At 65.4% G+C, this 55,651-nt stretch carries 56 protein-coding genes and 1 other RNA gene (2 of these 57 only partly in view); 11 read left to right on the top strand and 46 right to left on the bottom strand.

All coding sequences use genetic code 11. From position 1 onward, the window contains the following. Together PA6_RS12885 and PA6_RS12880 are read left to right on the top strand one after the other, a co-directional pair. Positions 1 to 751: the 3' end of a sensor histidine kinase gene (locus tag PA6_RS12885; RefSeq protein ID WP_021701367.1), read on the top strand. The gene continues 1,271 nt to the left of window position 1, outside the view; the window shows 751 of its 2,022 coding nt (coding positions 1,272–2,022); its start codon lies beyond the left edge, outside the window; it ends in the stop codon at positions 749 to 751. Next, positions 751 to 1,326 carry a cob(I)yrinic acid a,c-diamide adenosyltransferase gene (locus tag PA6_RS12880; protein ID WP_021701366.1) on the top strand — a complete coding sequence of 192 codons (576 nt, stop codon included), beginning with the start codon at positions 751 to 753 and terminating at the stop codon, positions 1,324 to 1,326. The genes PA6_RS12885 and PA6_RS12880 overlap by 1 nt, the downstream gene beginning before the upstream one ends. Positions 1,327 to 1,377: 51 nt before the next feature. On the opposite strand, the gene PA6_RS12875 is transcribed toward PA6_RS12880, so the two are convergent. From PA6_RS12875 to secA, 4 genes are all read right to left on the bottom strand, one after another. Then, positions 1,378 to 2,319 carry a Nudix family hydrolase gene (locus PA6_RS12875; protein ID WP_021701365.1) on the bottom strand — a complete coding sequence of 314 codons (942 nt, stop codon included), beginning with the start codon at positions 2,317 to 2,319 and terminating at the stop codon, positions 1,378 to 1,380. Further along, complete coding sequence (locus PA6_RS12870; protein WP_021701364.1) at positions 2,316 to 2,948, bottom strand: glutathione S-transferase family protein; 633 nt, start codon at positions 2,946 to 2,948, stop codon at positions 2,316 to 2,318. Before PA6_RS12870 ends, PA6_RS12875 begins: the two co-directional genes overlap by 4 nt. Before the next feature lie 167 nt (positions 2,949 to 3,115). Next, positions 3,116 to 4,333 (bottom strand): bifunctional glutamate N-acetyltransferase/amino-acid acetyltransferase ArgJ, encoded by a 1,218-nt coding sequence (gene argJ / locus PA6_RS12865; protein WP_021701363.1) that lies wholly within the window; start codon positions 4,331 to 4,333, stop codon positions 3,116 to 3,118. A 99-nt stretch (positions 4,334 to 4,432) separates the two neighbouring features. Then, positions 4,433 to 7,168, bottom strand: coding sequence for a preprotein translocase subunit SecA (gene secA / locus PA6_RS12860; protein WP_021701362.1), 2,736 nt, complete (start codon positions 7,166 to 7,168; stop codon positions 4,433 to 4,435). A 235-nt stretch (positions 7,169 to 7,403) separates the two neighbouring features. Here secA and PA6_RS12855 point away from each other — a divergent pair, with 235 nt between their 5' ends. Beyond that, the gene (locus tag PA6_RS12855; protein ID WP_043216655.1) at positions 7,404 to 7,856 is read left to right on the top strand and encodes a DUF721 domain-containing protein; all 453 of its coding nucleotides are present in this window, start codon (positions 7,404 to 7,406) and stop codon (positions 7,854 to 7,856) included. A gap of 73 nt (positions 7,857 to 7,929) precedes the next feature. Here PA6_RS12855 and lpxC read toward each other — a convergent pair whose 3' ends face one another. From lpxC to rsmI, 18 genes are all read right to left on the bottom strand, one after another. After that, entirely contained in the window at positions 7,930 to 8,841 is a 912-nt protein-coding gene (gene lpxC, locus PA6_RS12850) for a UDP-3-O-acyl-N-acetylglucosamine deacetylase (protein WP_021701360.1), read from the bottom strand. Positions 8,842 to 8,947: 106 nt separating this feature from the next. Continuing rightward, the gene (ftsZ, locus tag PA6_RS12845) at positions 8,948 to 10,147 is read right to left on the bottom strand and encodes a cell division protein FtsZ (protein ID WP_021701359.1); all 1,200 of its coding nucleotides are present in this window, start codon (positions 10,145 to 10,147) and stop codon (positions 8,948 to 8,950) included. A gap of 52 nt (positions 10,148 to 10,199) precedes the next feature. Continuing rightward, positions 10,200 to 11,444, bottom strand: coding sequence for a cell division protein FtsA (ftsA, locus tag PA6_RS12840; protein ID WP_021701358.1), 1,245 nt, complete (start codon positions 11,442 to 11,444; stop codon positions 10,200 to 10,202). 15 nt (positions 11,445 to 11,459) lie between these two features. Further along, positions 11,460 to 12,335, bottom strand: a complete 876-nt coding sequence (locus PA6_RS12835; RefSeq protein WP_021701357.1) for a cell division protein FtsQ/DivIB — start codon at positions 12,333 to 12,335, stop codon at positions 11,460 to 11,462. Between the two features lie 3 nt (positions 12,336 to 12,338). Then, positions 12,339 to 13,280, bottom strand: coding sequence for a D-alanine--D-alanine ligase (locus PA6_RS12830; protein WP_021701356.1), 942 nt, complete (start codon positions 13,278 to 13,280; stop codon positions 12,339 to 12,341). Beyond that, positions 13,277 to 14,677 (bottom strand): UDP-N-acetylmuramate--L-alanine ligase, encoded by a 1,401-nt coding sequence (gene murC, locus PA6_RS12825; RefSeq protein WP_052520164.1) that lies wholly within the window; start codon positions 14,675 to 14,677, stop codon positions 13,277 to 13,279. The genes PA6_RS12830 and murC overlap by 4 nt, the downstream gene beginning before the upstream one ends. A 34-nt stretch (positions 14,678 to 14,711) precedes the next feature. Continuing rightward, positions 14,712 to 15,782: an undecaprenyldiphospho-muramoylpentapeptide beta-N-acetylglucosaminyltransferase gene (gene murG / locus PA6_RS12820; protein WP_021701354.1), complete on the bottom strand. Its 1,071-nt coding sequence runs from the start codon at positions 15,780 to 15,782 to the stop codon at positions 14,712 to 14,714. Beyond that, positions 15,772 to 16,995, bottom strand: coding sequence for a putative lipid II flippase FtsW (ftsW, locus tag PA6_RS12815; protein ID WP_021701353.1), 1,224 nt, complete (start codon positions 16,993 to 16,995; stop codon positions 15,772 to 15,774). The genes murG and ftsW overlap by 11 nt, the downstream gene beginning before the upstream one ends. Then, positions 16,992 to 18,338 (bottom strand): UDP-N-acetylmuramoyl-L-alanine--D-glutamate ligase, encoded by a 1,347-nt coding sequence (gene murD, locus PA6_RS12810; RefSeq protein WP_021701352.1) that lies wholly within the window; start codon positions 18,336 to 18,338, stop codon positions 16,992 to 16,994. Before murD ends, ftsW begins: the two co-directional genes overlap by 4 nt. Before the next feature lie 6 nt (positions 18,339 to 18,344). Continuing rightward, positions 18,345 to 19,427 (bottom strand): phospho-N-acetylmuramoyl-pentapeptide-transferase, encoded by a 1,083-nt coding sequence (gene mraY, locus PA6_RS12805; RefSeq protein WP_021701351.1) that lies wholly within the window; start codon positions 19,425 to 19,427, stop codon positions 18,345 to 18,347. 2 nt (positions 19,428 to 19,429) lie between these two features. Then, entirely contained in the window at positions 19,430 to 20,803 is a 1,374-nt protein-coding gene (locus PA6_RS12800) for a UDP-N-acetylmuramoyl-tripeptide--D-alanyl-D-alanine ligase (protein WP_021701350.1), read from the bottom strand. Beyond that, entirely contained in the window at positions 20,796 to 22,259 is a 1,464-nt protein-coding gene (gene murE, locus PA6_RS12795) for a UDP-N-acetylmuramoyl-L-alanyl-D-glutamate--2,6-diaminopimelate ligase (RefSeq protein WP_021701349.1), read from the bottom strand. The genes PA6_RS12800 and murE overlap by 8 nt, the downstream gene beginning before the upstream one ends. Beyond that, entirely contained in the window at positions 22,259 to 24,010 is a 1,752-nt protein-coding gene (locus tag PA6_RS12790) for a peptidoglycan D,D-transpeptidase FtsI family protein (protein WP_021701348.1), read from the bottom strand. Before PA6_RS12790 ends, murE begins: the two co-directional genes overlap by 1 nt. Further along, positions 24,007 to 24,300, bottom strand: coding sequence for a cell division protein FtsL (gene ftsL, locus PA6_RS12785; RefSeq protein ID WP_021701347.1), 294 nt, complete (start codon positions 24,298 to 24,300; stop codon positions 24,007 to 24,009). The genes PA6_RS12790 and ftsL overlap by 4 nt, the downstream gene beginning before the upstream one ends. Further along, positions 24,297 to 25,238, bottom strand: a complete 942-nt coding sequence (rsmH, locus tag PA6_RS12780; RefSeq protein ID WP_021701346.1) for a 16S rRNA (cytosine(1402)-N(4))-methyltransferase RsmH — start codon at positions 25,236 to 25,238, stop codon at positions 24,297 to 24,299. Before rsmH ends, ftsL begins: the two co-directional genes overlap by 4 nt. A 2-nt stretch (positions 25,239 to 25,240) precedes the next feature. Next, positions 25,241 to 25,696, bottom strand: coding sequence for a division/cell wall cluster transcriptional repressor MraZ (mraZ, locus tag PA6_RS12775; protein ID WP_021701345.1), 456 nt, complete (start codon positions 25,694 to 25,696; stop codon positions 25,241 to 25,243). A 297-nt stretch (positions 25,697 to 25,993) separates the two neighbouring features. Further along, positions 25,994 to 26,343: RNase P RNA component class A (rnpB, locus tag PA6_RS22510), an RNA gene on the bottom strand. Between the two features lie 40 nt (positions 26,344 to 26,383). Next, positions 26,384 to 27,283 (bottom strand): 16S rRNA (cytidine(1402)-2'-O)-methyltransferase, encoded by a 900-nt coding sequence (gene rsmI, locus PA6_RS12770; protein ID WP_021701344.1) that lies wholly within the window; start codon positions 27,281 to 27,283, stop codon positions 26,384 to 26,386. Between the two features lie 90 nt (positions 27,284 to 27,373). On the opposite strand from rsmI, the gene PA6_RS12765 reads away from it, so the two are divergent. The 4 genes from PA6_RS12765 (at position 27,374) to PA6_RS12750 (ending at position 30,789) form a co-directional block, all read left to right on the top strand. After that, positions 27,374 to 29,185 carry a penicillin-binding protein activator gene (locus PA6_RS12765; protein ID WP_021701343.1) on the top strand — a complete coding sequence of 604 codons (1,812 nt, stop codon included), beginning with the start codon at positions 27,374 to 27,376 and terminating at the stop codon, positions 29,183 to 29,185. After that, complete coding sequence (locus tag PA6_RS12760) at positions 29,181 to 29,537, top strand: YraN family protein (RefSeq protein WP_043216652.1); 357 nt, start codon at positions 29,181 to 29,183, stop codon at positions 29,535 to 29,537. Before PA6_RS12765 ends, PA6_RS12760 begins: the two co-directional genes overlap by 5 nt. A gap of 128 nt (positions 29,538 to 29,665) precedes the next feature. Then, positions 29,666 to 30,259, top strand: a complete 594-nt coding sequence (locus PA6_RS12755) for a phosphoheptose isomerase (protein ID WP_021701341.1) — start codon at positions 29,666 to 29,668, stop codon at positions 30,257 to 30,259. Beyond that, positions 30,256 to 30,789, top strand: a complete 534-nt coding sequence (locus PA6_RS12750) for a BON domain-containing protein (RefSeq protein WP_021701340.1) — start codon at positions 30,256 to 30,258, stop codon at positions 30,787 to 30,789. The genes PA6_RS12755 and PA6_RS12750 overlap by 4 nt, the downstream gene beginning before the upstream one ends. 55 nt (positions 30,790 to 30,844) lie before the next feature. Here PA6_RS12750 and PA6_RS12745 read toward each other — a convergent pair whose 3' ends face one another. From PA6_RS12745 to rplM, 7 genes are all read right to left on the bottom strand, one after another. Next, positions 30,845 to 31,258 carry a ClpXP protease specificity-enhancing factor gene (locus PA6_RS12745; RefSeq protein ID WP_021701339.1) on the bottom strand — a complete coding sequence of 138 codons (414 nt, stop codon included), beginning with the start codon at positions 31,256 to 31,258 and terminating at the stop codon, positions 30,845 to 30,847. Positions 31,259 to 31,274: 16 nt separating this feature from the next. Then, positions 31,275 to 31,892, bottom strand: a complete 618-nt coding sequence (locus tag PA6_RS12740) for a glutathione S-transferase N-terminal domain-containing protein (protein WP_021701338.1) — start codon at positions 31,890 to 31,892, stop codon at positions 31,275 to 31,277. A 90-nt stretch (positions 31,893 to 31,982) separates the two neighbouring features. Further along, on the bottom strand, positions 31,983 to 32,765 hold the full coding sequence (locus tag PA6_RS12735; RefSeq protein WP_021701337.1) for a cytochrome c1: 783 nt from the start codon (positions 32,763 to 32,765) through the stop codon (positions 31,983 to 31,985). After that, positions 32,765 to 33,976 carry a cytochrome b gene (locus PA6_RS12730; RefSeq protein ID WP_043216650.1) on the bottom strand — a complete coding sequence of 404 codons (1,212 nt, stop codon included), beginning with the start codon at positions 33,974 to 33,976 and terminating at the stop codon, positions 32,765 to 32,767. The genes PA6_RS12735 and PA6_RS12730 overlap by 1 nt, the downstream gene beginning before the upstream one ends. Continuing rightward, positions 33,976 to 34,569 (bottom strand): ubiquinol-cytochrome c reductase iron-sulfur subunit, encoded by a 594-nt coding sequence (gene petA / locus PA6_RS12725; protein WP_021701335.1) that lies wholly within the window; start codon positions 34,567 to 34,569, stop codon positions 33,976 to 33,978. Before petA ends, PA6_RS12730 begins: the two co-directional genes overlap by 1 nt. A 250-nt stretch (positions 34,570 to 34,819) precedes the next feature. Next, complete coding sequence (rpsI, locus tag PA6_RS12720) at positions 34,820 to 35,212, bottom strand: 30S ribosomal protein S9 (RefSeq protein ID WP_021701334.1); 393 nt, start codon at positions 35,210 to 35,212, stop codon at positions 34,820 to 34,822. A gap of 14 nt (positions 35,213 to 35,226) precedes the next feature. Further along, positions 35,227 to 35,655, bottom strand: a complete 429-nt coding sequence (rplM, locus tag PA6_RS12715; protein WP_021701333.1) for a 50S ribosomal protein L13 — start codon at positions 35,653 to 35,655, stop codon at positions 35,227 to 35,229. Between the two features lie 277 nt (positions 35,656 to 35,932). Here rplM and PA6_RS12710 point away from each other — a divergent pair, with 277 nt between their 5' ends. Continuing rightward, a complete protein-coding gene (locus tag PA6_RS12710) occupies positions 35,933 to 36,970 on the top strand; it encodes an NADP(H)-dependent aldo-keto reductase (protein WP_021701332.1) in 1,038 nt (345 codons plus the stop codon). A gap of 45 nt (positions 36,971 to 37,015) precedes the next feature. On the opposite strand, the gene PA6_RS12705 is transcribed toward PA6_RS12710, so the two are convergent. Then, positions 37,016 to 38,152, bottom strand: coding sequence for an acyl-CoA dehydrogenase family protein (locus PA6_RS12705; protein WP_021701331.1), 1,137 nt, complete (start codon positions 38,150 to 38,152; stop codon positions 37,016 to 37,018). Between the two features lie 141 nt (positions 38,153 to 38,293). On the opposite strand from PA6_RS12705, the gene PA6_RS12700 reads away from it, so the two are divergent. Continuing rightward, positions 38,294 to 39,277 carry a GlxA family transcriptional regulator gene (locus tag PA6_RS12700; protein ID WP_021701330.1) on the top strand — a complete coding sequence of 328 codons (984 nt, stop codon included), beginning with the start codon at positions 38,294 to 38,296 and terminating at the stop codon, positions 39,275 to 39,277. Between the two features lie 129 nt (positions 39,278 to 39,406). Here the strand turns inward: PA6_RS12700 and zapE are convergent, their stop codons facing one another. The 3 genes from zapE to PA6_RS12685 form a co-directional block, all read right to left on the bottom strand. Continuing rightward, entirely contained in the window at positions 39,407 to 40,498 is a 1,092-nt protein-coding gene (zapE, locus tag PA6_RS12695) for a cell division protein ZapE (protein ID WP_021701329.1), read from the bottom strand. A gap of 76 nt (positions 40,499 to 40,574) precedes the next feature. Further along, entirely contained in the window at positions 40,575 to 41,921 is a 1,347-nt protein-coding gene (locus PA6_RS12690; RefSeq protein ID WP_021701328.1) for a tryptophan--tRNA ligase, read from the bottom strand. An 18-nt stretch (positions 41,922 to 41,939) separates the two neighbouring features. Continuing rightward, on the bottom strand, positions 41,940 to 42,572 hold the full coding sequence (locus PA6_RS12685) for an alpha/beta hydrolase (RefSeq protein ID WP_255209926.1): 633 nt from the start codon (positions 42,570 to 42,572) through the stop codon (positions 41,940 to 41,942). Positions 42,573 to 42,704: 132 nt separating this feature from the next. Here PA6_RS12685 and PA6_RS12680 point away from each other — a divergent pair, with 132 nt between their 5' ends. Continuing rightward, entirely contained in the window at positions 42,705 to 43,139 is a 435-nt protein-coding gene (locus tag PA6_RS12680; protein ID WP_021701326.1) for a YhcB family protein, read from the top strand. A 122-nt stretch (positions 43,140 to 43,261) separates the two neighbouring features. Here the strand turns inward: PA6_RS12680 and cysN are convergent, their stop codons facing one another. The 3 genes from cysN to PA6_RS12665 all read right to left on the bottom strand — a co-directional run bounded on the left by cysN (position 43,262) and on the right by PA6_RS12665 (position 47,023). Further along, positions 43,262 to 45,160: a sulfate adenylyltransferase subunit CysN gene (gene cysN, locus PA6_RS12675; protein WP_021701325.1), complete on the bottom strand. Its 1,899-nt coding sequence runs from the start codon at positions 45,158 to 45,160 to the stop codon at positions 43,262 to 43,264. 12 nt (positions 45,161 to 45,172) lie between these two features. Then, complete coding sequence (gene cysD, locus PA6_RS12670; RefSeq protein WP_021701324.1) at positions 45,173 to 46,090, bottom strand: sulfate adenylyltransferase subunit CysD; 918 nt, start codon at positions 46,088 to 46,090, stop codon at positions 45,173 to 45,175. 174 nt (positions 46,091 to 46,264) lie between these two features. Beyond that, positions 46,265 to 47,023: a Nif3-like dinuclear metal center hexameric protein gene (locus tag PA6_RS12665; RefSeq protein ID WP_021701323.1), complete on the bottom strand. Its 759-nt coding sequence runs from the start codon at positions 47,021 to 47,023 to the stop codon at positions 46,265 to 46,267. 114 nt (positions 47,024 to 47,137) lie between these two features. Here PA6_RS12665 and algW point away from each other — a divergent pair, with 114 nt between their 5' ends. Then, positions 47,138 to 48,286, top strand: coding sequence for a Do family serine endopeptidase AlgW (gene algW, locus PA6_RS12660; RefSeq protein WP_021701322.1), 1,149 nt, complete (start codon positions 47,138 to 47,140; stop codon positions 48,284 to 48,286). Positions 48,287 to 48,328: 42 nt separating this feature from the next. On the opposite strand, the gene hisC is transcribed toward algW, so the two are convergent. The 10 genes from hisC to PA6_RS12610 all read right to left on the bottom strand — a co-directional run. Then, positions 48,329 to 49,384, bottom strand: a complete 1,056-nt coding sequence (gene hisC, locus PA6_RS12655; protein ID WP_021701321.1) for a histidinol-phosphate transaminase — start codon at positions 49,382 to 49,384, stop codon at positions 48,329 to 48,331. A gap of 114 nt (positions 49,385 to 49,498) precedes the next feature. Next, entirely contained in the window at positions 49,499 to 50,809 is a 1,311-nt protein-coding gene (hisD, locus tag PA6_RS12650) for a histidinol dehydrogenase (protein WP_021701320.1), read from the bottom strand. Positions 50,810 to 50,934: 125 nt separating this feature from the next. Further along, complete coding sequence (gene hisG, locus PA6_RS12645) at positions 50,935 to 51,570, bottom strand: ATP phosphoribosyltransferase (protein ID WP_021701319.1); 636 nt, start codon at positions 51,568 to 51,570, stop codon at positions 50,935 to 50,937. A 12-nt stretch (positions 51,571 to 51,582) separates the two neighbouring features. After that, a complete protein-coding gene (murA, locus tag PA6_RS12640; RefSeq protein WP_021701318.1) occupies positions 51,583 to 52,848 on the bottom strand; it encodes a UDP-N-acetylglucosamine 1-carboxyvinyltransferase in 1,266 nt (421 codons plus the stop codon). 13 nt (positions 52,849 to 52,861) lie between these two features. Beyond that, the gene (locus PA6_RS12635; RefSeq protein ID WP_021701317.1) at positions 52,862 to 53,101 is read right to left on the bottom strand and encodes a BolA family protein; all 240 of its coding nucleotides are present in this window, start codon (positions 53,099 to 53,101) and stop codon (positions 52,862 to 52,864) included. A 117-nt stretch (positions 53,102 to 53,218) separates the two neighbouring features. Then, positions 53,219 to 53,527, bottom strand: a complete 309-nt coding sequence (locus PA6_RS12630; RefSeq protein WP_021701316.1) for an STAS domain-containing protein — start codon at positions 53,525 to 53,527, stop codon at positions 53,219 to 53,221. Then, positions 53,524 to 54,174, bottom strand: a complete 651-nt coding sequence (locus tag PA6_RS12625; protein ID WP_021701315.1) for an MlaC/ttg2D family ABC transporter substrate-binding protein — start codon at positions 54,172 to 54,174, stop codon at positions 53,524 to 53,526. Before PA6_RS12625 ends, PA6_RS12630 begins: the two co-directional genes overlap by 4 nt. Beyond that, a complete protein-coding gene (gene mlaD, locus PA6_RS12620) occupies positions 54,171 to 54,638 on the bottom strand; it encodes an outer membrane lipid asymmetry maintenance protein MlaD (protein ID WP_021701314.1) in 468 nt (155 codons plus the stop codon). Before mlaD ends, PA6_RS12625 begins: the two co-directional genes overlap by 4 nt. After that, positions 54,638 to 55,435, bottom strand: a complete 798-nt coding sequence (gene mlaE, locus PA6_RS12615; RefSeq protein ID WP_021701313.1) for a lipid asymmetry maintenance ABC transporter permease subunit MlaE — start codon at positions 55,433 to 55,435, stop codon at positions 54,638 to 54,640. Before mlaE ends, mlaD begins: the two co-directional genes overlap by 1 nt. After that, positions 55,435 to 55,651: the final stretch of an ATP-binding cassette domain-containing protein gene (locus PA6_RS12610; RefSeq protein WP_021701312.1), read on the bottom strand. The gene runs 593 nt beyond the window's last position; 217 of the gene's 810 nt are visible here — the last part of the coding sequence; the start codon falls outside the window, past its right edge — the gene reads right to left on this strand; it ends in the stop codon at positions 55,435 to 55,437. The genes mlaE and PA6_RS12610 overlap by 1 nt, the downstream gene beginning before the upstream one ends.

Below are 55,651 nucleotides of genomic sequence, written 5' to 3'. Positions count from 1 at the left end.
GATCAACAACCCGCTCGGCGCCATCCTGCACAACGTGCAGAACATCCGCCGGCGCCTGTCGCCCGAGCTGACCAAGAATCAGGACCTGGCCGTGGAGGCCGGCATCGCCCTCGACGACGTCAATGCCTACCTGCAGAGCCGCGAGATTCCCCAGCTGCTCGACGGCATCGCCCAGGCCGGCTCGCGGGCGGCCAAGATCGTCAGCCACATGCTCGCCTTCAGCCGCCGCAGCAACCGCCAGCTGGCGCCCTGCGACCTGCCACAGCTGATCGACCAGGCGCTGGAGATCGCCGGCAACGACTTCGACCTGACGGAAAGCTTCGACTTCAAGGCCATCGCCATCGAGCGCGACTTCGACCCGCAGCTGGGCCCGGTGCCGGCCACCGCCAACGAGCTGGAGCAGGTGCTGCTCAACCTGCTGAAGAACGCCGCCCAGGCCATCCACCTGCGCGACGACGCCAGCGAGCCCGGCCGCATCACCCTGCGCACCCGCCTCAATCCGCCCTGGGCGGAGGTACAGGTGGAAGACAACGGCATCGGCATGCCCGAGCCGGTGCGCAAGCGCATCTTCGAACCCTTCTTCACCACCAAGGAAGTCGGCCAGGGCACCGGATTGGGCCTGTCCGTCTCCTATTTCATCGTCACCAACAACCACAAGGGTCAGCTGGAGGTGCAATCCTCCCAGGGCCAGGGTACCTGCTTCACCCTGCGCCTGCCGCTGACCGCACCTAGCGAAGGCACGGGCAACTGATGGGCTACCGACTGAGCAAGATCTACACGAAGACCGGCGACAAGGGCGAAACCGGACTGGCCGACGGGCGCCGCGTGGGCAAGGACCACCCGCGCGTGGAAGCCATGGGCGAGCTGGATACCCTGAACAGCCAGATCGGCCTGCTGCTGGCCGAGCTCGCCGAGCAGCAGGCCGCCTGGCCGGGGCTGAGCGAAATCATCGAAGTCCTGGCGCCCTGTCAGCATCGCCTGTTCGACCTCGGCGGCGAACTGGCGATGCCGGACTATCAGGCCCTGCAGGAAGCCGAAGTCGAGCGCCTGGAGGCGGCCATCGACCTGTGGAACGAGGAAGTCGGCCCGCTGCGCAACTTCATTCTCCCTGGCGGTTCGCGCGCGGTGGCCCAGGCTCATGTCTGCCGCAGCCTGGCCCGCGGTGCCGAGCGCCGCTGCCAGCACCTCAACGCAGTGGAGCCGCTGCGCCCGGTGGGCATGGCCTATGTCAACCGCTTGTCCGACCTGCTGTTCGTCGCCGCACGCCTGATCGCCCGCCGCACACAGGTCGACGAAGTGCTCTGGCAGGCGGCACAGAAGCCGTAGGCTGGAAAACGACCACAGGTCTTTTCCACCTGTATGGCGCGGCTTTCCGCCCTACACCGGCCAGAACGCACGAATCCCCGCCACGCCCTGAGCGCCAGCCTGCCAGGCACGCTGGCGGTCCTGCGGGCCGACGCCACCGAGCAGGTAGACCGGGATATTGCTGGTGCGCAGCAGCTCGGCAGCCCGCTCCCAGCCCAGTGGCGTCGCCTGCGGATGGGTCTCGGTCGCCTGCACCGGCGACAGGGTGACGAAATCCACGCCCATGCGCGCGGCCAGGGCCAGCTCCTCGGCGTCATGGCAGGACGCCGCCAGCCAGCGCTGGCCGGGGAACGGCCGCCCCTGGGGCGCGTACTTGCGCAGCTGCGTCGCCGTCAGGTGCCAGCCGGCCGCCGGGAAGTCGCCCAGCCACTCCAGCGGGCCCTTGAGCATCAGCTGCGCCTTGCCGGCGCACAGGCCCTGGATATCCACGGCCAGGTCGCGGTACTGCGGGTCGAACATGTTCGGCGCGCGCAGCTGGATCAGGCGCGCACCGGCGGCCAGGGCCGCACGCACGCCACGCAACATTTCGGCGGGCTCCAGGCCTTCCGGAGTGATCAGGTAGGTATCGGGCAGGCGCGCCGCCGCCACAATGGGCTGGTTGGCGGCGGGGAATTCGTAGTCGAGCAGTTCGCGCTCGCTCGCCCAGGCCAGCGGCTGGCCTTCGGCGCCGTGCGGCTCGCCGCTGAAGGATGAAACCTCCCAGACATCCAGCAGCACCTGCTTGTCCGGGTAGTCATGCTGAACCTGGATAAGCGGCCGGGCCGCCTCGACGCGAATGCCCAGCTCCTCCTCCAGCTCGCGGGCCAGGGCCCGTTCGACGGCCTCGCCCTCCTCCACCTTGCCGCCGGGAAACTCCCACAGGCCGCCCTGATGCTTGTCCTGCGGGCGCTTGGCGATCAGCACTCGACCATCGGCACCGCGAATCACCGCCGCGGCCACATGCACACGTTTCACCCCTGCACCTCCTGCAGAGCCGCCTGATACCAGCGGCGGAAGGCCGGCCACTGGTAGATGGCCTCGACATAGGCCGCAGCCTCGGCCGGCAGCGCCACGCGATAGCTGCGCAGGCGCGCCGCCACCGGCGCGAAGAAGGCATCGGCGATGCTGGCATGGCCGAACAGGAAGGCGCCGTCCTGGCCGAAGCGCTGGCGGCAGTCGGCCCACAGGCGGCACACGCGGTCGATATCGGCCTGGGCCTCGGCGGGCAGCTCGGCCAGCGCCTGGTCACGCGCCAGGTCCATGGACAGGTGGCTGCGCAGGGCGACGAAACCACTGTGCATCTCGGCGCAGACGCTGCGCGCCAGGGCGCGGGCGTACTGCCCACGCGGCCACAGGTGCGCCTCGGGGAAGCGCTCGGCCAGGTACTCGGCGATGGCCAGGGAGTCCCACACCGGGCCTTCCTCGGTCAGCAGCACCGGCACCTTGCCGGTCGGCGAATGGCTCAGCAGGCGGGCGCGACTGTCCGGCCGGTACAGCCGCTCGAGGATCTCCTCGTAGGGCACGCCCGTCAGATCCAGGGCCAGGGCCGCGCGCAGCGACCAGGAGGAATAGTTCTTGTCGCCGATCACCAGCTTGAGGGACATGTTCGCTCTCCTAAAAAGGGGGTAGACGGAGGGTACGCGGCGCGGGCGGCCGCGAACAATTCCGCTTGCGCATGGACCCATGAACGACAGGAATGGCGGTGCGAGGCGGAGCCTGCAGCACCCTCACCCCTTGCCCCTCTCCCAAAGGGAGAGGGGATGGGCATGGCTCAGGTGCGGTATTCGGCGTTGATCTTCACGTACTCATGGGACAGGTCGGTGGTCCAGATGGTTTCGCTGCACTCGCCACGCCCCAGCTCGATGCGAATGCTGATCTCCTCGCGCGCCATGACTGCGGCGCCCTGCGCCTCGGTGTAGGTCGCCGCGCGGCCACCCTGGCTGGCGATGCAGACTTCGCCGAGGAACACGTCGATCAGGCTGACGTCCAGGTTCGGCACGCCGGCATAGCCGACGGCGGCGAGGATGCGGCCCCAGTTGGGGTCGGAGGCGAACAGCGCGGTCTTGATCAGCGGCGAGTGGGCCACGGCGTAGGCCACGTCCAGGCACTCCTGGTGATTGCCGCCGCCGTTGACCTGCACGGTGACGAACTTGGTGGCACCCTCACCGTCGCGGACGATGGCCTGAGCCACTTCCATGAACACCTCCAGCACCGCCTGCTTGAGCTTGGCGAACAGTTCGCCGGAGACCGAGGTGATTTCCGGCAGCGCAGCCTGGCCGGTGGCGATCAGCATGCAGCAGTCGTTGGTCGAGGTATCGCCGTCGATGGTGATGCGGTTGAACGACTTGTTGGCGGCGTCGCGCACCAGATCCTGCAACACCTCGCGGGCCACCTTGGCGTCGGTGGCGATGTAGCCGAGCATGGTCGCCATGTTCGGCCGGATCATCCCGGCACCCTTGCTGATACCGGTCACGGTGACCGTCACGCCATCATGCTGGAACTGGCGGCTGGCGCCCTTGGGCAGAGTGTCGGTGGTCATGATGCCGGTGGCGGCTTCGGCCCAGTGATCCTCGTCCAGGTCATCCAGCGCGGCCTGCAGGGCGCCTTCGATCTTTTCCACGGGCAGCGGTTCGCCGATCACCCCGGTGGAGAACGGCAGCACGGCCGTCTCGCCGACGCCGGTCAGCGCCGCCAGCGCGGCACAGGTGCGGCGGGCATTGGCCAGGCCGTCCGGGCCGGTACCGGCGTTGGCGTTGCCGGTGTTGGTCAGCAGATAACGCACCTCGCCGGCCACGCGCTCGCGAGTGACGATCACCGGCGCGGCACAGAAGGCGTTGGTGGTGGTCACCCCGGCCACCCGCGAGCCTTCGGCGCAGCGCATCACCACCACGTCCTTGCGCCCCGGGCGCTTGATGCCGGCGGAGGCGATACCGAGTTCGAAACCGGGAACGGGGTGCAGTTTGGGCAGGGGACCGAGACCAACGGCCATAGGAGACGCTCCTTCGTAGGCAGTGAAGCGGGTGGTGGAAAAACGCCGCGAGCGGCAGAGCCGGTCGCGGCGTTTTGTATATAGCAGGCTGGGCGCGGCTTAGCCGACCTGGCCGTGGCAGTGCTTGTACTTCTTGCCGGACCCGCAGGGGCACGGCTCGTTGCGGCCGATCTTCGGCTCGCTGCGCACCTGGGTGGCAACGGCCAGGTCGCCCTCGGCGGCCTCCTCGGTCTCGGCAACCGGCATGGCGGACGCCTCGGCATGCTGGAACTGCATGCGCTCGGCCAGCGCCTCGGCCTCGCGGCGCAGACGGGCTTCTTCCTCGACCGGATCCTCGCGGCGCACCTGCACGTGAGACAGCACGCGAATGGTGTCGCGCTTGATCGACTCGAGCAGCTCCTGGAACAGGGTGAACGACTCGCGCTTGTACTCCTGCTTCGGGTTCTTCTGCGCGTAGCCGCGCAGGTGGATGCCGTGACGCAGGTGATCCATGGTGGCCAGGTGGTCCTTCCACAGGTCGTCCAGCACGCGCAGCAGCATCTGCTTCTCGAAGGTGCGCAGGGCCTCGACACCGGCCAGGTCCTCCTTCTCGTGATAGGCGGCGAGCAGCTCGGCGAGGATCTTCTCGCGCAGGGTTTCCTCGTACAGCTTGTCGTCTTCGTCCAGCCACTGCTGGATCGGCAGGCGCAGACCGAAGTCGCTGTAAAGCGCCATCTCCAGACCGGTGATGTCCCACTGTTCCGGCAGCGACTGCGGCGGGATGTGGTTGTTGATGGTCGCGTTGAGCACTTCCTGACGGAACTCGACGATGGTGTCACCGATGTTGTCGGCCGCCAGCAGGCTGTTACGCATGTGGTAGATCACCTTGCGCTGCTCGTTGGCCACGTCGTCGTATTCGAGCAGCTGCTTGCGCATGTCGAAGTTGCGGCCTTCGACCTTGCGCTGCGCCTTCTCGATGGCGTTGGTCACCATGCGGTGCTCGATGGCCTCGCCGGACTGCATGCCCAGGGCCTTCATGAAGTTCTTCACCCGGTCGGAGGCGAAGATGCGCATCAGGTTGTCTTCCAGCGACAGGTAGAAGCGGCTGGAGCCCGGGTCACCCTGGCGACCGGCACGGCCACGCAGCTGGTTGTCGATACGGCGCGATTCGTGGCGCTCGGAGGCGATCACGTGCAGACCGCCCGCTTCGATGACCTGCTGGTGACGCTTCTGCCAGTCGGCCTTGATCTGCGCGATCTGCTCTTCGCTCGGCGCTTCCAGGGCAGCCACTTCGGCTTCCCAGTTACCGCCGAGGAGGATGTCGGTGCCACGACCCGCCATGTTGGTGGCCAGGGTCACGGCGCCGGGGCGACCGGCCTGGGCAATGATTTCGGCTTCCTTCTCGTGGTACTTGGCGTTGAGCACCTTGTGCTCGATGCCGGCCAGTTCCAGGAGCTTGGAGACGTACTCGGAGGTTTCGATCGAGGCGGTACCGACCAGGATAGGCCGGCCCTGGGCCTGGCTTTCCTTGATGTCGGCGATGATCGCCTGGTACTTCTCTTCCTGGGTCAGGTAGACCAGGTCGTTGAAGTCCTTGCGCGCCACCGGACGATGGGTGGGGATGACCACCACGTCGAGGCCGTAGATCTGGCGGAACTCGAAGGCCTCGGTGTCGGCGGTACCGGTCATGCCGGCGAGCTTGTTGTACAGGCGGAAGTAGTTCTGGAAGGTGGTCGAGGCGAGGGTCTGGCTCTCGGCCTGGATGTTCACCCCTTCCTTGGCCTCGATGGCCTGGTGCAGGCCCTCGGACAGGCGGCGGCCCTGCATGGTACGGCCGGTGTGCTCGTCGATCAGGATGACCTGACCGTTCTGCACGATGTACTCGACGTTGCGGTGGAACAGCTTGTGCGCGCGCAGGCCGGCGTAGACGTGGGTCAGCAGGCTGAGGTTGTGCGCGGAGTAGAGGCTCTCGCCCTCGGCCAGCAGGCCCGCCGCGGTGAGCATCTCCTCGACGTACTGGTGACCAGCCTCGTTGAGTTCGACCTGGCGGGTCTTCTCGTCGACCTTGTAGTGGCCTTCCTGAGTGACCACGCCTTCCTCTTCCTCGATGTGCTGCTTGAGGCGCGGGATCAGCTGGTTGATCTGCATGTACAGCTGCGAGCTGTCCTCGGCCTGACCGGAAATGATCAGCGGGGTACGCGCTTCGTCGATGAGGATGGAGTCCACTTCGTCGACCACGGCGAAGTTCAGCTCACGCTGGAACTTGTCTTCCAGGCTGAACGCCATGTTGTCGCGCAGGTAGTCGAAACCGAATTCGTTGTTGGTGCCGTAGGTGATGTCGGCAGCATAGGCCGCACGCTTCTCTTCCGGAGGCATGAAGGGAATCACCACGCCGACGGACAGGCCGAGGAACTCATACAGCGGACGCATCCAGTTGGCGTCGCGGCGGGCCAGGTAGTCGTTCACCGTGACCACGTGCACACCCTTGCCGGACAGCGCGTTCAGGTACACGGCCAGGGTACCCACCAGGGTCTTGCCCTCACCGGTACGCATTTCGGCGATTTTGCCCTCGTGCAGGGTCATGCCGCCGATCAGCTGCACGTCGAAGTGACGCATGCCCATCACCCGCTTGCCGGCTTCACGGGCCACGGCGAAGGCTTCGGGAAGAATCTGGTCGAGGGTCTCGCCCTTGGCCAGGCGCGCCTTGAACTCTTCGGTCTTGCCCTTGAGCTGCTCGTCGGAGAGAGCGAGCATCTGCTCCTCGAGGGCGTTGATCGCGCTCACTGTCTTGAGCATGCGTTTGACTTCACGCTCGTTCTTGCTTCCAAAGAGTTTCTTCAACAGTGGCGCAAACATATAGACGAATTCTTCCACTCAAGGGGATGGGGGGCGCTGCCCAACGGCCAGCTCGACCGCATGCAAAGGGGGCATTCTACTCGGAAACGTTGGCGAGAAAAGGGCGAACTCCCGCGAGCCGGCCGGATACGCCAGACCTGCTCATGAGCCGGCCATTTCCTTGATATGGGGACGACGACCGACAGCTGCAAGGGCCTTTGCTAACATGGGCGTATCGATACGCGAAGTCACTGCCATGAGCCTGCGCACCCCACCCGCCAAGACCCCTGCCAATCTGCTGCGTGAACACAAGCCGCTGCAGGCGCTGTTCAGCGCGGCCCAGCGCCTGGGCAAACTGCAGGCACTGGTGGAGGCCCAGCTGGAGCCGGCGGCGCGCGAGCACTGCCAGATCGCCAGCTGGCACGACGGCTGCCTGCTGCTGCTGACCAGCAACGGCCACTGGGCCACCCGCCTGCATTACCAGCAGCGCCGCCTGCAACGCCTGCTACAGGTACTGCCGGAGTTCGCCGGGCTGCAGAAGATCCAGGTCAAGGTACGCCCGCCCAATACCCAGGTCGCCTATCAGGCGCACAAGACCGAGCTGTCCGAGGCCGCCGCCGACAGCCTGCGCAGCGCCGCCGAGGGCATCGGCGATCCGAAGCTGCGCGCCGCCCTGGAGCGCCTGGCACGCAATGCCAGGCACGACTGAAGCGGAAACTGCGGGGAGAGAAAAACAGGCCACCCGGGGGTGGCCTGAATACAACAGAAGGGAGGGGTATTGCTTACACGGCCGCAACCGGGCGCATGTAGGAGATCGGCGCGGTGCTGGCGTCGTCGAAGATCACCACTTCCCAAGCATCTTTCTGCTCGATCAGGGTGCGCAGCAGACGATTGTTCAGCGCGTGGCCCGACTTGAAGCCACGGAACTCGCCGATCAGGCTGTTGCCCAGCAGGTAGAGATCGCCGATGGCGTCGAGGATCTTGTGCTTGACGAATTCGTCCTCATAACGGAGGCCGTCTTCGTTGAGCACGCGGAACTCGTCCACCACGATGGCGTTATCCACGCTGCCGCCGAGTGCCAGGTTCTGCGAACGCAGGAACTCGATGTCGCGCATGAACCCGAAGGTCCGCGCGCGGCTCACTTCCTTGACGAAGGAAGTGCTGGAGAAGTCGACGCTGGCGGTCTGGGTGCGACCACGAAACACCGGGTGATCGAAATCGATCTCGAAGCTCACCTTGAAGCCGTCGAAGGGCAGGAAGGTAGCGCGCTTGTCGCCCTCCTCCACCGTCACTTCGCGCAGCACGCGGATGAACTTCTTCGGCGCTTCCTGTTCTTCCAGGCCAGCCGACTGAATCAGGAATACAAAGGGACCGGCACTGCCATCCATGATCGGAACTTCGGACGCCGACAGCTCGACGTAGGCGTTGTCGATGCCCAGGCCAGCCATGGCCGAAAGCAAGTGCTCGACGGTGTCCACCTTGACCTCACCATTGACCAGCGTGGTCGACATGGTGGTCTCACCGACATTCTCGGCGCGGGCGGGGATTTCCACGACCGGATCCAGATCGGTGCGACGGAACACGATACCGGTATCCACCGGAGCCGGCTTGAGGGTCAGGTAAACCTTCTCCCCCGAGTGCAGGCCAACACCAGTGGCTCGGATGATGTTCTTCAGGGTGCGTTGTCTGATCATGGTTTTGGCTGCGCTTGTTGCGAACTGTTTTCAACAATGGGCGGCGATGATAGCAGAACCGCCCTTTGCTGAACACCAATCACCAATATACTCCTGATAGATACCATCAATCAGCCTGACGACGCAGGAAGGCCGGGATGTCCAGATAATCCAGGTCATCCTGCGTATTCAGCTTGGCCGCGGCGGCGCTGCCGGCGAGGCTCTGGCGCTGAACGGTCGGGCGCTCGTAGTCCTTGTAGTTGACGGCCGGTTGTTCGGCAGCACGCGGCGCGGCGCTGATCGAAGCAGCCGGAGTGGCCACGGCAGCAGCCGCGATGGTGTTGTCGACCACCTTGACCGGCTTCTCGATGCGCGCACCCAGGCCGGTGGCCACTACGGTCACATGCAGCTCGTCGCGCATGTCCGGATCGATCACCGCGCCGACCTTGACGGTCGCCGCTTCCGAGGCGAAGGCCTCGATGATCTCGCCGACGGCGGCGTATTCGCCCAGGGACAGATCAAGACCGGCGGTGATGTTGACCAGGATGCCGCGCGCGCCCTGCAGGTTGACGTCTTCCAGCAGCGGGTTGCGGATGGCCGCTTCGGTGGCCTCGCGAGCACGGTTCGGACCGCTGGCGCAGCCGGTGCCCATCATGGCCATGCCCATTTCGCCCATCACGGTCTTCACGTCGGCAAAGTCGACGTTCATCAGGCCCGGACGCTGCATGATGTCGGAGATGCCGCGCACGGCGCCGGACAGCACGTCGTCAGCCTTGGCGAAGGCGGACAGCAGGCTGGCGTCCTTGCCGAGGATGGTCAGCAGCTTCTCGTTGGGGATGGTGATCAGCGAGTCGACGCAATCGGACAGGGCGCGGATGCCCTCGTCGGCGACCTGCATGCGCTTGCGACCTTCGAACGGGAACGGACGGGTCACCACGGCAACGGTGAGGATGCCCATCTCTTTCGCCACTTCGGCGATGATCGGTGCCGCACCGGTACCGGTGCCGCCACCCATGCCAGTGGTGATGAAGACCATGTCGGCACCATTGAGTACCTCGGCGATACGCTCGCGGTCTTCCATGGCAGCCTGACGGCCGATTTCCGGATTGGTACCGGCACCCAGGCCCTTGGTCACGCCCGGGCCGAGTTGCAGCACGGTACGCGCACCGACGTTCTTCAACGCCTGGGCATCGGTGTTGGCGCAGATGAATTCGACGCCTTCGATGTTGTTCTTGATCATGTGGTTGACGGCGTTACCACCACCGCCACCCACGCCGATGACTTTGATAACTGCGCTTTGCGGAACGTTATCTACGAGCTCGAACATTTCCCCTCTCCTTCTTTTTTAATTATCGCCTACAGCTACCGCGGGTTTCACATCAGAAATTGCCCTGGACCCAGCGTTTAAGCCGTTCCAGTACCGGTGTTTTGGGCTCATCGCCATACTGAATCCCAGGCGCGTGGAAGCCGTCGGACTGTTTCCGCAGCCCGTACATCAGCAGGCCCACGCCTGTGGAATAGATTGGATTACGCACGACGTCGGTCAGTCCTTTGACGCTGTGGGGTACGCCCAAACGCACCGGCATGTGAAAGATCTCTTCGGCCAGTTCGACGGCGCCTTCCATCTTGGCGGTGCCGCCGGTGAGGACGATCCCTGCCGGAATCATGTCCTCGTAGCCACTGCGCCGCAGCTCGGCCTGAATCAGCGTGAAGAGCTCGTCGTAACGAGGCTCGACTACTTCGGCCAGAGCCTGACGGGACAGTTCCCGCGGTGGCCGGTCACCTACGCTGGGCACCTTGATGGTTTCACCCGGACCGGCCAGTTTGGCTAGGGCGCAAGCATACCGAATCTTGATTTCCTCGGCATACTGGGTCGGGGTGCGTAATGCCATTGCAATATCATTTGTGACCTGGTCGCCAGCAATCGGGATCACCGCGGTGTGACGGATCGCACCATCGGCGAAAATCGCGATGTCGGTGGTACCGCCACCGATGTCCACCAGGCACACGCCCAGCTCCTTCTCGTCCTCGGTCAGCACCGAGTAGGCGGAAGCCAGCTGCTCCAGAATGATATCGTCCACTTCCAGGCCGCAGCGGCGCACGCACTTCTCGACGTTCTGCGCGGCGTTGGTGGCGCAGGTGACCACATGCACCTTGGCCTCCAGGCGCACGCCAGACATACCGAGCGGCTCGCGCACACCTTCCTGGTTATCGATCACGTAGTCCTGCGCCAGGGTATGCAGCACCCGCTGGTCGGCCGGGATCGCCACGGCCTGGGCGGCGTCGAGCACGCGCTCGAGGTCGGCCGGGCTGACTTCGCGGTCGCGGATGGCGACGATGCCGTGGCTGTTGAGGCTGCGGATGTGGTTGCCAGCGATGCCGACGAAGGCCGAGTGGATGCGGCAACCGGCCATCAGCTGCGCTTCTTCGATGGCGCGCTGGATCGACTGCACGGTGGACTCGATATTGACCACCACGCCCTTCTTCAGGCCGCGCGACGGGCTGGTGCCGATACCGACGATATCCAGCTCGCCATCGGCCGTCACCTCGCCCACCAGCGCCACCACCTTGGAGGTGCCGATGTCCAGGCCGACGATCATCTTGCCGCTCTGCACGCTTGCCATGGTTCTACCTTCTCCTCAATTCTTCACGGCGGCGGGCTCTGCCGCCGTTGGCGCCACCGGCGCACGCCAGGCCACGGCCAGGCCGTTGGCATAGCGCAGGTCGATACGCGCGATATTCGCGATCTGCTGCTTGAGCACCTTGTCGTGGATGCTGGCGAACCGGCGCATCTTGTCGACCAGGTGATCCCGACCCAGGAGGATGTCCACGCCCTGGGCGGTACTGATGAACCAGCTGCCGTGCTCGCGCAGCTCCAGGCTGCTGATGGTGAAGCCCAGCGGCCGCAGCAGCTGGCTGAGCACCTGGTATTGCTGCATCACCTGCTGCTGGGCGCGTTGCGGCCCGGACAGCAGCGGCAGGTGTTCGTAGTTGGCCGCTTCGCGCGGGGCGAAGGCGCGGCCCTGATTGTTGAGCAGCGCCTCGCTGCCCCAGCGGGCCACCGGCAGCTGCTCTTCCAGGGTGATCGACACCTGGTCCGGCCACACCCGGCGCACTTCGGCATGGGCGATCCAGGGCATCTGCTCCAGCTCGGCACGCATGCCGGCCAGGTCGATGGTGAAGAAACTGGCCGCGGTGTAAGGCGCGATACGCTCCTGCACCGCCTGCTGGCTGATGTAGCTCAGCTCGCCCTGCACGCTGACCCGGGCAATCGGCCGGTCGGCATAGGGCAGCAGACGCTGGGCGCCCTCGTAGGTGCCCAGGCCCAGCGCCACCAGCAGCAACGGCCAGCCGAGGCGCTTGAAACCACGTCCAAGGCCACTGAAATCCGCCTTCGGCAGGCGCGCGGCCAGCGGTTCCTTGGCCACCATCCGGCTGGCGCCACGCGCAGCGATAGGCTGGCGCCGGCTGGCGCCCCCTATCGGCTGCGAGTGATGACGGAGGGTGGCGACCATGACTTAACCCCTCGCCTCGACGCTGTCGGCCAGGATCGCCAGCACCAGTTGCTGGAAGTCCAGACCGGCGGCACGCGCGGCCATCGGCACCAGACTGTGATCGGTCATGCCTGGCACGGTGTTGACTTCCAGCAGCCAGAACTGGCCGTTGGCGTCCTGCATCACGTCGGCGCGGGCCCAGCCCTGAGTGCCCACGGCTTCGCAGGCGCGCGCGGTGAGCGCCTTGAGTTCCGCTTCCTTGTCGGCCGGGAGGCCGCAGGGAATGCGGTACTGGGTGTCATTGGCCAGGTACTTGGCGTCGTAGTCGTAGAAGGTATGCGGAGTGCCCAGGCCAATCGGCGGCAGCACCTGACCGCGCAGCATGGCGACGGTGTACTCCGGACCGTCGATCATCTGCTCGACCAGCACCTGCGAGTCGTACCGGCTGGCGTCCTTCCAGGCGGCGATCAGCGCCTCGACATCGGCGACCTTGGCCATGCCGATGCTGGAGCCCTCGTGGGCCGGCTTGACGAACAGCGGGAAGCCCAGCTCGGCAGCCGCAGCATGGCAGTCCTCTTCACTGGCCAGGGTGGCATGGGCAGGCGTCGGCAGGCCCAGGCTCAGCCACACGCGCTTGGTGCGCAGCTTGTCCATGGCCAGGGCCGAGGCGAGGATGCCGCTGCCGGTGTAGGGAATGCCGGCGCATTCCAGCAGGCCCTGCATGGAGCCGTCTTCGCCGCCACGGCCGTGCAGCACGATAAAGGCGCGATCAATACGCTCACTCGTCAGGCGCTGCAGGAAATCGTCACCGACGTCGATGCCGAAGGCGTCCACGCCGGCGCTCTGCAGCGCTTCCAGCACGGCGGCACCGGACTTCAGCGATACCGCACGCTCGGCGCTCTTGCCACCGAACAGCACGGCAACGCGGCCGAAGGCCTTGGGATCGAGGGAGGAATGCAGGCTCATTTCGCGTCACCTTGGAACAGCGGGTGCTTGATCAGTTGCGGGGCCACGCCGCCGATATCGCCGGCGCCCTGGCACAGCAGGATGTCGCCGGCACGCAGCAGCGGCTTGATGATGGGGGCGAGGTCGACACCCCGCTCGACGTAGATCGGGTCGAGCTGGCCGCGCTGGCGGATGCTGTGGCACAGGTGACGGCTGTCGGCACCGGGAATCGGTTCCTCGCCGGCCGGGTAGACCTCCATCAGCAGCAGCACGTTGGCGTCGCCCAGCACCTGGACGAAGTCCTCGTAGAGGTCGCGGGTACGGCTGTAGCGGTGCGGCTGGTACAGGATCACCAGGCGCCGCTCGGCCCAGCCGCCGCGCACGGCCTTGATCACCGCGGCGACTTCGCGCGGGTGGTGACCGTAGTCGTCGACCAGCATCACGCTGCCACCGTCCACCGGCAGTTCGCCGTACACCTGGAAGCGCCGGCCGACGCCCTGGAAGCCCGACAGGCCCTGGACGATGGCGGCATCCTCGATGCCTTCGTCGGTGGCGATGGCGATGGTCGCCAGCGCGTTCAGTACATTGTGGTTGCCGGGCATGTTCACCGACACGTCCAGCGGCTCGCGATCACGGCGCAGCGCGGTGAAGTAGGTGCGCATGCCTTCCTGACGCACATTGATGGCACGTACGTCGGCATCTTCCGAGAAGCCGTAGGTCACGGTCGGGCGGGCCACCTGCGGCAGCAGCTCGCGCACCACCGGGTCGTCCACGCAGAGCACGGCCAGGCCGTAGAACGGCAGGTTGTGCAGAAACTCGACGAAAGTCTTCTTCAGTACATTGAAGTCGCCGCCGTAGGTGCTCATGTGGTCGGCGTCGATATTGGTGACCACCGAAACCATCGGCTGCAGGTGCAGGAAGCTGGCGTCGCTCTCGTCCGCCTCGGCGATCAGGTAGCGGCTGCTGCCGAGCTGGGCATTGGTGCCGGCGGCGTTCAGGCGGCCGCCGATGACGAAGGTCGGGTCCAGGCCGCCGGCGGCGAATACCGACGCCAGCAGGCTGGTGGTGGTGGTCTTGCCGTGAGTGCCGGCCACGGCCACGCCATGGCGGTAGCGCATCAGCTCGGCGAGCATCTCGGCGCGCGGCACCACCGGGATGCGGCGCTCCAGGGCGGTGGCCACTTCCGGGTTGGCGGTGTTGATGGCGCTGGACACCACCAGCACGTCGGCCTGCTCGGCATTTTCGGCACGGTGGCCGATGAACACGGTGGCGCCGAAGCTTTCCAGGCGCTCGGTCACGGCCGAAGCCTTGAGGTCCGAGCCGGACACTTCGTAGCCCAGGTTCAGCAGCACCTCGGCGATGCCGCACATGCCGGCACCGCCGATACCCACAAAGTGGATGCGGCGGATGCGGCGCATGCGGCGGATTTCCGAACGGGCAGCGGCGGGAGACTTAGCCACGGGCCACCTCCAGGCAGATATCGACTACCACGCGGGTGGCGTCCGGTTTGGCCAGGGTGCGCGCGGTGCGGCCCATGGTCTTGAGTTTTTCAGGGTGCATCAGAACCTCGGTCAGCTGCGCGGCGAGCTTGTCCGCGTCAGTGGCATGTTGCGGCAGAAGGACGGCGGCGCCCTCCTTGGCCAGATAGTCGGCATTGCGGGTCTGGTGGTCGTCGATCGCGTGCGGCAGCGGCACCAGGAAGGACGGCAGGCCGGCGGCGGCCAGCTCGCTGACGGTCAGCGCACCGGCACGGCAGATCACCAGGTCGGCCCAGGCGTAGGCGCCGGCCATGTCCTTGATGAAGGGCGCGACCTCGGCTTCGACCGCGACTTCGCGATAACGCTCCGCGGTGATGGCGTCATGTTGCTTGCCCGCCTGGTGGAACACCTTTGGACGCAAGTCGGCCGGCAGCTTGGCCAGCGCGGCGGGAATCAGCTTGTTCAGCGGCTCGGCGCCCAGGCTGCCGCCCAGCACCAGCAGACGCGGCTTGCGGCCCTTGAGGCTGTCGCGCGGCGTTTCCAGGAACAGCTCCTCACGCACCGGGTTGCCGGTGGTGCGCAGCTTGGTGGTCTTGCCGAAGGTGTTCGGGAAAGCCTCGCACACACGCTTGGCGAACGGCGCCAGGCTGCGGTTGGCGGTACCGGCCACGGCGTTCTGCTCGTGAATCACCAACGGCGCGCCATTCAGCCGTGCGGCCAGGCCGCCGGGGCCGGTGACGTAGCCGCCCATGCCGAGCACGCAGACCGGCTGCAGCTCGCGCATCACTCGGCGCGCCTGGAACAGGGCACGAACCAGCTGGAACGGCGCCTTGAGCAGCGACAGCTTGCCCTTGCCGCGCAGGCCGGAGACCTGGATCAGGTGCAGCGGCAGCCCGGCGGCCGGCACCAGCTCGTTCTCGATACCGCGCGGCGTGCCCAGCCAGTGCACGGCATAGCCGCGCGCCTGGAACTCGCGGGCGCAGGCCAGCGCCGGGAACACGTGGCCGCCGGTGCCGCCGGCCATGATCAGGACGTTACCGCGCATGCTTGACCTCCTCGGTGTCGAAGAAGTCCGACTCGCTGAATTCGATGTCCTCGCTGCCCAGCGACGTACGCCGCTCCCACTCGATGCGCAGGAGCATGGCCAGGCTGACGCAGCAGATGATCAGGGAGCTGCCACCGTAGCTGAGGAACGGCAGGGTCAGGCCCTTGGTCGGCAGCAGGCCGACGTTCACGCCGATGTTGATCAGCACCTGACCGATCCACTGGATGGCGATGCCGTAGGCCACGTAGGCGGCGAAGAACTGCTTGGCCTTCTCGGCCCACAGGCCGATGTACAGGGCGCGCACGGCGACGAAGACGAACAGGCCGACGGTGATCAGCGCGCCAACCATGCCCAGTTCCTCGGCCAGCACGGCGAAGACGAAGTCGGTGTGCGCCTCGGGCAGGTAGAACTGCTTCTGGATGCTGTTGCCCAGGCCGACGCCGAGCCACTCGCCGCGACCGAAGGCGATCAGCGCCTGGCTCAGCTGGTAGCCGGCGCCGTACTGGTCGGCCCAGGGGTCGACGAAGTTGGTCAGGCGCTCCAGGCGGTAGGCCTGGCTGGTCATGACGATGGCGCCGAGCACCAGCACGCAGGCGGCCAGCGGAATGAAGCGCACCAGGTTGATGCCGCCGAGGAACAGCATGGCGATGCAGGAACCGACCAGCACCACGGTGGCGCCGAAGTCCGGCTCCGCCAGCAGCAGCACGGCCATCGGGCCGAGCACCAGCATCGGCTTGAGGAAGCCGGAGAGTTTTTCGCGCACTTCGTCCTGGCGCCGCACCAGATAACCGGCGATGAACACCACGGTGAACAGCTTGGCCAGCTCGGACGGCTGCAGGTTGAACAGGCCGAAGCCGATCCAGCGTTTGGCGCCGTTGACCTCGCGACCGATGCCGGGGATCAGCACCAGCACCAGCAGGGCGAAGGCGATCAGCAGCAGGCTGGCGCCGTAGCGCTGCCAGAAGGCCATGGGAATCAGCAGGGTGACCACAGCGGCACTGATGCCGATGGCCAGGTAAATCAGGTGGCGGACCATGTGGTACAGCGGATTACCCGACAGCGCCGCGGCGACTTCCGAGCTGGCCGAGGTGATCATCACCAGGCCCAGGCCGAGCAGGGCCAGGCAACCGGCCAGCAGCGGGAAGTCGAGGTCGATGCCGCGGCGGGTGCGCAGCGGCGACGGAGCGGCGAACAGACGGGCAAGCAGGGTCATTGCAGGCCCTCCGCCGCCTGAGCGAACAGGCGCCCACGCTCTTCGAAGTTCTTGAACATGTCCAGGCTGGCGCAGGCCGGCGACAGCAGCACGGCGTCGCCACTCTGGGCCAGTTCGGCGCAGCGCTGCACGGCCTCGTCCAGGGTCTTCACCCGCAGCAGCGGCGCGGCGTCGCCCAGCGCTTCGGCGATCTGCTCGGCATCGCGACCAAGCAGCACCACGGCGCGGCAGAAGCGGGCCACCGGCGCCTTCAGTGCGGAGAAGTCGGCGCCCTTGCCGTCGCCACCGGCGATCAGCACCAGCTTGCCGGCGATATCCGCGCCCAGGCCTTCGATGGCGGCCAGGGCGGCGCCGACGTTGGTGGCCTTGGAGTCGTCGTAGTAACCCACGCCGCGCAGCTCGCGCACCCACTGGCAACGGTGCGGCAGGCCGGCGAAGCGGCGCAGGGTCTGCAGCATGGCCTCGAACGGCAGGCCGACGGCGTGACCCAGGGCCAGGGCCGCCAGGGCGTTGGATTGATTGTGCGCGCCACGGATCTTCAGTTCGGCGGTCGGCATCAGGGTCTCGAACTGGAAGGCCAGGTATTTCTCACCACCTTCCTCGATCAGGCCGAAACGCTTGAAGTCCGGCTTGCCCAGGCCGAAAGTCCAGCACGGCACCTGATCGGCGATCAGCGGACGCGACAGGGCGTCGTCGCGATTCACCACCACCTGACGGGCGCCACGGAAGATGCGGTGCTTGGCCAGGTGGTACTGGGCCATGCCGTCATAGCGATCCATATGGTCTTCGCTGATGTTCAGGCAGGTGGCGACCTCGGCGCCGAGGCGCTCGGTGGTCTCCAGCTGGAAGCTGGACAGCTCCAGCACGTAAAGCTCGACTTCGTCAGACAGCAGATCCAGCGCCGGGGTACCGATATTGCCGCCGACCGCGACCTTCCTGCCGGCCGCCGCCGCCATCTCGCCGACCAGGGTGGTCACGGTGCTCTTGGCGTTGGAACCGGTAATGGCAACGATCGGCGCCTTGGCATAACGGGTAAACAGGTCGATATCGCCGGACATCTTCACGCCACGGGCGGCTGCCTCGCGCAGCGCCGGGGTGGCCAGGGCCAGGCCGGGGCTCACGTAGAGCTCCGAGGCGCGGCACAGGAAGTCGACATCCAGCTCGCCGCAGCGCACTTCCACTTCGGGGTAGTCGCGCTGCAGGGTCGCCAGTTCCGGCGGGTTCGCGCGGGTGTCGGCCACGGCGAAGCGCACGCCCTGCTGCGCGAGGAAGCGCACCAGGGACATGCCGCTCTTGCCGAGGCCGACAACGATGCGGAACTGGTCGGAAGCGATCAGCGACACTCTCTATTACCTCAGCTTCAGGGTGGCCAGGCCAACCAGGACGAGAATTACGGTGATGATCCAGAAGCGCACGATCACGCGCGGCTCCGGCCAGCCTTTGAGTTCGAAGTGGTGGTGGATCGGCGCCATGCGGAACACGCGCTTGCCGGTCAGCTTGAAGCTGGCGACCTGGATCATCACCGACAGGGTTTCCATGACGAACACGCCGCCCATGATGAACAGCACGATTTCCTGGCGAACGATCACGGCGATGGTGCCCAGCGCGGCACCAAGGGCCAGCGCACCGACGTCGCCCATGAACACCTGCGCCGGGTAGGTGTTGAACCACAGGAAGCCGAGGCCGGCACCGACCAGCGCGGCACAGAACACGATCAGCTCACCGGCGCCCGGCACGTAGGGAATCAGCAGGTATTCGGCGAATTTGATGTTGCCCGACAGGTAGCAGAAGATCGCCAGCGCGCCGGCCACCATCACGGTCGGCAGGATGGCCAGGCCGTCGAGGCCGTCGGTCAGATTCACCGCGTTGCTGGTGCCGACGATGACGAAGTAGGTCAGCACCACGAAGCCGACGCCCAGCGGAATCGCCACATCCTTCAGCACCGGCACGATCAGGGTGGTTTCCACCGGGCTCTGTGCGGTCATATAGAGGAAGACGGCGGCAGCCAGGCCGAACACCGACTGCCAGAAATACTTCCAGCGGCTCGGCAGGCCGCGCGAGTTCTTCTCGATCACCTTGCGGTAGTCGTCGACCCAGCCGATGGCGCCGAACAGCAGGGTCACGGCCAGCACGGTCCACACGTAGCGGTTGCTCAGGTCGGCCCAGAGCAGGGTGCTGACGGCGATGGCGGTGAGGATCAGCGCGCCGCCCATGGTCGGCGTGCCCTTCTTCGACAGGTGCGACTGCGGGCCATCGTTGCGCACGGCCTGGCCGATCTGACGGATCTGCAGGGTACGGATCATCCACGGACCGAGCCACAGCGACAGGGCCAGGGCGGTGAGCACGCCGAGGATGCCGCGCAGGGTCAGATACTGGAAGACCCCGAAGCCGGTGTGGAACTGTTGCAGGTACTCCGCCAGCAGCAGCAGCATGATTAGTGAGCCTCCCCCGATGCCCGATCCAGCAACGCATCGACGACCTTGTCCATCGCTGCGCTGCGCGAGCCTTTAATTAGAATTGTGGTGTCGCCCGACTCGGCGCGAAGCGCTTCGATCAGGCTGGCTTGATCGGCGAAATGACGGCCATTAGCACCGAAAGCCGCGACGGCATGCGCCATCAGCGGACCCACGGCATAGAGCGCATCGACCTTGCCTGCGGCATGGGCGCCGACGTCGCGATGGCCCTGCTCGGCCCATTCGCCCAACTCGCCCATGTCTCCCAGCACCAGGACGGTGCGGCCGGAGAAGGCGGCGAGTATATCCACTGCCGCGCACATGGACAGCGGGTTGGCGTTGTAGCTGTCGTCGATCACCCGCACGCCGTTCGTCGCCAGCGCCGCTACGGCGCGGCCTTTGACCGGCTGCAGGCTTTCCAGCCCGGCCTTGATCCCGACCAGCGGCACGCCGAGGGCATGCGCGGCAGCAGTGGCGGCCAGGGCATTGGCCACGCTGTGTTCACCGAGCAGGTTGAGCTGGATGCGCGCCCGGCCAGCCTTGCCGGCCAGGGCGAAGCCGACACAGCCACGGGCATCGCGCCACAGTTCTGCGGCATGCACATCAGCCGCCTGATCCAGCAGGGCGAAGCTCAGTACCCGACGGGCACCATTGCGCGCCTGCCAGGTGGCGAAGGCCTTGTCGTCGCGATTGAGCACGGCAATGCCCTGCTCACCCAGACCTTCAAGGATCTCGCCCTTGGCCAGGACGATCTTCTCCGGCCCGCCGAACTCGCCGACATGGGCCAGCCCGGCATTGGTGATGATGGCCACGTCCGGACGGGTCAGGCCGACCGTGTAGGCGATCTCGCCGACATGGTTGGCGCCCAGTTCGATGACCGCGCCGACATGCTCGGGCGCCAGTTCCAGCAGGGTCAGCGGCGCGCCGAGGTCATTGTTCAGGTTGCCACGGGTAGCCAGCACCGGACCGCCCAGGCCGGCGCGCAGGATGCTGGCAAGCATCTCCTTGACCGTGGTCTTGCCGCTGGAGCCGGTGACGGCGGCCAGCGGCTTATTAAAGGCGGCGCGATTCAGAGCACCGAGCTGGCCGAGGGCGATGCGGGTGTCCTGCACCAGCAGCTGCGGCAGCGCCGCGCCGGCCACCTCGCGCTGCACCAGGGCGGCGACGGCGCCCTTGGCGGCGACATCGGCCAGGTAGTCGTGGCCGTCGAAGTTCGGCCCGACCAGGGCGATGAACAGCTGACCGGCCTCGATCCTGCGGCTATCGGTGGACACAGCCGTGAACGCCACATCGGCGCCCACCACGCGGGCGCCCAAGGCCTGCACCACTTCGCTCAGCAGCAGCGGCTTAAGCATGGGCAGCCTCCCAGGCGGCCAGCGCCTTGATGGTCTCGTCGAGGTCGGAGAAGGCATGGCGCACGCCGGCGATCTCCTGGTAATCCTCATGCCCCTTGCCGGCCAGCAGCACCACATCGCCAACCTGCGCGGCGGCGATCAGGCGGGCGATGGCCTCGCCCCGACCGTGGACGAACTCGACGGCATCCGGCTTGGCGAAACCGGCACGGATATCGGTGAGGATCTGCGCCGGGTCTTCCGTACGCGGGTTGTCATCGGTGACCAGCACGGCATCGGCCAGGCGCTCGGCCACGGCGGCCATCAGCGGGCGCTTGCCGCGATCACGATCGCCGCCACAGCCGAACAGGCACAGCAGGCGGCCGGTAACGTGCGGGCGCAGGGCCTCCAGCACCTTTTCCAGGGCGTCCGGGGTGTGCGCATAGTCGACCACCACCAGCGGCTGGTCCTGGCCGCCGAAGCGCTGCATGCGCCCGACCGGGCCCTGCAGCTGCGGCAGCACGTGCAGCACATCGCCCAGCGGATAGCCGAGGCCAAGCAGGGCGCCAACCACGGCCAGCAGGTTGCTCAGGTTGAAACGACCGAGCAGCGGGCTGCGCAGCAGGCCTTCGCCCTGCGGCGTGACCAGGCTGGCCTGCACGCCATGATCATCGAACCTGGCTTCGCGGCAGAACAGGTAGGCCGTGGCGTCGCTCAGGCTGTAGCCGATCAGGCGCGACTCGGCCTCGGCGGTTGCCAGCTGGCGACCGAAGTCATCGTCCAGGTTGATCACCCGGCACTTCAGGTCCGGCCAGGCGAACAGCTTGGCCTTGGCGGCGCCGTAGGCTTCCATCGAACCGTGGTAGTCCAGGTGATCGCGCGACAGGTTGGTGAACACCGCCACATCGAAGTCCAGCGCCGCGACGCGGCCCTGATCCAGACCGTGCGAGGAAACCTCCATGGCCACGGCGCGCGCGCCGGCCTGCTTGAGGTCGGCCAGGGTCGCCTGCACGGCGACCGGATCGGGCGTGGTGTGGCGGCCGCTCTGCAGGGCATCGTAGAAGCCGGTGCCGAGGGTACCGACGATGCCGCAGCGCTCGCCCAGCAGGTCGAGGGCCTGCGCCACCAGCTGGCTGACGCTGGTCTTGCCATTGGTGCCGGTGACGCCGACCAGGCGCACACCGCGGCTCGGCTCGCCGTAAAAACGTCCGGCAATGGCCGACAGCTGGCCCGCCAGTCCCTTGATCGCCACCAGTTCGGCGCCCTTGGCGCTGACCACATTGGCGCCTTCGGCCTCGTAAGCCACGGCGGCGGCGCCACGGGCGATGGCATCGACAATGTGGGCACGGCCGTCCTGGGCCAGGCCCGGTACGGCGAGGAACAGGTCGCCCGGGCGCACCTTGCGGCTGTCCAGGGTCAGTTCACGGATCAGGGTCGCGCCGCTTGCCTGCGGCAGCAGTTGATTGAGGGGCATGGGCATCAGATTCGCCCTCCCGGTGTGGCGGCCGCAGTGGCAGTCTGCGGCTGCGCCGCAGCCGGATCGACCGGCGGCGGCAGGTTGTCAGGGGTAATGTTCATCAGGCGCAGCGAGCCGGCCATGACTTTGCTGAATACCGGCGCGGAGACCAGGCCGCCGAAGTAGCCGCCTTTGCTCGGCTCGTCGATCACCACCATCATGGCGATACGCGGATTGGTGCTCGGCGCGAAGCCGGCAAACATCGAGCGATAGGCGTTCTCGGTGTAACCCTTGGTGCCGACACTGGCCTTGCGCGCCGTGCCGCTCTTGCCGGAGACGTGGTAGCCCGGCACCTGGGCGCGGAACACGCCGCGCGGCGCCTCGATGACCTGCTGCAGCATCACCTGCAGGTTCTTGGCCACCTCCGGCGGAACCACCTGGGCACCCACCGGCTGGCGGTCGACGCGGGTCATGGACAGCGGCAGCACCATGCCGTTATTGGCCAGGGTGGCGTAGGCATGGGCCAGCTGGATGGCGGTCACCGACACGCCGTAGCCATAGGACAGGGTCGCGGTCTCGGCCTTGCGCCACTCGCGGTGGTTCGGCAGCTCGCCGACGCGCTCACCCGGGAAGCCCAGCCCGGTGTCCTGGCCGAAGCCGACCTTGGCCATCATGTCGTGGATGGTCTCGCCCCCGATATCGAAGGCGATCTTGCTCATGCCGACGTTGGACGAGTTGATCAGGATACCGGTCAGGTCGAGGATCGGCCCCTGGGTCTTGGAGACGTCCTTGATGGTGTAGCGACCGATCTGCAGCGAACCCGGGTAGACCTCGACCTTGTCCTCCGGCTTCCAGCGTCCGGTCTGCAGAGCAGCAGCCATAGAGATCGGCTTGACGGTGGAACCCGGCTCGAACACGTCGATCATGGCGCGGTTGCGCATGGCGGCCGGCTGCAGGTTGCGGCGGTTGTTCGGGTTGTAGGAAGGCTGGTTGACCATGGCGAGAATCTCGCCGGTCTTCACGTCGATCATCACCAGGCTACCGGCCTTGGCGCCCTGCTCGATCAGCGCGTTGCGCAGTTCGCGGTGGGCCAGGTACTGCAGGCGCAGGTCGATGGACAGGGCCAGGGTCTTGCCGGCCTTGGCGTTCTGGGTGACCTGCACGTCCTTGATCAGGCGACCACGACGATCCTTGAGCACCTGGCGCTTGCCGGGCACGCCGGCCAGCCACTCCTCGAAGGCCAGCTCGACGCCCTCACGCCCCTTGTCGTCGACATCGGTGAAGCCGACCACATGGGCGGTGACTTCGCCCGCCGGATAGAAGCGGCGGAACTCTTCCAGGCCGTACACACCCGGCACCTTGAGATCGAGGATGCGCTGGCCCTGCTCGGGCGTGAGGCCACGCACCAGGTACATGAACTCGCGATCCTGGGCCTGGGTCAGGCGCCGGGAGAAGGAGCCAGGCTCCTGCCCCAGGGCAGCCGCCAGGTCGCCCCAGCGCTCCTGCGCCTTGAACAGCTCCTTGCCGTTGGCCCACAGGGTAGTGACCGGGGTGCTGACGGCCAGCGGCTCGCCATTGCGGTCGGTGATCAGACCGCGGTGTGCCGGGATCGGGATATGCCGCACGCTGCGCGCGTCGCCATGGGCCTGCAGGAAGTCATGGTCGATCACATGCAGATCGACGATACGCCAGACGATGGCACCCACCATCAGCGCCAGCAGCGCCAGCACCAGGCGAAAACGCCAGGGATAGAGAGCGCCTTCGAGACCGATCATGGCGCCACCATCTGCACTTCAGTGGGCTCGGGGATGCGCATCTTCAGCTGCCCGGCAGCCAGGGCCTCGATGCGGTTGTGCGCGGTCCAGGTGCTCTGCTCGAGCACCAGGCGCCCCCATTCGGCCTGGATCTTGTCGCGCACGCTGAGCTCGGTATAAAGAGCATTGAGCAGCTGGCGATTCCAGTGCGCGCTGTAGGCGACCGCAATGGCCGACAGCAGCACGGCAGCAAACAGCAGCACCAGCAGCAAGGTGCCGGGCGGCAGAGGCTTGGCGTACAGGCGGCTCAACGCAGCTTCTCCGCTACGCGCATCACCGCGCTGCGCGAGCGCGGATTGGCCTTGAGCTCGGCTTCGCCGGCATAGATGGGCTTGCCCAGCAGCTTCAGGCGCGGCTCGAAGGCCTTGGGAATGATCGGCAGGTCGCGCGGCAGGTTGTCCGCCTCGCCCTTGGCCTGACGCTTCATGAACTGTTTGACGATGCGGTCTTCCAGCGAGTGGAAGCTGATCACCACCAGGCGCCCGCCGACCGCCAGGGTCTCGAGCGCCGCATCGAGGCCGCGTTCGAGGTCGCCCAATTCGTTGTTGACGTGGATACGCAGCCCCTGGAAGGCGCGGGTCGCCGGATTCTTGCCTTTTTCCCAGGCCGGATTGGCATCGGTGAGCACCTGCGCCAGGTCGGCGGTGCGCTCGAATGGCTTGAGCTCGCGGCGCTCGACCACGGCGCGGGCCATGCGTTTGGCGAAACGCTCCTCACCGTATTCCTTGAATACCCGGGCGATCTCGTCGGCGCTGGCGCTGGCGAGGAACTGGGCGGCACTGATGCCGGCATCCGGGTTCATGCGCATGTCCAGCGGGCCGTCGTTAAGGAAGCTGAAGCCGCGCTCGGCATCGTCCAGCTGCGGCGAGGACACCCCGAGGTCGAGCAGCAGGCCGTCGACCTTACCGACCAGGCCACGTGCGGCCGCTTCTTCACCGAGGTCGGCGAAGCTGCGCTGTACAACGACGAAGCGGCCGTCTTCGGCCGCCAGTGCGTTTCCTGTCGCGATCGCCAGTGGATCCTTGTCGAATCCGAGCAGGCGACCGTCTGGCCCGAGCCTTTCGAGGATCAGCCGACTGTGCCCCCCACGCCCGAAGGTGCCGTCCATGTAGCAGCCATCGGCGCGCACGGCGAGGGCCTCGACGGCCTCGTCGAGCAGCACGGTGATATGGCGGAAGCTGCTGGTCATGGTCACAGGATCAGGTCACGCAAGTCGTCCGGCAGGGCACCGGGCTGTTTGATGGCAGCCAGGTCGGCGTCGGCAAGCGCGTTCCAGGCATCTTCGTTCCACAGTTGGAATTTGTTCAGTTGGCCGACCAGCATCGCGTGCTTGTCCAGGCCGGCATGAGTGCGCAGACGCGGCGGCACGAGGAAACGGCCACTGCCGTCCAGCTCGATGTCCACGGCGTTACCGATCAGCAGGCGCTGCAGGCGGCGGGTCTCTTCGCGCAGGGAGGGCAGGTCGCGGAGCTTGGCTTCGATCAGCTCCCACTCCGGCAGGGGGTAAACGCACAGGCAGGGGTCTACGGCATCGATGGTGACGATGAGCTGGCCGCCACAACGCACAACGAGCTCGTCGCGATACCGACTTGGCATCGCGAGTCGCCCTTTGGCGTCGAGACTGATGGCGTTAGCTCCACGAAACAAGGCTGCGCTTCCCCACTGTTATTAGCTTTCCATGCCCTTTTGACCCACTTTTTTCCACTTTGTGCCACTTCGGCACACTATAGGAATGCACCAGCCCTAGCGTCAAGGCGCGCAAACTCGGAAAAATCCTTACGGGACGGTGATTTAGCGAACTAAGAGGGGCTTTTAGAGAGGGAAAACGAGGGTATTTAGAGGTCGAATTTCAGCGAGTTCAGGAAGCTAAACTTCGAACTTAAAGTAGTTTCTCAAGAGTAAGATTTTTTCGGTATTGAGAGGCGGAGCAGATAGAAGGGAAAGGTGGAGAGTCGATCTGTAAGCCGGGTTCTGTCGAGGACAGTCATTCCTCTACGACGCACATCGCTGTACGCCTCTAGCAACCTACCCGGTTCCAGCGCGGGCCACGCCGATGGAACCCTATTTGGTCTTGCTCCGAGTGGGGTTTGCCTAGCCACGGACTGTTACCAGCCGTGCGGTGCGCTCTTACCGCACCTTTTCACCCTTACCGGCGCCGAAACGCTTAGGCGGTTATTTTCTGTGGCACTTTCCGTAGGCTCGCGCCTCCCAGGCGTTACCTGGCACTCCGCCCTATGGAGCCCGGACTTTCCTCCCCCTTCAATAAAGAAGGCAGCGACTGTCCGATCGACTCTCCACCGCCAAGGGTAACGAGCCAGGCGCTTGAGGACAAGCTCAAGCATCCTTCTGCCGATCGAGGGCAGCCTGATACAGCAGGTTCTTGCGCACCCCGGTGATCTCCGCCGCCAGCGCTGCCGCGCGCTTGAGCGGCAACTCGGCGAGCAACAGGTCGAGCACGCGCAGCGCTCCACTACTCACCGCTTCCTCGCCTTCCGGAGCCTGCCAGCCGGCGATCAGGATCACGCACTCACCGCGCTGCTGATTGCTGTCGGCCGCCACCCAGTCATGCAGCTCACCGAGCGGCAGCACCTTGAGCGTCTCGAAGGTCTTGGTCAGCTCACGCCCCAGCACCGCCTGGCGGTCCGCGCCGAAGACATCGCGCATATCGGCCAGCGATTCCAGCAGGCGATGCGGCGCCTCGTAATAGATCAGCGTGCGCCCATCTTCGCGCACCTGCTCCAGACGCGACCGGCGCCCCACCACCTTGGCCGGCAGAAAACCCTCGAAACTGAAACGATCGGACGGCAACCCCGCCGCCGACAGCGCGGCGATCAGGGCGCAGGCGCCCGGCACCGGCACCACGCGGATACCGGCGGCGCGAGCCGCACGCACCAGGTGAAAGCCCGGATCGGAGATCAGCGGCGTGCCGGCATCGGAGATCAGCGCCACATCCTCGCCCGCCTGCAGGCGCGCAAGGAAACGCCCGCCCTGGTCGCGCTCGTTGTGTTCATGACAGGCCGCCAGCGGCGTGGCGATGCCGAAATGCTGCAGCAGGCGCACGGAGTGGCGGGTGTCCTCGGCGGCGATCAGCGCCACCTGCCCGAGAATACGCAGCGCCCGCGCGCTGATGTCATCGAGATTGCCGATGGGCGTGGCCACCACATATAGGGTGCCGGCGGCAGCAGGAACGACGGAAGCACTCACGGACACACCTCGATTGCGCAAAGCGCGCATTGTAGCCCGTTTCAGGGTCTCGACATCGCGCCTGCCGCAGGGCTTGGGTACAATCCGCTTTCTTTCTGATCAGTACCAGGAACGTATTAGATGATCGCCTGCCTGCGCCCACTTTCCGCCCTCTGCCTCGCCGGCCTGCTCGCCGCCTGCGCCGGCTCGCCCTCGTCCAGCCTGGGCGAGCTGCCGCGTACACCGCAGGCGAGCATCGACCAGCTGCTGCAGCAGGCCAGCCAGAGCGCGCCCGAGCAAGCAGCACTGCTGCGCCTGTCAGCCGCCGATCAGGCCTGGCGCCAGCAGGATATCGGCCGCGCCACACGCATCCTCGATGAAGTGTCGCTGGACGGCCTGAAGCCCGCCCAACAGGTGTTCGCCGCCACCCTCGACGCCGAGCTGGCGATGGCCCGCAACAAGCCCAAGAGCGCCCTCAAAGCCCTGCAGCACCCGAGCCTGGAGCGCCTGGCCGAACTGCCAGTGGAACAGCAGATCCGCACCCAGCTGGTCCAGGCTCGCGCTCTCGAAGACGACGGCCAGACCCTGGCCGCCGCTCGCGAACGCGTGTTCATCGCCCCGCTGCTGTCCGGCGAAGCCGCCAAGGCCAACCACGAAGCCATCTGGGCGCTGGTCTCCAGCCTGCCGCAGAGCCAGCTGATCAGTTCCGGCGACAGTGATCTGGACGGCTGGCTGAGCCTGGCCCTGGCCACCAAGAACGCCGGCACCCCGGACCAGCAGCTGGCCGCCATTGACACCTGGAAGAATCAGCACGCCGGCCACCCCGCCGCCGAACAGCTGCCGCAATCGCTGGGCAAGCTGAAGGAGCTGGCCGGCCAGCCGCTGCAGAAGATCGCCCTGCTGCTGCCGCAGGAAGGCCAGCTGGCCTCGGTGGCCCGCGCCCTGCGCGATGGCTTCCTGGCCGCCCACTACCAGGCCCAGCAGGCCGGACAGAACCCGCCGGAAGTGCTGCTATACGACAGCTCGCGCCTGTCCTCGCTGGATGACTTCTACCGCCAGGCTCAGGCCGATGGCGTGCAACTGGTCGTCGGCCCGCTGGAGAAGCCGCTGGTCAAGCAGCTCAGCGAGCGCCCGCAGCTGCCGCTGACCACCCTGGCCCTGAACTACAGCGATGCCGGCCGCGAAGCACCGGCCCAGCTGTTCCAGTTCGGTCTGGCCGCCGAAGATGAAGCACGTGAAGTGGCCCGCCGCGCCTGGGCCGATGGCATGCGCAGCGCCGTGGCTCTGGTGCCGCAGGGCGAGTGGGGCAACCGCGTGCTGGCCGCCTTCCAGCAGAGCTGGCAGGCCGCCGGCGGCAACCTGATTGCCGCCGAGCACGTCGACCAGCCGGTGGAGCTGGCCCAGCAGATCGCCGATCTGCTCCAGCTGCGCCAGAGCGAAGCTCGCGCCAAGCGCCTGCAGAGCACCTTGGGCACCCCGCTGGCCGCCCTGCCCGCGCGTCGCCAGGACATCGACTTCATTTTCCTCGCCGCCACTCCACAGCAGGCTCAGCAGATCAAACCGACCCTGGCCTTCCAGTACGCCGGCGACCTGCCCGTGTATGCCACCTCGCACCTCTACACCGGCGGACAGAACCCGACGCAGTACCAGGACCTGGAAGGCATCCGCTTCTGCGAAACCCCCTGGCTGCTGGACGCCAACGATCCGCTGCGCCAGCAGGTCGACCAGCAGTGGCCGCAGGCCGCCGGCAGCCTCGGCCGCCTCTACGCCATGGGCGTCGACGCTTTCCGCCTGGCCCCGCGCCTGAGCCAGCTCAAGGCCCTGCCGGAGAGCCGCGTCGAAGGTCTTTCCGGCAACCTCAGCCTGAACCAGGCCCAGCGCATCGAGCGCCAGCTGCCCTGGGCCGAGTTCCGCGGCGGCCAGGTCCAGCGCCTGCCGGACGCTGTCAATTAACAGCAGCCAGGACAGTGGTCGCGCGGCCGAGGCACTGGCCCGCGACCACCTGCAGAAGCACGGCCTGCGCCTGCTAGCGCAGAACTGGAGCTGCCGCGGCGGCGAGCTCGATCTGGTCATGCTCGACGGCGATACAGTAGTATTCGTCGAAGTCCGCTACCGCAAGCATGCCGCCTGGGGCGGCGCGCTGGAGAGCGTCGACGCGCGCAAGCGCCAGCGCCTGATTCTCGCCGCAGAACTGTTCCTGCAACGCGAGAGCCGCTGGGGCAGGCAGCCCTGCCGCTTCGACGTGGTGGCGATAGGCCCTGGCAATACCGGGCTCAACTGGCTACGCAACGCTTTCGAAACGTGAATAGGCCCGATCAAGGATTTCTAGTCGCCCGCGGCGCCTCCCTCAGGTACAACTCTTTTAATCACGCCCCGGCGACTTCCGACTCTTCCAGCTGTCTCATCAGCCAGCACACCTAAGGTCTTCCTCCCATGGATATGCAGAACCGCATTCGCCAGATGTTCCAGGCCAGCATCGATACCAAGCAACAGGCCATGGAAGTCCTGGTCCCCTTCATCGAGCACGCCAGCCAGGTGATGGTCAATTCGCTGCTCAACGAGGGCAAGATCCTCTCCTGCGGCAACGGCGGCTCGGCCGGCGACGCCCAGCACTTCTCCTCCGAGCTGCTCAACCGCTTCGAGCGCGAGCGCCCCAGCCTGCCGGCCATCGCCCTGACCACCGACAGCTCGACCATCACCTCGATCGCCAACGACTACAGCTACAACGAGGTGTTCTCCAAGCAGATCCGCGCCCTCGGCCAGCCCGGCGACGTGCTACTGGCGATCTCCACCAGCGGCAACTCGGCCAACGTCATCCAGGCCATCCAGGCCGCCCATGACCGCGAGATGCTGGTAGTCGCCCTGACCGGCCGCGACGGCGGCGGCATGGCCTCGCTGCTGCTGCCGGAAGACGTGGAAATCCGCGTGCCCTCCAAGGTCACCGCACGCATCCAGGAAGTGCACCTGCTGGCCATCCATTGCCTGTGCGACCTGATCGACCGTCAACTGTTCGGGAGTGAAGAATGACCCGCAATCCGCTGATCCTCGTTACCCTTGCCCTCGGCCTGGTCCTGGGCGGCTGCAGCAACCGCAGCATCGGCAACAAGATCGACGACCAGTTCCTCGAACCCAACGTGGCCAATGCGATTTCCCGCAGCCACCCGGACCTCACCGGGCCCACCTCGCACATCGTAGTCACCGCCTACAACGGCGTGATCCTGCTGGCCGGCCAGACTCCGCGCGCCGACCTCAAGGAAAAGGCCGCGCAGGTGGCCAATGGCGTGCAGGGCGTGAAGAAACTGCATAACGAGCTGCAGGTGCTGCAACCGACCAGCGCCCTGGCACGCAGCAACGACGCGCTGATCACCAGCAAGATCAAGACCCTGATGCTGGCCGACAGCAAGGTACCGAGCGCCAAGGTCAAGGTGGTGACCGAGAACGGCATCGTCTACCTGATGGGCCTGGTCACCCGCGCCGAAGGTGCCGCCGCCACCAACGTCGCATCCGGTGCCTCGGGCGTGCAGAAGATCGTCACCCTGTACCAGTACACCAACTGAACCGGGCGCGCGAAAGACATGAAAAAGGCGCTCCGCGGAGCGCCTTTTTTGTTTTCTACTTGACCACCTTGAGACTGGGTCGCCCGCTGGGCCGCCGCGGCTCGTCTCCGGACGGACCGTCACCATCCGGCTCCGGCCCCTCCTCGTCGTCATCCACCGGCGGCTCCAGCTCGAACACCATGCCCTGGCCGTTCTCCCGCGCATAGATCGCCAGCATGGCGCCGGAGGGGATATACAGCGAATGGGCAGTACCGCCGAAACGCCCTTCGAAGCTCACCGCCTCGTTATCCATGTGCAGATTGCGCACGGCACTGGGCGACACGTTGAGCACGATCTGGCCGTCGTTGGCATAGCCTGGCGGCACCCGCACGCCCGGGAACTCGGCATTGACCAGCAGGTGCGGCGTGCAGTCGTTGTCGACAATCCACTCGTAGAGGGCACGCACCAGATAAGGACGACTGGAATTCATCTCGACTCTCCTCGGCTCAGCGCATGTCGCGCTCGACGGTGGACAGGCTGGCCTGGAAGGCCTCGCGGGCAAACATCCGCTCCATGTAGTCCAGCAACGGTTTGGCCGGGCGCGGCAGCTCGATACCCAGGCGCGGCAGGCGCCACAGGATCGGCAACAGGCAGCAGTCCACCAAGCTCATTTCATCGCTGAGGAAGAACGGCTTGTCGGCGAACAGCGCCGATACGCCGGTCAGGCTTTCGCGCAGCTCCTTGCGCGCCACGACTCTGTCGGCCTCCTTGGTGCGCGAATCGAGGATCTGATCGACCAGCTTGACCCAGTCACGCTGGATACGGTGCATCAGCAGGCGACTCTTGGCGCGGTCGACCGGATACACCGGCAACAATGGCGGGTGCGGATAGCGCTCGTCGAGATACTCCATCACCACGGTCGACTCGTACAACGCCAGGTCGCGATCGACTAGGGTCGGCACGCCGCCGTAGGGATTGGCCTCGGCCAGCTTCGGCGGGCAACGCCCAGCCTGGACATCGATGATCTCGGCACTGACACCCTTCTCGGCCAGCACCAGGCGCACACGATGAGAATAGTGGTCGGCAGGGTCGGAATAACAGGCCAGCTTATTGGTCGCGGCCATGGCGTCCCTCCTGGTTTTTCGATATGGCAGAAACAGAAAGACGCACGCGCCCTTGAGGGGCGCGTGCGTCGACAGCGGTAACGCGATGGATCAGTGCACGTCCTTCCAGTATTCGCGCTTCAGCAGGTAGGCGAACACGAAGAAGAAGGCCAGGTACAGCAGCACATAGGTACCGATGCGCTGGCTTTCCAGCTTGACCGGGTTGGCCGAGTAGGCGAGGAAGGTCACCAGGTTGTGAATCTTCTCGTCGAACTCGGCTTCGCTCAGCTTGCCGGTATTCGGCACCACGGTCAGCTGATCGCAGGCCTCATGGGTGATCGGCGCACCGGTCAGCGGGTCGTACTGCTTCTTGCCATGCTCGACCACCTGGACCTGCTTGCAACCAATGACCTGGCGGCCCTGCAGCTCGACCAGCACGTTGGGCATGCCGACGTTCGGGAACACCTTGTTGTTGGCGCCCAGCGGACGCGCCGGATCTTCGTAGAAAGTCCGCAGGTAGGTGTACAGCCAGTCGGTACCACGTACACGGGCGACCAGGGTCAGGTCGGGAGGAGCAGCACCGAACCAGACCTTGGCGTCTTCGGGCTGCATGCCGATCTTCATGTGCTCACCGATCTTGGCACCGGTGAACACCAGATTTTCCAGCATCAGCTCTTCCGGAATGCCCAGGTCCTTGGCCACGCGCTCATAGCGCTGGAACTTGGCACTGTGGCAACCCATGCAGTAGTTCGCGAAGGTACGCGCACCGTCCTGCATGGCGGCTTTGTCGGTCAGGTCGATATCAACCTTGTCCAGCGGATACTCAAGCGCAGCTGATGCCCAGGAAAAGACCGGCAGAGCGGCGAGTACAAATGCAGCAAATAGCTTCTTCATCAGCCAGTCACCCTTTCCGGAACCGGTTTAGTCTTCTCCATCCGGGTGTAGAACGGCATCAGGATGAAGTAGGCGAAATACAGCGCGGTGCAAATCTGCGACAGCAGGGTACGACCCGGAGTCGGAGCCAGTACACCCAGCACGCCGAGGATCACGAAGGACACGCAGAAGATCACCAGCCAGATCTTGCTCATCCAGCCCTTGTAGCGCATGGACTTGACCGGGCTACGGTCGAGCCACGGCAGGACGAACAGGATGGCGATGGCGGCACCCATGGCGATCACACCCAGCAGCTTGTCCGGCACGGCGCGCAGGATGGCGTAGAAGGGGGTGAAGTACCAGACAGGAGCAATGTGCGCCGGCGTCTTGAACGGGTTCGCCTGTTCGAAGTTGGGCTTCTCGAGGAAGTAGCCGCCCATCTCCGGGAAGAAGAACACCACGGCACAGAAGACGAACAGGAAGACCACGACACCGACGATGTCCTTCACGGTGTAGTACGGGTGGAAGGCAATGCCGTCAACCGGTACGCCGTTGGCGTCCTTGTTCTTCTTGATGTCCACGCCGTCCGGGTTGTTCGAACCCACTTCGTGCAGCGCCAGGATGTGCAGCACGACCAGGCCGAGCAGGACGATCGGCAGGGCGATCACGTGCAAGGCGAAGAAGCGGTTCAGGGTGATACCGGAAATCAGGTAGTCACCACGGATCCACTGGGTCAGGTCATCGCCGATCACCGGGATGGCACCGAACAGCGAGATGATCACCTGGGCGCCCCAGTAGGACATCTGGCCCCACGGCAGCAGGTAGCCCATGAAGGCTTCTGCCATCAGGCACAGGTAGATCAGCATGCCGAAGATCCACACCAGCTCGCGCGGCTTCTGGTAGGAGCCGTAGAGCAGACCGCGGAACATGTGCAGGTAGACCACCACGAAGAACGCGGAGGCACCGGTGGAGTGCAGGTAGCGGATGATCCAGCCGTACTCCACGTCGCGCATGATGTACTCGACGGAAGCGAAGGCTTCCTCGGCGGACGGGGTGAAGCTCATGGTCAGCCAGATACCGGTGAGGATCTGGTTGACCAGCACCAGCAGGGCCAGCGAGCCGAAGAAGTAGAAGAAGTTGAAGTTCTTCGGTGCGTAGTACTTGCTCAGATGGTCTTCCCACATCTTGGTCGCGGGGAAGCGCGCATCGATCCAGGCCATGAGTTTTTCCATCATGCTTTCTCCTGGTCCACGCCAATGACGATGACGTCATCGGTTTCGTAGGAATGCGGCGGAACCGGCAGGTTCAGCGGCGCGGGCTGGGCCTTGTAGACACGACCGGCCATGTCGTAGCGCGAGCCGTGGCAAGGGCAGAAGTAACCACCGACCCAGTCCGGGCCGAGGTCGGCCGGTGCCACTTCCGGACGGAAGGACGGCGAGCAGCCCAGGTGGGTGCACAGGCCGACCAGCACCAGAAGCTCCGGCTTGATCGCACGGGTCTTCTTGTCGACGTAGGCCGGCTGCACGGAGGCGGCAGATTCCGGATCGGCAACGCTACCTTCGATCTTGGTCAGATTGGCCAGGATCTCCTCGGTACGACGCACGATGAACACCGGCTGACCGCGCCACTCGGCGACCATCTGCTGGCCAGGTTCGACCTTGGCGATATTCACTTTCACCGGTGCGCCGGCCGCTTTGGCCTTGGCACTGGGGAACCATGACCCCACGAACGGAGTCGCAGCACCCACCGCTCCGGCAGCACCAACCACCGAAGTGGCCGCCACCAGGAAGCGACGCCGGCCTGCATTCACGCCGTCATTGCTCATTCAGTCGTCTCCCATCAGCTTTGTGGCCTGTTGTCAGGCCTCTACTAAGTAATAAATCGGGCCGCACAAAATTTGCCGAATGGTAAAGAAAAGCCCCTTTTCTGACAAGGTAATTACCGGATACAAAATGGTCGCAGGCCTTGCAGATCGGGCTCTCCGCCAATGCGACAGGTTGTCGCAGAGAAAAACCGGGACAATAAAAAACGCCCAGTTCCAAACGGAACTGGGCGCTTTTGAACGTAGCAGCGAATTAACGCTTGGAGTACTGCGGACGCTTACGCGCTTTACGCAGACCCACTTTCTTACGCTCGACTTCACGGGCGTCACGAGTGACGTAGCCGGCTTTACGCAGCGGGCTGCGCAGGCTTTCGTCGTACTCGATCAGGGCGCGGGTGATGCCGTGACGGATGGCACCGGCTTGACCGCTGACACCACCACCGAGAACGGTGACGTAGATGTCGAACTTTTCGGTGGTCTCGGTCAGCTCCAGCGGCTGACGCACGACCATGCGAGCGGTCTCGCGGCCGAAGAAGTTATCCAGGCTGCGGTTGTTGATGGAGATCTTGCCAGTACCCGGGCGCAGGAATACGCGCGCGGTTGCGGTCTTGCGACGGCCAGTGCCGTAGTTTTGAGTCGCCGACATAATGAACTATTCCGTTAAATCTTCAGTTCTTGGGGCTGCTGAGCGGTGTGCGGGTGGTTGGCACCCTTGTACACCTTCAGCTTGCGATACATGTCGCGACCCAGCGGGTTCTTCGGCAGCATGCCCTTGACCGCGGTCTCGATCACGCGCTCGGGAGCCTTGGCGATCAGCTTCTCGAAGCTGATTTCCTTGATGCCGCCCGGGAAGCCGGAGTGCGAGTAGTACATCTTGTCGCTGGTCTTGGCACCGGTGACACGCACCTGCTCGGCGTTGATCACGACGATGTAGTCGCCGGTATCAACGTGCGGGGTGTATTCCGGCTTGTGCTTGCCGCGCAGACGGCTGGCGATTTCGGTGGCCAGACGACCCAGGGTCTGACCTGCAGCGTCGACGACGTACCAGTCGCGCTTAACAGTTTCCGGTTTTGCAGTAAAAGTCTTCATTCGCTATAGCCTCAGGGGCCGCCCTGAAAATAAGACGGCGGATCTTACTGAATAGTGCTTGCTTTGACAAGGTCAAAGGCAGCCGGAAACAGACGCTATCGGGGGCTCGGGTCAGCGCGTCCGCCACGGCGGGGGTTTCGGTGGGCTAGGCATCCCCACCTTCCTTCTCGCACGGGCTAGGCATCCCCGCCGAGAAAGCCGCGGAATTATGCCGATTGCTGCAGAAATAGCAACCTGCTTTATGCTTGGCCTTTGCCGTTGAACCGAGGAGCAGCACATGGAATATCGCCAACTGGGCCGCAGCGATCTGCAGGTCAGCGCCCTGTGCCTGGGCAGCATGACCTGGGGCGAACAGAACAGCGAGGCCGAGGGTTTCGCCCAGATCGACCGCGCCAAGGCCTGCGGCATCAACTTCCTCGATACCGCCGAGATGTACCCGGTACCGCCGCGCCGCGACACCTACGGCGCCACCGAACGCATCATCGGCAACTACTTCAAGGCTCGCGGCGGCCGTGCCGACTGGGTGCTGGCGAGCAAGGTGGCCGGCCCCGGCAACGGCATCGACTACATCCGCGGCGGCCAGCTCAAGCACAACCGCCAGCACATAGTCGCGGCGCTGGACGACAGCCTCAAGCGCCTGCAGACCGACTGGATCGACCTCTACCAACTGCACTGGCCGGAGCGCAGCACCAACTTCTTCGGCCAGCTCGGCTATCGCCACCAGGAACAGGACTTCACCCCGCTGCAGGAAACCCTGGAAGTGCTGGGCGAACAGGTCAAGGCCGGCAAGATCCGCCACATCGGCCTGTCCAACGAGACGGCCTGGGGCACCATGAAGTACCTGCAACTGGCCGACCAGCTGGGCCTGCCGCGCGCGGTGTCGATCCAGAACCCCTACAACCTGCTCAACCGCAGCTTCGAGGTTGGCCTGGCCGAAGTCGCCATGCGCGAACAGTGTGGCCTGCTGGCTTACTCGCCGCTGGCCTTCGGCATGCTCTCGGGCAAATACGAGAACGGCGCGCGCCCAGCCAATGCGCGCATCACCCTGTTCAGCCGCTTCGCCCGCTACACCAACCCGCAGGCCATTGCCGCCTGCAGCCGCTACGTAACGCTGGCCAGGGAGCATGGCCTGGACCCGGCACAGATGGCCCTGGCCTTCGTCACCCGCCAACCCTTCGTCACCAGCAATATCATCGGCGCCACCAGCCTGGAGCAGCTGGAGAGCAACCTCGGCAGCCTCAGCCTGGAGCTGAGCGACGAACTGCTGGACGCCATCGAGGCGATTCACCGCGAACAGCCCAACCCGGCCCCCTGAAACGAAAAAGCCCGGCCAGAGCCGGGCTTTTCGCATCCGCCGTCCTTACAGGGCGCGGCTGATGATTTCCTTCATGATCTCGTTGGTGCCGGCGTAGATGCGCTGCACCCGCGAATCAGCCCAGGCGCGGGCGATCGGGTATTCCCACATGTAGCCGTAGCCGCCGTGCAGCTGCACGCACTCGTCGATCACCTTGCACTGCAGGTCGGTGCCCCAGTACTTGAGCATGGCCGCGGTCGGCACATCGAGCTTCTTGTTCAGGTGCAGCTCCAGGCAGCGGTCGACGAACACGCGACCGACCTGGATCTCGGTGGCCATTTCGGCCAGCTTGAAGCGGGTGTTCTGGAAATCCGCCACCGCGCGGCCGAAGGCCTTGCGCTCGCGGGTGTAGTCCAGCGTCCACTTCAGCGCCGCCTCGGCCGAAGCAATGGCGCCGACGCCGACGGTCAGGCGCTCCTGCGGCAGTTCCTGCATCAGGTAGACGAAGCCCATGCCCTCCTTGCCCAGCAGGTTGGCCTTGGGAATTCGCACATCCTGGAAGAACAGCTCGGAGGTGTCCTGCGCCTTCATACCGACCTTCTCCAGGCGCTTGCCCTTGGAGAAGCCGGGCGTCTTGGCATCCACCAGGAACAGGCTGATGCCCTTGGCACCCGCCTTGGCATCGGTTTTGGCCACGACGATCACCAGGTCGGCCAGCCAGCCGTTGGTGATGAAGGTCTTCGAACCGTTGATCACATACTCGTCGCCATCCAGCACGGCGGTGGTCTTCACCCCCTGCAGGTCGGAGCCGGTGCCAGGCTCGGTCATGGCGATGGCGGTGACCAGCTCGCCACTGACCAGCTTGGGCAGGTAGTACTGTTTCTGCTCTTCGTTGCCGTAATGCAGGATGTACGGCGCGACGATATCCGAGTGCAGGGAGAAGCCGACACCGGTCAGCCCCAGGCGCGCCTGCTCCTCGATCACCACGGCGCTGTAGAGGAAGTCCGCGGCCATGCCGCCGTACTCCTCCGGGATATGCGAGCAGAGCATGCCGGCCTCGCCCGCCTTGTTCCACAGCGCGCGGTCAATATGACCATCCTTCTCCCATTGCGCATGGAAGGGCACGGCCTCCTGCTCGAAGAACTTGCGCACGGACTCGCGGAACAGCTCGTGCTCGGAGCTGAACAGGGTTCTTGGAATCATTGTTACACCTGTATCTGAGTGGTCGTTGGGTGAGGCCCACTCTAGGCCAGCGCTCGCGCGGGCGGCACTGGACACATGCGACAAAAAATAAGACGATCCAGCCACCTGATGACCGTTTAATCACCAATAAGAACAATAGCCATGTCGCCCATACGCATCGCCATACTCGCTACCGATGGCGTGTTCGCCGCCACCCTGATGCAGGCGCGCGATTTCTTCCACATGGCCGGGCTGCGCCACAGCAAGCAGCAGGGCCTGGGCCCCACATCCGCCTTCCAGATCCGCGTGGTCAGCCCGGACGGGCAGGCGGTGACCAGCTTCAGCGAGGCGGTGATCCCGGTGGATGGCCATCTGGGCGAGGCCGAGGTGATCATCCTGCCGGCCTTCTGGGGCGACTTCGACGCCCTCTGCCAGCGCTGCCCCGAGGTGCTGCCCTGGCTGCGCGAACGGCATGCCGCCGGCAGCGCCATCTGCGGCGAGGCCACCGGCGTGTTCTGGATGGCCCAGGCCGGCCTGCTTGATGGCAAGGAAGCGACCACCTACTGGCGCTTCTTCCGCGAATTCACCGAGCGTTTCCCGCGCGTGCTGCTGAACCAGGACAAGCACCTGTCGGACGCCGACAACCTGTACTGCGCCGGCGGCGTCACCTCGGCCTGCGACCTCTACATCTACCTGATCGAACGTTACTGCGGCGCCGGCATCGCCCAGGGCGTGGCGCGCGACATCCTCTATGAGACCCAGCGCAGCTACAGCCCGGGGCGTATCGGCTTCGGCGGGCAGAAGCTGCACCAGGACGTGGCCATCCTGCAGGTGCAGCAGTGGCTGGAGGAACACTTCGCCGAGAAATTCCGCATCGAGGACGTGGCGCGCCAGCACGGCATGAGCATCCGCAACTTCATGCGGCGCTTCCAGGCGGCGACCGGCGACAAGCCGCTGCACTACCTGCAGCGCCTGCGCATCGAAACGGCCAAGGGCCTGCTCTCCTCTACCCGCAAGAGCATCAAGACCATCAGCTACGAGGTCGGCTACGACGACGCCAGCTTCTTCGCCCGCCTGTTCCGCCAGCACGCCGAACTGTCGCCGAACCAGTACCGCCGCCAGTTCCAGCACAAGGACGGCACCTGAAAGAAGGCGAGCGCCACAGGGCGGGTGAAACCCGCGAGTGGCCCTGCGGGCTTCACCCGCCCTACAAACCAAAACGCCGCGCATCTCAGAAGGAAGCGCGGCGTTTTTCTGCCCACCCCGGGGCTCGCGTTACGGCTTGTGCGGGCGCGACAGGAACTCGTGCGACTGCATCTCCAGCAGGCGGCTGAGGGTGCGCTGGAACTCGAAGTTCAGGCGGCCGCCGCTGTACAGGTCCTTCAGCTCCACCTCGGCGGAGATGATCAGCTTGACGTTGCGGTCGTAGAACTCGTCCACCAGGTTGATGAAGCGCCGCGCCATATCGTCCTTGGCCACGCTCATCTGCTCGACATTGGACAGGATCACCGCATGGTAGATCTTGCCCAGCTCGATGTAGTCGTTCTGGCTGCGCGGGCCATCGCACAGCTCGCGGAAGTCGAACCAGGCGATATCGTCGCCCTCCTTGCGCGCGACGATCGGGCGGTTCTCGATCATCAGCGTCTTGTTCTCTTCCACCACGCAGTGCTCCGGCAGCAGGCTGCGGAAGCTCTTCTCCAGGCTGGTTTCGGCCTCGGCATCCAGCGGGAAGTGGAACAGCTCGGCCTGCTCCAGGGCACGCAGGCGATAGTCCACGCCGCTGTCGACGTTGACGATCTCGGTGTGCTCCTTGAGCAGGGCGATGGCCGGCAGGAAGCGCGCGCGCTGCAGGCCGTCGCGGTACAGGCCGTCCGGCACGATGTTGGAGGTGGCCACCAGGCTCACGCCGTTCTTGAACAGCTCCTCCAGCAGGGTGGCGAGGATCATCGCGTCGGTGATGTCGCTGACGAAGAACTCGTCGAAGCAGATCACCCGCGCCTCGTCGGCGAAACGCTTGCCGATGATGGTCAGCGGGTTCTTCTCGCCCTTGAGGGTGCGCATTTCCTCGTGCACGCGCTTCATGAAGCGGTGGAAGTGGGTGCGCATCTTCTGCTCGAACGGCAGCGCATCGAAGAAGGTGTCGACCAGGTAGGTCTTGCCGCGGCCGACGCCACCCCAGAAGTAGATGCCCTTGATCGGCCCCTGGCGCTTCTTGCCGAACAGCTTGCCGAGCAGGCCGGACGCCTTGGAATCGGCCACCAGCTCGTCGTACAGACGCTGCAGGTGACGCACGGCGTTTTCCTGTGCGGCATCGTGGAAGAAGTCCGGCCGCTTCAGATCGGCCTGATAACGCTCAAGAGGAGTCATGCTGGGAACTTCGGTAACAAAAACGGGGCGGTCACTTTAGCGACGCACCCCGTGCTTGGCAATCATGCCGTGCGCATCATTCCTGCGGGGCGAGCGCCTGGTGCAGGCGGGCGATGGCCTGTTGCAGCGCGCCGTCGTCGACGAAGGCCGGGCTGTCGCCGATCTGCTCGTCGCCCAGCCACACCGAGAAGCTCAGCCCCTCGCTGCGCACATCCAGCTCGGCGCCGGACTGCAGGGCCTTGCTGGCCAGGCCGGCGGCCTTGCCATCGGCGAAGGACTTCGACAGCAGCAGCTGCTCGCCGGCGGCATCCAGCAGGCGGAAGCGGAAGCTGCCGTCATCGTCGCGGAAGCTGACGAAGCGCGCGCTCTTGGTCGCCTTCTTCTTCTCGCCACCTGCCACCTGCACCTGCTCACGGAAGGAGCGCAGGCCGACCGCCTCGCGCAGCTCGCCGAGGAACGGCGTGGCGATCCTGCGCGCCTTGGCCGCGCCGGCGAGGAGGATGTCCTCCAGGTCGGCAGGACGGGCGATCAGCGCGTTGTAGCGCTCGCGCGCCTCGCCCAGTTCGTTTTCCAGCAGCTGGTACAGGCGGTTCTTCGCCTCGCCCCAGGCCAGGCCGCCTTCCAGCTCGGCGCGGAACTCGGCCTGCTGCGCCTGGCTGGCGAAGGCCTGGTACAGGGTGAACAGGTGCGAGCCGTCGGCATCCTTGGGCTCGCCCGGCAGCTTGGAGTCAGTGACGATGCGGGCGATGGCGTCCTTCAGCTGCTTGGCCGTACCGAACAGCGGGATGGTGTTGTCGTAGCTCTTGCTCATCTTGCGCCCGTCGAGGCCGGGCAGGGTCGCTACCTCCTCCTCGATCACCGCCTCAGGCAGGGTGAACAGCTCGCGGCCCTGGCCGAACAGGTGGTTGAAGCGCTGGCCGATGTCGCGTGCCATTTCCACGTGCTGAATCTGGTCGCGGCCGACCGGTACCTTGTGCGCGTTGAACATCAGGATGTCCGCCGCCATCAGCACCGGGTAGCTGAACAGGCCCATGGTCACGCCGGCATCCGGGTCTTCGCCGGCCTCGACGTTCTTGTCCACCGAGGCCTTGTAGGCATGGGCGCGGTTGAGCAGGCCCTTGCCGGCGACACAGGTGAGCAGCCAGCACAGCTCGGGGATCTCGGGAATGTCGGACTGGCGATAGAAGGTCGCCTTGTCGGTATCCAGCCCCAGCGCCAGCCAGGTGGCGGCGATCTCCAGGCGCGAACGCTGGATGCGCGCCGGGTCGTCGCACTTGATCAGCGCGTGGTAGTCGGCGAGGAAATAGAAGGAATCGGCATCGGCGGCGCGGCTGGCAACGATGGCCGGGCGAATGGCGCCGGCGTAGTTGCCCAGGTGCGGGGTGCCGGTGGTGGTGATACCGGTGAGGATACGGGTGGTCATCTGGGTATTCGCTTCAACTTATTGGATACGGGGCTGCACCAGGTCTTTCAGCTCGGGCAACTTGCCGTGAAAAAAGTGGCCGCATTCTGCCACTTTCAGCAGCTCATGGGCACGCGCCAGCCTGGCGGACCAGGCATAGACGTCCTCGGGCGCGATGACTTCATCCTGCTCGGGCTGGATCACCACCAGCTCGCCACCCTGCGGCAGATGCTCGGGCGCCTGCAGGCGATGTACGGCCGGCGCCACCATGAACAGCCTGGGAATGGCCACGCCCTGGTCTTCCAGGCGCCCGGCCAGCGCACCGGCGACGAAGCCCCCGAAGGAGAAACCGAGCAGGGTCAACGGCAGCTCGGGATATTGCGCGCGCAGCCAGTGCGCCACGGCCTCGGCATCGTCGACTTCGCCGCTGCCCATGTCATGGCTGCCGGCACTGGCACCGACACCGCGGTAGTTGAAGCGCAGGGTGTGATAACCCATATCGCGCACCGCACGCTGCAGGGTGGAGACCACCTTGTTGAGCATGGTGCCACCCTGCACCGGGTTGGGATGGCAGATCAGGGCGACGCCGCGGGCGTCCGGCACTTCACACAGCAGGGCCTCGAGCGGGCCGCAGGGGCCGTCGATGGCAAGAGGGGTTTCGCGGATCAACAGCGGGAACTCCGTGACCCCGGGCGGGGTCGACACGTCTTGGTTAGGCACATCGCACAACAGGGCTTTGCCGCGGTATACAGCGCCGGCGAGAGCCGCTACCGTAAAACAAAGCCGCTTTCAGAGGAAGGACTCGTGGAACAATCGCTCACCCCCTGGCTGCTGCCCGCCTTGGCCCTGCTCGCCGGCATCGCCATCGGCTTCCTGGCCGCGCGCCTGCTGCCCAACGCTGCCCCTGGCCGCACCCAGCGCCAGCTGGACGACCTGCAGCAGCGCTTCGACAGCTACCAGAACGAGGTGGTGACCCACTTCAACACCACCGCCAGCCTGGTGAAGAAGCTCACCCAGAGCTACCAGGAAGTGCAGGAACACCTGTCCCAGGGCGCCAACCGCCTGGCTGCCGACGAACTGACCCGCCAGCGCCTGCTGGCTGCGCTCAACACCGATGAGAGCAAGGCCCCGCGCGAGCGCCTGACCCCGCCGAAGACCAACGAGGCGCCGAAGGACTACGCCCCCAAGGAGCCGGATGCGCCCGGCACCCTGGACGAGAGCTTCGGCCTCAAGCGCTGACCGGCAGCCCCAAAAAGCCCCGCACTGGCGGGGCTTTTTTATGGGCATCGACAGCGGACGCGCCAGCCTTCGGCCGCGCACAAAAAAGCCCCGCAATGCGGGGCTTTTTCGATCCGGCAGGCTTAGATGGCGCCGCGGCTGCGCAGCAGATCGAGCACCTGCTTGACGCCCTCTTCCACCGACACGGCCTGGGTGTCGATCACCAGATCGGCATCCAGCGGGATGTCGTAGGGGAAGGACTCGCCCGGGATGTTGTCGCCACCGGCGGCATACAAACCTTGCGGATCGCGCTCGCGGCACACGGCCGGCGAGGCCTGGACGTAGACGGTGATCAAGCGATCATTGCCGATCAGCGCCTTGGCCTGCTCGCGGCCTTCGGCATCCGGCGCCACAAAGGCGGCCAGAGTCAGCAGGCCGGCTTCGTTGAACTGACGCGCCACGTGAGCGGCACGCCGCCAGTTTTCGGTACGCCCGGCACGATCCTGCGGCAGGCCCTTGTTCAGGTCATGGCGCAGGTTCTGGCCATCCAGCACGTACACGGCACGCCCCATGTCGAACAGCTTGCGCTCCACGGCATAGGCCAGGGTGCTCTTGCCGGCACCGGAGAGGCCCGAGAACAGCACGGTGGCCGGCTGCTGGCCGAAGCGGGTCGCACGCTCCTCGGTGGAGACGTGGGCCAGCTTGCCGTGGTGGCCGCCGCCCTGAGCACCAACCGGATCGGCGATGATCATGCCGGCACCGACGGTGCCGTTGGTCAGGCGGTCGATGACGATGAAGGCACCGGTGGTGCGGTTGTGCTCGTAGCCATCGAGGGCAATGGGTGCATCCAGCGCCACCTTGACCCGGCCGATCTCGTTCAACTGCAGGCTGCTGGCCGGCCCCTGTTCCAGGGTGTTGACGTCGACGCGGTGGACGATGCTCGGGATCGAGCCCGGCACGTAGCTGGTGGCACGCTTGATGTCGTATTTCTTGCCAGGCAGCATCGGCTCTTCGGCCATCCACACCAGCATGGCGTCGAAGCTGTCGGTGACCAGCGGACGGTTGTCGGCATGCACCAGCATGTCGCCGCGCGACACGTCGATCTCGTCTTCCAGAGTCAGAGTGACGGCCTGGCCCGGACCAGCCTGCTCCAGCTCACCCTCGAAGGTGACGATGGACTTGACCTTGCTGCCCTTGCCCGACGGCAGGGCGACGACTTCGTCGCCCTTGCGCACGATGCCGCTGGCCAGGGTGCCGGCGAAGCCACGGAAGTTCAGGTTCGGGCGATTGACGTACTGCACCGGGAAGCGCAGGTCGTCGAAGTTGCGGTCGCCGGCGACTTCCACGGTCTCGAGGATTTCCATCAGCGACTGACCGGTGTACCAGGGCGACTGCTCGCTCTTGTTCACCACGTTGTCGCCCTTGAGCGCGGACATCGGCACGAAGTGCAGCGAAGTCGGCTTGAGCGCGATGCCTTCGGCGAACTTCAGGTAGTCGGCCTTGATCTGCTCGAACACGCCCTGATCGAAGCCCTTGAGGTCCATCTTGTTGATGGCCACGACGATATGCTTGATGCCCAGCAGCGAGGCGATGAAGCTGTGGCGCTTGGTCTGGGTCTGCACACCATAACGCGCGTCGATCAGGATGATCGCCAAGTCGCAGGTGGAGGCACCGGTCGCCATGTTGCGGGTGTACTGCTCATGGCCGGGGGTATCGGCAATGATGAACTTGCGCTTGGCGGTGCTGAAATAGCGGTACGCCACGTCGATGGTGATGCCCTGCTCGCGCTCGGCCTGCAGGCCGTCGACCAGCAGCGCCAGGTCGACTTCGTCACCGGTGGTGCCGACCTTCTTGGAGTCCTTGGTGATGGCTTCCAGATGGTCTTCGTAGATCATCTTGGTGTCGTGCAGCAGGCGCCCGATCAGGGTGCTCTTGCCGTCGTCGACGTTGCCGCAGGTGAGGAAGCGCAGCAGCTCTTTGCGTTCGTGCTGAGCCAGGTAGGCAACGATGTCCTGGCTGATCAGATCGGATTGATGGCTCATGATGCGGAATCCTTAGAAGTAGCCCTGACGTTTCTTTTCTTCCATCGAGCCGGCCTGGTCGTGGTCGATGACCCGGCCCTGGCGCTCGCTGGTCTTGGTCAGGAGCATTTCCTGGATGATGTCGGTCAGCGTGGTCGCCGTGGACTCCACCGCGCCGGTCAGCGGGTAGCAGCCGAGGGTACGGAAACGCACCATCTTCTTGGTGATACGGGCCTTTTCCTCATCCGACAGGTGCTCGAGGATGCGATCGTCGTCGATCATGATCAGCGTGCCGTTCTTCTCGATCACTTCGCGCTCGGCGGCGAAGTACAGCGGCACGATCGGGATCTGTTCCAGGTAGATGTATTGCCAGATGTCCAGCTCGGTCCAGTTGGACAGGGGGAAGACGCGGATCGACTCGCCCTTCTTGACCTTGCCGTTGTACACGTTCCACAGCTCGGGACGCTGGTTCTTCGGGTCCCAGCGGTGCTTGCTGTCGCGGAAGGAATACACGCGCTCCTTGGCGCGGGATTTCTCTTCGTCGCGGCGCGCGCCACCGAAGGCGGCGTCGAAGCCGTACTTGTCCAGCGCCTGCTTGAGGCCCTCGGTCTTCATCACATCGGTGTGCTTGGCACTGCCGTAGGTGAAGGGGTTCATGTCCTGCGCCACGCCGTCCGGGTTGATGTGGGTGAGCAGGTCGAGGCCGTATTCGCTGACCATCTTCTCGCGGAAGCGATACATCTCCTGGAATTTCCAGCGGGTATCCACGTGCAGCACCGGGAACGGCAGCTTGCCGGGGAAGAACGCCTTGCGCGCCAGATGCAGCATCACGGCGGAATCCTTGCCGATGGAATACAGCATCACCGGGTTGTCGAACTCGGCGGCCACTTCACGAATGATGTGGATACTTTCCGCCTCGAGCTGTTTCAGGTGCGTCAGTTTGTCGAGCATGGCTATTCACGAATCAGGAATGGACGGCCGGCGGGCCGTGGACGAGGGCGCACTCTAGCACAGCACCCTATTCTATTGAGGAGGCCTTTTAGATCGAAACGATCTAGATTTATGCCCAAAAATCAGCGCCTTCCGGGCCTGAGGGACCGCCCCAGCGGAGCCCCGCAAGAGCCCTCAGACGGGGTTCGGGCAGTCGATGAACAGATGCTCGATGGCGAAGCGCCGTGCCAGGTAGTCACCCAGGGCCTGCACGCCGTAGCGCTCGGTGGCGTGATGGCCGGCGGCGATGAAGCTGAGGCCGTTCTCGCGGGCGCTGTGGAAAGTCTGCTCGGAGGCCTCGCCGGTGAGGAACAGATCGACCCCGGCGGCGATGGCATCGTCGATATAACCCTGGCCGCCCCCGGTGCACCAGCCGATGCGCCGTACCATGCCCGTCCCCTCCACCAGCAGCGGCTCGCGCCCCAATACCTCCTGCACCCGACGGGCGAAATCGCGGGCAGTCATGGGCTCGGCCAGCGAGCCGAGCAGGCCGACCACCTTGGGGTTTTCCGGATCGAGCGGGCCTTCCACGGTAATCTCCAGTTGCCGCGCCAGCTGCACGTTGTTGCCGACCTCCGGGTGCAGGTCCAGCGGCAGGTGGTAGGCCAGCAGGCTGATGTCGTGACCCAGCAGGGTCTGCAGGCGGCGCCGCTTCATCCCGGTGACGCGCGCATCCTCGCCCTTCCAGAAGTAGCCGTGGTGCACCAGCACCACGTCGGCCTCGGCCTCCACCGCGGCGTCCAGCAACGCCTGGCTGGCGGTCACGCCACTGACGATGCGGCGGACCTGCGGCCGCCCCTCGACCTGCAGGCCATTGGGGCAGTAGTCGGCGATGCGGGCGGCATTGAGAAAGCGGTCGGCTTCCTGCACCAGGGTGCTCAGGGCGATGGCCATGGGAATTCCTCGTCAAACTGTTGCCGGTGCTGCCCTTCCTGCCGGCCGCACCTCTATAATGCTGCCACCTTAAGGGCCGCCTCGGGCCCTCGCAACCCTCAGGATTTCTCATCGATGCTCAAGGCCCTGCGCTTCCTTGGCTGGCCGCTGCTGGCCGGCCTGCTGCTGGCACTGCTGCTGATCCAGCGCTACCCGCAATGGGTCGGCCTGCCGGCCAACGAGGTCAACCTGCAGCAGGCGCCGCAGTACGGCATCGCCCAGGAGGGGCCGGTGTCCTACGCCGAGGCCGTCGGCCGCGCGGCACCGGCAGTGGCCAACCTGTACACCACCAAGATGGTCAGCAAGTCCAGCCATCCGCTGCTGGAAGACCCGGTATTCCGCCGCTTCTTCGGCGACAACCTGCCCAAGCAAAGGCGCATGGAGTCGAGCCTGGGGTCGGCGGTGATCATGAGCCCGGAAGGCTACCTGCTGACCAATAACCATGTGGTGGCCGGCGCCGACCAGATCGTGGTGGCGCTCAAGGACGGCCGCGAAACCCTGGCCCGCCTGATCGGCAGCGACCCGGAAACCGACCTGGCGGTACTCAAGATCGACCTGAAAAACCTGCCGGCCATGACCCTGGGCCGCTCCGACCAGATCCAGATCGGCGACGTCACCCTGGCCATCGGCAACCCCTTCGGCGTCGGCCAGACCGTGACCATGGGCATCATCAGCGCCACCGGGCGTAACCAGCTGGGCCTCAATACCTACGAGGACTTCATCCAGACCGACGCGGCGATCAACCCGGGCAACTCCGGCGGCGCCCTGGTCGATGCCCACGGCAACCTGATCGGCATCAACACCGCGATCTTCTCCAAGTCCGGCGGCTCCCAGGGCATCGGATTCGCCATCCCGGTCAAGCTGGCGCGCGAGGTCATGAAGGCGATCATCGAGCACGGCCAGGTGATCCGCGGCTGGCTGGGCATCGAAGTACAGCCGCTGACCCCCGAACTGGCCGAATCCTTCGGCCTGCAGGGACGTGCCGGCATCCTGGTCGCCGGCATCTACCGCGGTGGCCCGGCGCAGAAGGCCGGCCTGCAGCCAGGCGATCTGATTCTGCGGATCGACGGCGAGCCCGCCGTCGATGGCCGGCGCTCGATGAACCAGGTAGCGCGCACCCAGCCTGGCGAACAGGTGGTAGTCGAGGTGCTGCGCGCCGGCGAGCTGCTGGAGCTGACCACCGAGATCGGCCTCAGGCCCCCGGCGGAAGTACAGGAGCAATGAAAAAGGCGCCCCGCGGGGCGCCTTTTTTGTTTCCGGCCCGACTCAGAGCAACGAACCCAGGGCGTCCAGCAGTGCCTGGTTCTGCTCCGGCGCGCCGATGGTGATGCGCAGGAACTGGGCGATACGCGCCTGTTTGAAGTGGCGCACGATCACGCCCTGCTCGCGCAGGCCGGCGGCCAGTGTGGCGGCGTCGCGCTGCGGGTGGCGGGCGAAGACGAAGTTGGCCGCCGAAGGCAGCACCTCGAAACCATGGGCCTGCAGGCCGGCGACCACCGCCTCGCGGCTGTCGATCACTTGCTGGCAGGTAGCGCGGAAGTAATCCACGTCCTCGAAGGCCGCCGCCGCGCCGACAATGGCCATGCGATCCAGCGGATAGGAGTTGAAGCTGTTCTTGATCCGCTCCAACGCCTCGATCAGGTCCGGGTGGCCGACCGCGATGCCGACCCGCAGGCCCGCCAGCGAACGCGACTTGGACAGGGTCTGGGTCACCAGCAGGTTCGGGTACTTGTGCACCAGCTTGATCGCCGTCTCGCCGCCGAAGTCGATATAGGCCTCGTCGACCAGCACCACGCTGTCCGGGCTGCCCTGCAGGATGCGCTCGATGGCGTCGAGCGGTAGCAGGCAGCCGGTCGGCGCGTTGGGGTTGGGGAAGATGATGCCGCCGTTCGGCCGCGCATAGTCTTCGGGACGGATCTGGAACTGCTCGTCCAGCGCCAGCGCTTCATGCTGGATGCCGTACAGGCCGCAGTAGACCGGGTAGAAGCTGTAGGTCACGTCGGGGAACAGCAGCGGCTTGCCATGCTGGAACAGGCCGTGGAAGGCGTGCGCCAGCACCTCGTCGGAACCGTTGCCGACGAACACCTCGACGGTGCTCACGCCGTAATAATCGGCCACGGCCTGCTTGAGGCGATCGCTGTTGGGGTCCGGGTACAGGCGCAGGCTGTCGCCCAGTTCGGCATGCATGGCAGCGATCGCCTTGGGCGACGGGCCATAGGGGTTCTCGTTGGTGTTGAGCTTGACCAGCTTGGCCAGTTTCGGCTGCTCACCCGGCACGTAGGGCACCAGGTCCTTGACGAAGGGGCTCCAGAACTTGCTCATCTGCCCTTCTCTCCTCGAATTCGTTCGGTTTGCGTAGGGTGGAAAACTGCAAAGCGTTTTCCACCGAACAAGACGGTGGACAAGCAAAGCGTTGTCCACCCTACAAAACAGCCATCAAGGCTTGATGCGGTACTCGGCGCTGCGCGCGTGGGCGGTCAGCGACTCGCCACGGGCCAGCACGGAGGCGACCTTGCCCAGCTCGGAGGCACCTTCGGCCGAGCAGTGGATGATCGACGAGCGCTTCTGGAAGTCGTACACGCCCAGCGGCGAGGAGAAGCGCGCGGTGCCGGAGGTTGGCAGCACGTGGTTGGGGCCGGCGCAGTAGTCGCCCAGCGCTTCCGCGGTGTAGCGGCCCATAAAGATGGCGCCGGCGTGGCGAATCTGCGGCAGGTACTGCTCGGGTTTTTCCACCGACAGCTCCAGGTGCTCCGGCGCGATGCGGTTGGCCACTTCGATGGCCTGAGCCATGTCGGCGACCTGGATCAGCGCACCACGGCCCTCCAGCGAGGTACGCGCGATGGTCTCACGCTCCAGGGTCGGCAGCAGACGGGCGATGCTCTCGGCCACGCGGTCGAGGAAGGCGGCGTCCGGGCTGACCAGGATGGACTGCGCGTCCTCGTCGTGCTCGGCCTGGGAGAACAGGTCCATGGCGATCCAGTCCGGGTCGGTCTGGCCATCGCAGACCACAAGGATTTCCGAAGGACCGGCGATCATGTCGATGCCGACCTTGCCGAATACGTGGCGCTTGGCGGTGGCGACATAGATGTTGCCCGGGCCGACGATCTTGTCCACCGGCGGCACGCTCTCGGTACCGTAGGCCAGCGCGGCCACGGCCTGGGCGCCGCCGATGGTGAATACGCGGTCGACCCCGGCCACGCAGGCGGCGGCGAGGACGATCTCGTTGATCTCGCCGCGCGGGGTCGGCACCACCATCACCACTTCCGGCACGCCGGCGACCTTGGCCGGGATGGCATTCATCAGTACCGACGAGGGGTAGGACGCCTTGCCGCCCGGCACATAGAGGCCGGCGCGGTCCAGCGGGGTGACCTTCTGGCCCAGCACGGTGCCGTCGGCCTCGGTGTAGGTCCAGGAGTCCTGACGCTGGCGCTCGTGGTACAGGCGCACGCGCTCGGCGGCCTTTTCCAGGGCAGCGCGCTGCTCGGCGCTGATGCGGGTCAGGGCCAGTTCCAGACGCTCGCGCGGCAGGATCAGCTCGGCCATGGACTGTGCCTCGACGCCATCGAAACGCTGGGTGAATTCGACCACGGCGGCATCGCCACGCTCGCGCACGGCCTGGATGATGTCCAGCACACGCTGGTTGACCGCGTCGTCCGACACGCTTTCCCAGCTCAGCAGATGATCCAGATGACGCGCGAAGTCCTGGTCAGCGGCATTGAGTCGGCGGATGGCGGTAGGAGCGGTCATAGCGGGCCTCATGTTTGGCTATTGCTCAGGCGCCCGTAGAGTACCAGCCGCTCCGCGCGGGCACCTGAGAATTCTGGCTATGACACGGATAGGCAGATGCGGCGTAACACCGCACCGAGGTGGTATCAGCTGCGGTGTCGCGCCTCGACGGCGCCCCGCAGGGTCTCGATCAGCGCCTGGATGCGGCCATGCTGCATCTTCATCGACGCCTTGTTGACGATCAGCCGCGAGCTGATGTAGGCGATCAGCTCCTGCGGCTCCAGACCGTTGGCACGCAGGGTGTTGCCGGTGTCGACCACGTCGATGATCTTGTCGGCCAGGCCGACCAGCGGCGCCAGCTCCATGGAGCCGTACAGCTTGATGATGTCGACCTGCCGCCCCTGCTCGGCGTAGTAGCGCTTGGCTACGTTGACGAACTTGGTAGCCACGCGCAGGCGCCCTTTGGGCTCCGGCGCGCCGACCTTGCCGGCGGTCATCAGCTTGCAGTTGGCGATCTGCAGGTCCAGCGGCTCGTACAGGCCCTGGCCGCCGTACTCCATCAGCACGTCCTTGCCGGCCACGCCGAGGTCGGCGGCGCCGTGCTCGACATAGGTCGGCACGTCGGTGGCGCGCACGATCAGCAGCTGCACGTCATCCTGGGTGGTGGGGATGATCAGCTTGCGGCTCTTTTCCGGATTCTCGGTCGGCTCGATGCCGGCTGCGGCGAGCAGCGGCAGGGTGTCGTCGAGAATGCGGCCCTTGGACAGCGCAATGGTCAGCATGAAATGCCCTTACTAGCCCGGCACGCGGCGAATCTTGGCGCCGAGCAGCTGCAGTTTTTCCTCGATGCACTCGTAACCACGGTCGATGTGGTAGATGCGGTCGATCAGGGTTTCGCCCTCGGCCACCAGCGCGGCGATCACCAGGCTGGCGGAGGCACGCAGGTCGGTGGCCATGACCGGGGCGCCTTTGAGCGCCGGCACGCCGGTGACGATGGCGGTGTTGCCTTCGACCAGGATCTGCGCGCCCATGCGGTTCATCTCGTAGACGTGCATGAAGCGGTTCTCGAACACCGTCTCGATGACGGTGCCGGTGCCCTCGGCGATGGCGTTGAGGGAAATGAACTGGGCCTGCATGTCGGTCGGGAAGGCCGGGTACGGCGCGGTGCGCACGTTGACGGCCTTGGGACGCTTGCCCTTCATGTCCAGCTCGATCCAGTCCGGACCGGTGGTGATCTCGGCGCCGGCTTCCTGCAGCTTGGCCAGCACGGCCTCGAGGATGGTCGGATCGGTGTCTTTCAGCTTGACCCGGCCACCGGTGGCGGCCGCGGCCACCAGATAGGTGCCGGTCTCGATACGGTCGGGCATTACGCTGTAACGACCGCCACCGAGGCGCTCGACACCGTCGATGACGATGGTGTCGGTGCCGGCGCCGCTGACCTTGCCGCCCATGGCATTGATGAAGTTGGCCAGGTCGACCACTTCCGGCTCACGCGCGGCGTTTTCCAGCACGGTGCGGCCCTTGGCCAGGGCGGCAGCCATCATGATGTTCTCGGTACCGGTCACACTGACGATATCGAAGAAGAAGTGCGCGCCGCGCAGGCCGCCTTCCGGCGCCTTGGCCTTGATATAGCCACCTTCCACGTCGATCTTGGCGCCCATGGCCTCGAGACCGCGGATGTGCAGGTTGACCGGACGCGAGCCGATGGCGCAACCGCCGGGCAGCGCCACTTCGGCCTCACCGAAACGGGCGACCATCGGGCCGAGTACCAGGATCGAGGCGCGCATGGTCTTGACCAGCTCGTACGGCGCGACCAGGGTCTTGATGGTGCTGGCATCGACTTCGACCGAGAGCTTCTCGTCGATGATCGGCTGCACGCCCATGCGGCCGAACAGCTCGATCATGGTGGTGATGTCGTGCAGGTGCGGCAGGTTGCACACGGTGACCGGGGTATCGGCCAGCAGGGTGGCGGCGAGGATCGGCAGCGCGGAGTTCTTCGCGCCGGAAATACGGATTTCGCCGTCGAGGCGGATACCGCCGGTGATGATCAGTTTGTCCATTCGGGTCTCGGGCTCAAGAACGCTCGGCCCAGGAGGCCTGGCTGAAGAATTTCATGGTCACGGCGTGGATGGCGCCACTGGCGATCCACTCGTTGAGGTGGGCATAGATCTGTTGCTGGCGCTTGACCGGGCTGAGCGCGGCCAGTTCGTCGCTGATCAGGTTCAGCTGGAAGTTGCAGCCTTCGCCTTCCACCTCGACACGGGTGTTGGGCAACTTGGCCTCAAGGAGGTTCTTAACTTCTACGGCCTGCATGCTCAACCTCGATCGGCGCAAAAGAATTCATGGGCGGGCCAAGGCTCGCGGGTCGGCAATCATACAAAAAAGCCCCCCGCCTGCGAAGCCCGGCAGACGGAGGGCTCTACTGCGGGGTCAGGCCGGCAGGTCGAGCAGCTCGTGCAGACCGGAAACCCGGGCGATGCCCTGCATGTCCTGCGGCAGGCCGCGCACCTTGAGGCTCTTGCCGGCAGCCCTGGCATCACGCATGAAGGCGAGCAGCAGGGACAAACCGACACTGCTGGATTTCTCCACGGCGGCGCAATCGAGAACCAGGGCGCTGGCCGCACTGGCGGCGATCAGCTGCCGCCCCTGCTCACGCAGGGCCGGCCCGCTGCGATAGTCGAGCACGCCGCTGAGCAGCAGCTCGCCGCCGGCGCCCTGACGAATGGCGGTCTCGCTCATTGACCGCTCGCCTGCTGGCCTTCGGCGCTGTCCTTGGCCTTGGCCACCACTTCGGCCCAGCCGTCGATGGTGCGGTCCAGGTCATTGCCGTTGCGCTGCATGCTGTCGGCGAACTGATCGCGGAACAGCTTGCCGACGTTGATGCCATTGATGATCACGTTGCGCAGCTTCCACTGCCCGTCGAGCTGCACCATGGTGTAGGACACGGGATAGACGGTGCCCTTGCTGTCGCGCACTTCCATGCCGACGCTGGCGCGGTCGGCGCCCTCGGCCTTGGCCGGCAGCACGCGAATGCTCTGATTGTCGTACTCGAGCAGGGCATTGCCGTAGAACTGCATCAGGCTGCGCTTGAAGTTGTCCTCGAAACGCTTGAGCTGCTCATCGCTGGCCCGACGCGAGTACTTGACGGTCATGATGCTGCGCGAGATGCCTGCGCTGTCGACCACCGGCCCGAGGATGCGCTCCAGGGTGTCGTAGAAGGACTGCGGGTTCTGCTGGTAACCGGCCTTGTTGGCCTTCAGATCACCAATCAGCTCGTCGGTGGTGCTCTTCACCACGTCATGCGCGGTCGGCGCTGCCGTCGCCACCAGGGGCAGGCTCGCCAGCAGGATCAGCAGGCCGCGACGCAGGAGGTTGAGGGTGTTCATTTGCTGTCCTTGTTCACCGAGTTCATCAGGAATTTGCCAATCAGGTCTTCCAGTACCAGCGCCGACTGGGTGTCGTGAATGGTGGCGCCGTCCGCGAGCAGGTCTTCCTCGCCGCCGACGCTGATGCCGATGTACTTCTCACCCAGCAGGCCGGCCGTGAGGATGGACGCCGTGGAATCGAGCGGCAGGTTGTCGACGCGCTTTTCGATCTCCATGGTCACGCGACCGGTGTAGCTGTCGCGATCCAGGTCGATGGCAGTGACCTTGCCGATGGTCACGCCGGCCATGGTGACCTTGGCCCTGACAGTCAGACCGGCAATATTGTCGAAGTTCGCATACAGCTTATAGGTATCGCCCGAACTCGTGGCCGACAGGCCGCTGACCCGCAGGGCAAGCAGCAGCAACGCCAGCAGTCCGGCCAGCAGGAACAGGCCGACGCCAATTTCCAGGGAGCGGCTTTGCATCAGAGATCTCCAAACATCAGGGCGGTCAGAATAAAGTCGAGGCCGAGGACGGCCAGGGAGGCGTAGACCACGGTCTTGGTAGTGGCACGACTGATGCCTTCCGAGGTGGGCTCGCAGTCATAGCCCTGGAACACGGCGATCCAGGTCACCACGAAGGCGAACACCACGCTCTTGATCACACCATTGAGCACATCTTCGGTGAACTGCACGCTGTTCTGCATGTTCGACCAGAACGAGCCTTCATAGACACCGAGCCAGTCGACGGCGACCATCGCCCCGCCCCAGATACCGACCACACTGAAGATCGCGGCCAGCAGCGGCATGGAGATGAAACCGGCCCACAGGCGCGGGGCGATGATGTACTTGAGCGGGTCGACACCGATCATTTCCAGGCTGGACAGCTGCTCGGTGGACTTCATGTTGCCGATCTCGGCGGTCAGCGCCGAGCCGGCACGTCCGGCGAACAGCAGGCCGGTGACCACCGGGCCCAGTTCGCGCAACAGGGTCAGGGCAACCATCTGCCCCACCGCCTGCTCCGAGCCGTAACTGGTGAGGATGTTGTAACCCTGCAGCGCCAGCACCATGCCGATGAACAGACCGGCGACAATGATGATCGGCAGCGACAGCACGCCTACCGAGTAGAGCTGGCGGATCAGCAACTGGCCGCCGTTGCGCAGGCCGCTGCGACCAAACAGCGAACTGAGCAGGAACAGGGACGAACGCCCCATGGCCTGCACCACATCTATACCCGCGCGCCCAAGCAGGGCCACGCGTTCAATAGGGGACTTCCTACGCATCAGCGCGCTCCCAGCAAATCGTCGAGGTAGCCCGGAGCCGGGTAGTGGAAAGGTACCGGACCGTCCGGAATACCTTTCATGAACTGCTGGATGCGCGGATTGGTGGAGCTCATCAGCTCAGCCGGCGTGCCTTGCCCCAGCACCTGGCCATCGCCCACCACATAGATGTAGTCGGCAATGCTGGCGGTCTCGGCCAGGTCATGGGACACCACGATG

Source organism: Aquipseudomonas alcaligenes NBRC 14159 (genome assembly GCF_000467105.1).
In the GTDB taxonomy this organism is placed as follows: domain Bacteria; phylum Pseudomonadota; class Gammaproteobacteria; order Pseudomonadales; family Pseudomonadaceae; genus Aquipseudomonas; species Aquipseudomonas alcaligenes.
The sequence above is the reverse complement of the archived record's forward strand: the minus strand, read 5'-3'. Positions and strand labels throughout refer to the sequence as shown.

Coding starts and splice junctions, on each gene's coding strand:
- PA6_RS12730 (WP_043216650.1), bottom strand. CDS start 33,976: ATGGAAAAACTCATGGCCTGGATCGATGCGCGCTTCCCCGCGACCAAG.
- mlaD (WP_021701314.1), bottom strand. CDS start 54,638: ATGCAAAGCCGCTCCCTGGAAATTGGCGTCGGCCTGTTCCTGCTGGCC.
- PA6_RS12635 (WP_021701317.1), bottom strand. CDS start 53,101: ATGCAGGCCGTAGAAGTTAAGAACCTCCTTGAGGCCAAGTTGCCCAAC.
- mraY (WP_021701351.1), bottom strand. CDS start 19,427: ATGCTGCTGCTGCTGGCGGAGTACCTGCAACAGTTCCACACCGGCTTC.
- cysN (WP_021701325.1), bottom strand. CDS start 45,160: ATGAGCCATCAATCCGATCTGATCAGCCAGGACATCGTTGCCTACCTG.
- murG (WP_021701354.1), bottom strand. CDS start 15,782: ATGCGCGGTAACGTCCTGATCATGGCCGGCGGCACCGGCGGCCACGTG.
- PA6_RS12745 (WP_021701339.1), bottom strand. CDS start 31,258: ATGAATTCCAGTCGTCCTTATCTGGTGCGTGCCCTCTACGAGTGGATT.
- PA6_RS12835 (WP_021701357.1), bottom strand. CDS start 12,335: ATGGTCGCCACCCTCCGTCATCACTCGCAGCCGATAGGGGGCGCCAGC.
- hisD (WP_021701320.1), bottom strand. CDS start 50,809: ATGACCGCTCCTACCGCCATCCGCCGACTCAATGCCGCTGACCAGGAC.
- PA6_RS12665 (WP_021701323.1), bottom strand. CDS start 47,023: ATGGCCATCGCCCTGAGCACCCTGGTGCAGGAAGCCGACCGCTTTCTC.
- murC (WP_052520164.1), bottom strand. CDS start 14,677: ATGCGCCGCATCCGCCGCATCCACTTTGTGGGTATCGGCGGTGCCGGC.
- PA6_RS12690 (WP_021701328.1), bottom strand. CDS start 41,921: ATGACCACCCGTATCCTCACCGGTATCACCACCACCGGCACCCCGCAC.
- cysD (WP_021701324.1), bottom strand. CDS start 46,090: ATGCTCGACAAACTGACGCACCTGAAACAGCTCGAGGCGGAAAGTATC.
- rpsI (WP_021701334.1), bottom strand. CDS start 35,212: ATGTCGGCGACTCAAAACTACGGCACTGGCCGTCGCAAGACCGCAACC.
- ftsA (WP_021701358.1), bottom strand. CDS start 11,444: ATGGCAAGCGTGCAGAGCGGCAAGATGATCGTCGGCCTGGACATCGGC.
- murE (WP_021701349.1), bottom strand. CDS start 22,259: ATGCCCATGCCCCTCAATCAACTGCTGCCGCAGGCAAGCGGCGCGACC.
- PA6_RS12625 (WP_021701315.1), bottom strand. CDS start 54,174: ATGAACACCCTCAACCTCCTGCGTCGCGGCCTGCTGATCCTGCTGGCG.
- mlaE (WP_021701313.1), bottom strand. CDS start 55,435: ATGCGTAGGAAGTCCCCTATTGAACGCGTGGCCCTGCTTGGGCGCGCG.
- argJ (WP_021701363.1), bottom strand. CDS start 4,333: ATGGCCGTTGGTCTCGGTCCCCTGCCCAAACTGCACCCCGTTCCCGGT.
- PA6_RS12790 (WP_021701348.1), bottom strand. CDS start 24,010: ATGATCGGTCTCGAAGGCGCTCTCTATCCCTGGCGTTTTCGCCTGGTG.
- PA6_RS12740 (WP_021701338.1), bottom strand. CDS start 31,892: ATGGCCGCGACCAATAAGCTGGCCTGTTATTCCGACCCTGCCGACCAC.
- PA6_RS12765 (WP_021701343.1), top strand. CDS start 27,374: ATGATCGCCTGCCTGCGCCCACTTTCCGCCCTCTGCCTCGCCGGCCTG.
- ftsW (WP_021701353.1), bottom strand. CDS start 16,995: ATGACCCTGCTTGCCCGTCTGTTCGCCGCTCCGTCGCCGCTGCGCACC.
- rsmH (WP_021701346.1), bottom strand. CDS start 25,238: ATGACCAGCAGCTTCCGCCATATCACCGTGCTGCTCGACGAGGCCGTC.
- ftsZ (WP_021701359.1), bottom strand. CDS start 10,147: ATGTTCGAGCTCGTAGATAACGTTCCGCAAAGCGCAGTTATCAAAGTC.
- PA6_RS12870 (WP_021701364.1), bottom strand. CDS start 2,948: ATGTCCCTCAAGCTGGTGATCGGCGACAAGAACTATTCCTCCTGGTCG.
- PA6_RS12855 (WP_043216655.1), top strand. CDS start 7,404: ATGAGCCTGCGCACCCCACCCGCCAAGACCCCTGCCAATCTGCTGCGT.
- PA6_RS12710 (WP_021701332.1), top strand. CDS start 35,933: ATGGAATATCGCCAACTGGGCCGCAGCGATCTGCAGGTCAGCGCCCTG.
- zapE (WP_021701329.1), bottom strand. CDS start 40,498: ATGACTCCTCTTGAGCGTTATCAGGCCGATCTGAAGCGGCCGGACTTC.
- hisG (WP_021701319.1), bottom strand. CDS start 51,570: ATGCTGACCATTGCGCTGTCCAAGGGCCGCATTCTCGACGACACCCTG.
- PA6_RS12735 (WP_021701337.1), bottom strand. CDS start 32,765: ATGAAGAAGCTATTTGCTGCATTTGTACTCGCCGCTCTGCCGGTCTTT.
- PA6_RS12630 (WP_021701316.1), bottom strand. CDS start 53,527: ATGAGCGAGACCGCCATTCGTCAGGGCGCCGGCGGCGAGCTGCTGCTC.
- PA6_RS12700 (WP_021701330.1), top strand. CDS start 38,294: ATGTCGCCCATACGCATCGCCATACTCGCTACCGATGGCGTGTTCGCC.
- hisC (WP_021701321.1), bottom strand. CDS start 49,384: ATGAGCAAGTTCTGGAGCCCCTTCGTCAAGGACCTGGTGCCCTACGTG.
- algW (WP_021701322.1), top strand. CDS start 47,138: ATGCTCAAGGCCCTGCGCTTCCTTGGCTGGCCGCTGCTGGCCGGCCTG.
- lpxC (WP_021701360.1), bottom strand. CDS start 8,841: ATGATCAGACAACGCACCCTGAAGAACATCATCCGAGCCACTGGTGTT.
- PA6_RS12705 (WP_021701331.1), bottom strand. CDS start 38,152: ATGATTCCAAGAACCCTGTTCAGCTCCGAGCACGAGCTGTTCCGCGAG.
- petA (WP_021701335.1), bottom strand. CDS start 34,569: ATGAGCAATGACGGCGTGAATGCAGGCCGGCGTCGCTTCCTGGTGGCG.
- PA6_RS12880 (WP_021701366.1), top strand. CDS start 751: ATGGGCTACCGACTGAGCAAGATCTACACGAAGACCGGCGACAAGGGC.
- PA6_RS12830 (WP_021701356.1), bottom strand. CDS start 13,280: ATGAGCCTGCATTCCTCCCTCGATCCCAAGGCCTTCGGCCGCGTTGCC.
- PA6_RS12750 (WP_021701340.1), top strand. CDS start 30,256: ATGACCCGCAATCCGCTGATCCTCGTTACCCTTGCCCTCGGCCTGGTC.
- secA (WP_021701362.1), bottom strand. CDS start 7,168: ATGTTTGCGCCACTGTTGAAGAAACTCTTTGGAAGCAAGAACGAGCGT.
- rsmI (WP_021701344.1), bottom strand. CDS start 27,283: ATGCGCGCTTTGCGCAATCGAGGTGTGTCCGTGAGTGCTTCCGTCGTT.
- PA6_RS12755 (WP_021701341.1), top strand. CDS start 29,666: ATGGATATGCAGAACCGCATTCGCCAGATGTTCCAGGCCAGCATCGAT.
- murA (WP_021701318.1), bottom strand. CDS start 52,848: ATGGACAAACTGATCATCACCGGCGGTATCCGCCTCGACGGCGAAATC.
- PA6_RS12800 (WP_021701350.1), bottom strand. CDS start 20,803: ATGCTTAAGCCGCTGCTGCTGAGCGAAGTGGTGCAGGCCTTGGGCGCC.
- rplM (WP_021701333.1), bottom strand. CDS start 35,655: ATGAAGACTTTTACTGCAAAACCGGAAACTGTTAAGCGCGACTGGTAC.